Here is a 56608-nt window from a genome sequence, read left to right on the forward strand (position 1 = left end):
GTGTGGAAGCGCAGCATCTGGGCGCTCTTGTCGGTAACGCCGAAGCGCTCCTTCATTATGTGGGCCCAAAGCCTACGGGCGGCCCGGAACTTGGCTATCTCCTCCAGGAAGTCGTTGTGGGCGTTGAAGAAGAAGGAAAGACGCTTGCCGAACACGTTGGGGTCCTGCCCCTTCTTCACCGCCGCCTCCACGTAGGCTATGCCGTCCGCCAGGGTGAAGGCCACCTCCTGTATGGCGGTGGACCCCGCCTCCCGGATGTGGTAACCGGATATGGATATGGTGTTCCACTTGGGGACGTGGGTGCTGCAGAACTCGAATATGTCGGTGATGAGCCTCATGGAGGGCTTAGGTGGGAAGATGTAGGTTCCCCGGGCGATGTACTCCTTGAGGATGTCGTTCTGGATGGTGCCGGAGAGCTCAGTGGAGGGGACACCCTGCTTCTCCCCCACCGCTATGTACATGGCAAGCAACACGGAAGCGGGGGCGTTGATGGTCATGGAGGTGGACACCTTGTCCAGCGGGATCTGGTCGAACAGGATCTCCATGTCCGCCAGGCTGTCTATGGCCACCCCCACCTTGCCCACCTCTCCCTGGGCCATGGGGTGGTCCGAGTCGTAGCCTATCTGGGTGGGAAGGTCGAAGGCCACCGAGAGCCCCGTGGTGCCCTGGCTCAAAAGGTAACGGTACCGGGCATTGGACTCCTCCGCGGTGGCAAAACCGGCGTACTGGCGCATGGTCCAGAACCGGCCCCGGTACATGGTGGGCTGCACCCCCCTGGTGTAGGGGAACATGCCAGGAAATCCCAGGTCCCTGTTGTAGTCCAGGTCCTTCACATCCTCCGGGGTGTAAACCCTCTTCAGGGGTATCCCCCCGCCGGTGGCGAACTCCTTGCGCATCTCCGGGTTCTTCGCAAGGGTCTTCTCCACCGACGCCTCGTACTGCCCCCTCTTCTCCGCTATGGCCTGAAGTTCCTTCTCCTCAAACACGCGCTCCGCCTCCTCTTTTTTGAAAGGGAAAATCGGGGCTGCCCAATCCCCGCGGACCCGACGTTAACCTGGTCCGGCTCGCAACTTATTATTCAACAGTTGACAAGCATACGCAAGGCGTTATCTGTTTTTTCAAGAAAATTACAAACAACTAGCCATGCTGGGCCCCAAACAAAACCCCGAACCGGCACTCCAACTCAAGGACAATGTTATCCCCCCAAGGGACATGGCACCAATGTGCAGCCTTCACCCACCCAAGATCAACGGATGCCAGTTTTCACCTTAAAAGCTCCGCCACCCAAGCCGGAGCCGCGCCGCATCCAACGCAAGCCGGGCCTAAGGAACCGCGACGCCATGACAAAACCTAAACCCACCCGTTGATCCGACGGGCCCCAGGGGGTACAATGGGAAATAATTGCACATGCAAGTAAATGGAGGACGTGGACCATGGACAAAGACGCCCAGAAAAGGTCACCGGGAAGATGGATAGCCACCCTGTTCAGGCGGAGTCGGCTCTTCTTGGACCGGGCCTTCGAACCCGCGGGGCTTGGCAGGGGGTTTTACCTGTACCTGGCGCTGGTCTCCCGCAAGGAGGGGCTGTCCCAGAGGCAGCTGGCACAGGAGCTGGCACTGGACGAGGGAACCGTGGCAAGGGCCCTTCAGCGGCTCACCGAGGAGGGGTGGCTTACGAAGGAGCGGGATCCAAAGGACGGACGGGCGTTCAGAGTCTTCCTGGGCCCCAAGGGGCTCAGCGCCATGCCAGATCTTTTGAAGGAGCTTCAAAGGTGGGACGAAAGGCTGCTCAAGGGGTTCTCCCCTTCCGAAAAGAAGGCCGCCGTGGAGTTGCTCATCCGGATGGCGGAAAACGCGGAGGAGGGATTGGAAACGCCGGACAAAACAACGGCACAGAAGGGGGAAGGAGCATGAGAAGTCTCGAACAGATGCGGAAAGTGGCTGAGGCCATGGACATGGAGGACCCCTTGAGGGAGTTCAGGGGCCGATTCGCCATGCCCCAAGGGCGCATCTACATGGACGGCAACTCCCTCGGGCTTCCGCCAAAGGAATCCCTGGAAGGGGTAAGGCGGGCGCTCCGGGAGTGGGAGGAGCTCCAGATCGATGGCTGGCTCAACGGAGAGATACCCTGGTTTCACATGCCCGAGGAGATGGGAAGGCGGATGGCCCCCATGGTGGGAGCCCTTCCGGAGGAGGTGGTGATGTGCGGTTCCACCACCTCCAACCTGCACAGCCTGGCTCTAACCTTCTACGAACCCGAAGGGGAGAGGTGCAAGATCCTGGCGGACGAGCTCAACTTCCCGTCGGACCTTTACGCCTTAAGCAGCATAATCCGCCTCAAGGGCAAGGACCCCTCGGAGGACCTGGTACTTGCGAGGTCCCACGACGGGCACACGCTGGACGAGGACCACATCATCTCCCTCATGGACCACCGGGTATCGCTGGCCCTGCTGCCGTCGGTGCTCTACAGGAGCGGCCAGCTTCTGGACATGGAGCGCCTCACCAAGGCAGCCCACGAAAGGGGCATAACCATAGGCTTCGACTGCGCCCACTCCGTCGGGGCAGTGCCCCATGAGCTTCACCGCTGGGGCGTGGACTTCGCCTTTTGGTGCAGTTACAAACACCTAAACGGAGGCCCCGGGAGCCCAGCCTTCCTCTTCCTGCACCAGCGGCACTTTCACCGGCAGCCCGCCCTGGCGGGCTGGTTCGGCTACGTAAAGGACAAGCAGTTCCAGATGAACCTGCGTTTCGAACCATCCAGGTCCGCCGGGGGCTGGCAGATGGGAACCCCACCGATCCTCTCCTCCGCCACCCTGGAGGGGGCCCTCAAGATCCACGAAGAGGCGGGGATGGAGCGCATAAGGGAAAAGTCCCTCAAGCTCACGGACTTCCTGATGGAGCTGGTGGACCTGTTCCTCTCCGGCGAGCCTTACAACTACTCCATCGCCACCCCCCGGGAACACCAACGTCGCGGAGGACACGCAGCCATCGAACACCCCTCCGAGGCGTGGCGCATATGCTGCGCCCTTAAGGCTCGAGGCATCATCCCGGACTTCAGGCCCCCCAGGATAATCCGGGTGGCCCCGGTGGGGCTCTACAACACCTTCACCGAGGTATGGGAGGTGGCAAGGGCTTTGAAGGAGATCGTAGACAACGGGGAGTTCAAGGCCTTCCCCGTTGAGCCCAGCAAGGTTTCCTAACCCGTCCAAACCTTCCAAAGGCAGCCCCTCTCCGCCCCGGGCCGGTAAAAACCAGCGCCCCGCCTTGCAAGTCCGCGGCGGGGCACTGGTCTTAAGCCAGAACAGAGCGGCGCTCCGTTAACCACGGGGCCCCGCTCTTCGCGTCCTGGCGAAAGCCCTTTGCAAAATACAAAAAGACGGCTCCAAGACCTTCAACATACCCATATGAAAAGCCTAGCTTGCAGAAGCGGTATATAATATCATCTTCCACATACAACACCCTTAAGCTCGGAGGTGTAAAACCCATGGAGATGCACCAGTGCCAGGTCTGCGGCAAGCTCTTCGCCTCATCGGGGCCGAGGATCTGCCCTGCCTGCATAAAGCGGCTCGACCGGGTGTACGAGAAGGCCCGGGGATACCTGAGGGACAACCCCAACGCCAACCTCAACGCCAAGGAGCTGGCGGACGCCATAGACGAGGACGTGCTGGACATAGAGGTGCTCATCGCGGAGGGACGCTTTGAGCGGGACCTGTCCAACGACCTGGAGGACATACGGCGCCAGCAGCTCTTAAGCGAGTTCCAAAAGTCATTGAGCCAGACCGAAGCGGCCCTCAAGGCCCAGCAAGAACAGAAGCGCACCACCTACGGCAAGGATCGGCACGGAAAGGGGATAGCGTAGGGGTTGACGTACCGCCTAAGGACGAGCAAAATAAAAGTCGTTTTAAAATAGAAGTCCGCCTGATCCGCCATGGGCGGTTAGGCTGGGCAAAGGAGGGAAAGGGATTGCACAAGGCCATACCCGTCAGGGAAGGGGTTTTCTGGATAGGGGCCAACGACCGGGAGACGGACCTCTTCGAGGCCCTTTGGACGCTGCCCCGGGGGGTATCCTACAACTCGTACCTCATATGCGACCAGAAGGTGGCGGTGGTGGACACGGTCAAAAGCTCCTTCATGCAGGACTACCTTCAGCGCCTTTCGTCGGTGCTCAAGGGCTGCAAGGGCGTGGACTACCTCATAGTGAACCACATGGAACCGGACCACTCGGGGTCCATAGCGGTGCTGCGGCAGGTCTACCCGGACCTCAAGATAGTGGGGAACAAGAAGACGCTGGAGATGATAAAGGCCTTCTACGGCATAGAGGAAGGCCTTCTTGAGGTGTCCGAGGGGGATGTGCTGGACCTTGGGGAGCACAAGCTGTCGTTCCACATGATACCCATGGTCCACTGGCCGGAGACCATGGTCACCTACGACAGCGCCACCAAGGTGCTGTTCACCTGCGACGCCTTCGGCGGCTTCAGCGCCCTTGAGGGAGGGGTCTTCGACGACGAGGTGGACATGGACTACTACGAGGACGAGATCCTGAGGTACTTCGCCAACATCGTGGGGCGCTACAGCTCCTTCGTCCAGAAGGCCATAGCCAAGGTCCGCACCCTTGAGATATCCGCCATATGCCCCTCCCACGGACCCATACTGCGTTCCAACCCCTGGCGGGTGGTGGACCTGTACGACCGCTGGAGCCGCCACGAGACCGAGGAGGGCTGCGTCATCGTTTACGGCTCCATGTACGGGAACACCAAGAAGATGACCGACGCCATAGCCAGGTCCCTCACGGAGGCGGGAATACAGAAGATAATCGTCCACGACGTATCAAGGTCCAACATGTCCTTCATGGTGCGGGACATATGGAAGTTCCGGGGCCTTGTGATGGGAAGCTGCACCTACAACACCGAGCTGTTCCCCCCCATGGCCTACCTTGCCAGGACCTTGGCCAACAAGATGATGAAGAACCGGGTGTTGGGGCTCTGCGGATCCTACAGCTGGAGCAAGGGGGCCCTGTCGGAGCTGCTGTCCTTCGCCGAGAAGGGGGAGTGGGAGCTGGTGGAGCCCACGGTGGAGGTGAAGTCCTCCCCCACCGAAGAGGACCTCAAGGCCTGCTGGCTCCTGGGGCAGAACATGGCGAAGGCCATAAAGAGAGATTAACCCCCGACGAACCCTTAAGCCGCCGAGAAGGCCGCCGATCTCAAGAAAAGGTCCCCCCTTGACGAGGGGGGACCTTGTGTTACCTGCCAGTGAAATCCCCACGGGGACCCGGCGCCAAACCCATCCCTACCCCTTAAGGGCCACGGATCCGGGCTGGGATATCTTGAAGGCCCCTATGCTGCGCCTTAGATCCTCCGACGAGGTCTTGAGCTCCCTCACGGAAGCCTCCATCCCCTTCACCGCCCCCTTGAGCTCCTCCGCGGCGCCCATGAACAGGTCGAAGGACCTGTCCACCTCCATCACCATATCCGCCGCCCCCTGCACGGACTCCGCTATCTCCTGGCTTGAGGCCGCCTGCTCCTGGGCCACCGCCGCCATGTCCTGGGTGGCCATGCCTATGCTCTTCAGCGACTCCTGGATGGACCTTATGGAGTCCTCCACGGACACCGCCCTGGCTCGAGCTACCTCCGCCTCCGACGACGTCCTGTCCACCGACCGGACGACGCCCTCCAGGTCCTTAACGATGGTCTGAGCCAAGTCCGCTATGTTCTTCGCCGCCTGGTTGGACTCCTCCGCAAGCTTCCGAACCTCCTCCGCAACAACCGCGAAGCCCCGGCCCGCCTCTCCCGCCCGGGCCGCCTCAATGGCGGCGTTCAGCGCCAACAGGTTCGTCTGATCCGCTATCTGGGAGATGCTTCCCACTATGGACTGTATCTGGTGGGCCCGATCCGCCAGCTCCCGCACCATCCTGGCGGAGCTCACCGCCTCCTCCGCCAGGGCCCTTATCACCTCCGCGGCCTCCCGGACCGACGCAAGCCCCGCCTCCCCCGCCTTGGCGGCCCCAGCCGCCTGCTCCGCCATGTCGCTGCTCCGCTGGGCCACCGTCTGGGCACCAGCCGCCACCTCTTCCACCCCGGCGTTTATCTCCTCTATGGCGGACGCCGCCCGGCTCACCCTCGACCGAGACTCCTGTGCGGACCTCTCCATGTCCGCCGCCAGCTTGGACACCCTCTCCGACGACTCCCCAAGCCCCGACACCGCCGAGGCGTTCCTCTGGTTCGCCTGGCTCACCCTCCCCATGGCCTCGTCAAGGGAGGTGAGGAAGGAGTTCACCGAACGGCTCACATCCCCCACCTCGTCCCCCGCCCAGGTGAAGGTCCTGAAGGTGAGGTCCAGGCGGGAGCTTATCTCCCTCATGCCCCCCTCCATGTCCCCAAGGGGCCGGTACACCGAACGAAACACCACCCAGCCCAGCGCCAGGTACAGAACCGCCAAAGCCGCCGCCCAGCGGAAGCCAAGCCACCCGGAGAGCAACAAAGCGGCCACCCCAAAGAGGAGCACCGCCAAAAGCCTCACGGAAGACCTAAGGGACCGAAGAAAGCGCATGAGACCATTCCCCTCTCGTGTATGGTTTATACTTTTGCCCAGATGCTACCACAAATTAAAGCACCCCTCAAAGCCTATCCTTGACCCGACGGTTGCCTAAATGTATAACCTCCTAGTCCCACCCGCAAAACCGACGGATTCATCTATCATTTAGGGAGTAAAACAGGACTCAAGGGGGTTATTAACTTGGAGGTATTCCGAACCCACAGGGCCGCCCTGGCGGTCCTCATAGCGTCGCTCTGCCTTGTGTACTTCCTGGGCCTTGGCGGATGGGGGCTCATGGAGCCCGACGAGGGGCGGTACAGCGAGATACCGCGGGAGATGCTGTCAACCGGCGACTGGGTGACGCCAAGGCTCAACGGGGTCAAGTACTTTGAGAAGCCCGTGATGTACTACTGGATGACCGCCGGGTCCTTCAAGCTGTTCGGCCAGTCGGAGTTCGCCGCCCGGATCCCCTGCGCCGCATCGGCCCTCGCCGGGGCCCTTGGCACCTACGCCATGGGGGCCTCTTACGGACCTTCCGCCGCGTTCCTAGGGGCCTTCATCACCGGCACCGGGTTCCTGTGGTTCGCCCTGTCCCAGATAACCCTCACCGACATGGCGCTTGGGGCCTTCATGACATTGTCCTTGCTGTGCCTCTTCAAGGGCCTCACCGGCTCAAGACCGCTGCTGTGGCTGGGCTACGCCTTCATGGGGCTTTCGGTGCTCACCAAGGGACTCATAGGCATCGTCATCCCGGGGGGAATATTCCTCCTATGGATACTGTTGACCCGAAGGACCTGGCTCATCATAAGGGGCATATCCCCGGTGGGCATTCTGGCTTTCCTTGGGGTTACGGGCCCTTGGTTCTACAGGGTCATCAAGGCCAACCCGGACTTCGCCTGGTTCTTCTTCGTCCACGAGCACTTCCTTAGGTACTCCACCATGGTGTCCAACCGATACCAGCCCTGGTGGTTCTTCCTGGCGGTGCTGCCCGTGGCGCTGCTCCCCTGGACCGGAACGGTCCTTCAGGGGCTTCTATCATCCCTTGGGGAGCTTAGGTACCTCCGGAAGGACATAGCCCTCCGGGACTCCCACGAGGACATCGCGTCGGAGTCCGAAGAGGCCCTTTTCCTGCTCATATGGGCCTTCTTCGTGCTGGCCTTCTTCTCTGCCTCCAAGTCCAAGCTCATACCCTACATGGTGCCCGCCATGCCCCCCTTAGGGCTCATGGGAGGCATATACATGGCCCGGTGCCTAGAGGACCGGCGGTACGGCTCCCTGGTGCCCGGGTTCGCATTGACCGCCCTCATCATGGGGCTCCTTGGGATCGCCCTGATCCTGTACCCCAACCATCAGGACCGGTTCGACCCCTCTACCCTTAGGACCGTGGCCCTCTACACCGGGGCGGCCACCATCGTATCAGGCCTTCTGCCCCTCATGGCCGGCCTCTTCCGAAGGAACCCATGGCTTCCTTCCGCCCTGTGCGCCCTGGCCTTCCTACTTGCCATGAAGCAGCTCTTCCCGGTGGTGGCCCAGGCGAGGTCCCCCAAGGCCCTTACGCTCATGGCCCAAAGGGAGCTCACTCCGGACTCCAAGGTGATAATCTACAAGGACTACGACCAGGCGGTGCCCTTTTACCTGAAGCGCCTTGTGGTCATCGTCCAGGACGGTAGGGATTACGGGGAGCTGTCCTTCGGCTACAGGGCGGAGAAACCCGGCTGGTTCATCTTAACCCATGAGCTCAAGCCCCTGTGGGAGTCCTCTAAGGCGGTGATGATAGTAAAACCGGAACACCTCAAGGAGATAGAAGAGCTTGGGATAAAATACCGCCTGGCAGGCCAAGATCCCGCCTACTACGGGAAAATGATATTGGTAAACCGTTGATTTGATTGGAGGAACCGTTAGATGAGAGAGGATTTTCTGCCCTTCTCCAAGCCCTTCATAGGGGAGGAGGAGGTTGAGGCGGTGCGGGAAGTGCTGTTGTCCGGGTGGATAACCACGGGTCCTGTCACCGCCAGGTTCGAGGAGGCCTTCAGCGGGCTCGTGGGGGCCCGCTTCGGGGTGGCGGTGTCATCCGCCACGGCGGGCCTTCAGATAGCCCTCATGGCCCTGGGCGTGGGCCCCGGGGACGAGGTCATAACCACCCCCATGACCTTCGCCGCCACGGTGAACGCCATCATATACAACGGCGCAAGGCCCGTGCTGGCGGACGTGGAGATGGGGACCATGAACATAGACCCCAATGGGATCCGGGAGAAGCTGTCCTCCAGGACCAAGGCCATAGTACCGGTGCACTTCGCGGGGCTGCCGGCGGACATGGACGCCATAAGGGAGGCGGCGCCGGGCATACCGCTGGTGGAGGACGCCGCCCACGCCATAGGCTCCTTCTACAAGGGCTCCCCGGTGGGGAAGGGGGCTTCCCCACTGGCGGTCTTCAGCTTCCACCCCGCCAAGAACATAACCACCGCCGAAGGGGGCATGATAGTAACCGACGACCCGGACCTTTCGGACTCCTGCAAGGTCATGCGGCAGCACGGCATGTCAAAGGGGGCCTGGAACCGGTTCGCCAAGTCAGGCCGTCCGGACTACGAGATAGTGTCCCCGGGCATAAAGGCGAACCTCACGGACCTGCAGTCCGCCATAGGGCTTAAGCAGCTGGAACGCCTTAACGACTTCCAGGCCAAGCGGCATCGCATAGCGGACATATACGACCGGGAGCTCAAGGAAGTTCCGGGCATCATCCTGCCGGAGTATCCATCATACCCTCACGTGCACGGCCGCCACATCTACTGGATCCTGCTCAAGACCGAGGAGCTTGGCATGTCCCGGGAGGAGTTCATGGGGCGCCTTAAGGATATGAACATAGGCACCGGGGTGCACTACAAGGCGGTGCACCACCACAGGCGCTATGAACGTTTCGGATGGGACGACCAGGATCTTAAGAACGCCTCCTACGCCTCCAGCAGGATAGTGTCCCTGCCGCTGTTCCCTGGCATGACCGAAGGCGACGCCATGGACGTAGTGAACGCGGTCAAGGAGATATGCCGATGACCCCCGAGGTATCCATCGTAATACCGGTTTACAACGAAGAGGAGTCCCTGCCGGACCTCTTCGACAGGCTCTTCCCGGTGGTGGAGTCCCTCAAGAGGGACTGCGAGGTGATCTTCGTAAACGACGGCAGCCGGGACCGGTCCCTTGGGCTATTGCTGGACGCGGCGAAAAGGAAGCCCTACGTCCGGGTGGTGGACTTCAACGGCAACTTCGGTCAGCACATGGCCATAATGGCGGGGTTCTCCAAGTCCCGGGGGGACAAGATAATAACCCTTGACGCGGACCTGCAGAACCCTCCGGAGGAGATACCCAGGATACTGGAGCAGATGGACCTAGGACACGACATGGTGGGCACCTACCGGGTCATGAGGAAGGACCCGGTGTTCACCAGGAAGCTGCCCTCCAAGCTCATAAACTGGATAACCAACAGGATAACCGGCCTCAACATAAAGGACTACGGGTGCATGCTAAGGGGCTACCACCGCCGGGTGGTGGACCTCATAAACCTGTGCCGGGAGACCACCACCTTCCTCCCCGCCCTTGGGAAGAAGTTCGCCCAGAACCCGGTGGAGATACCGGTGTCCCACGAGGAGCGCCACAAGGGGACCTCCAAGTACGGGCTCTACAGGCTGATCCGCCTTAACTTCGACCTCATGACGGGCTTCTCCATGGTGCCCCTGCAGGCCGTCACCATCACGGGCCTTTTCGTGTCCGCCGGCAGCCTCCTTTTCGCCCTCTCCCTCATAATAAGGCGCCTTTTGGTGGGATCCGAGGCGGAGGGGATGTTCACGCTCATGGCCATAAACTTCTTCCTCATGGGGATACTCCTCTTCGGCGTGGGAATAGCGGGAGAGTACGTGGGCCGCATATACATGGAGGTCCGGCAGCGCCCCAGGTACCTCATAAGGATGACCTACCCGGACGACGGGGAGGCGGATAAACCATGAGGCCCTCCATAGCGGTGTGCGCCTACAGCCAGGTGGGGACCCGGTGCCTTGAGGCCCTCCTGGAATGCGGCGCCAACGTGGCGGCCCTCTTCACCCACGAGGACAACCCGTCGGAGAACCTGTGGTTCAGGACCCCCGACAAGGTGGCCCTCAAGGCGGGCATCCCGGTGATAAGGCACAGTCTTAGGTCCTGCGAGGGGATCGAGGCCTTTGGGCGGATAAAACCCCAGATGCTGCTGTCCTTCTACTACCGGGACATGATACCGGATGAGATCCTCAACACCCTTCCCCTTGGGGCCTTCAACGTTCACGGTTCCCTGCTTCCCCGCTATCGGGGGAGGGTGTCGGTGCACTGGGCCATCATCATGGGGGAGTCCAGGACCGGCGCCACCCTCCACGTGATGACCCCAAAGCCCGACGACGGCCCCATCGTGGACCAAGAGGAGATACCGATCCTATTCGAGGACACCTCAAAGGACGTGATGGAACGTCTGGCCGAGGGGGCCTACAGGCTCGTGAAGCGGGCCCTGCCCTCCCTGGAAAACCGATCCTTCCGGGCCGTCGAGCAGGACCACTCCAAGGCCTCCTACTTCGGCGGCAGGTCCCCCAAGGACGGCCTCATACGCTGGGACCAGGAGGACTCCCTCGGGGCCTACCACATGGTGAGGGCCCTCACGGACCCATACCCGGGGGCCTTCTCATTCTCACCCCAAGGGGAGAAGCTCATGATATGGCGGGGCTATCCCATCCCGGAGAAGGCGTCCCCCAAATGCCAGCCCGGAACGGTTACGGAGGACCCGGAGGGATACCTGCTGGTCCGCTGCGCCTTCGGGGCCTTGAGGGTCCTGGAGGCGGAGATCTCAGGACGCCGGGGACACCCCCTCGAAACTCCCATGGGGGACATGATAGGACAGCGGTTGCGGAATGCCGCCGATAGTGATTAAAATAACTATAAGACCTGGAAAGGATATGATGTTTTAATGGAAAAGCTGCTGATACTCGGTGCCAACGGCTTCATCGGAAGCCACCTGTGCGAAAAGGTACTGGAGCACACCGACTGGGGGATACTGGCCCTGGACGTGAGCGACGACAACCTGGGGCATCTCATGGGTAACCCTCGTTTTACGTTCCACAGGTCCCCCATGTCCAAGGCCTGGGACTGGATACGGGACGGCATAAGGGACAGCTTCGCGGTGGTGCCCCTGGCGGGGATAGCGAGGCCCGCCATGTACATAGAGGACCCCCTCTTCACCTACGAGCTGGACTTCGAGGAGAACTTGAAGGTGGTAAGGGCCTGCGCGGAGGCCCGGCGGTGGGTCATATTCCCCTCCACGTCGGAGGTGTACGGCATGAGCCCGGATCTGGAGCTCAAGGAGGACGAGAGCCCCCTGGTCTTAGGGCCCATAAGGAACGTGCGCTGGATATACAGCTGCAGCAAGCAGATGATGGATAGGGTGATCTGGGCCCTGGGTCAGTCCAAGGGGCTCCCCTTCACCCTCTTCAGGCCCTTCAACTGGATAGGCCCAAGGCAGGACGACCCCCGAACCCCGAAGGGCAACCGGCTGGTGCCCCAGTTCCTGGGGAACCTCATGCGCCGGGAACCCCTGAGGCTCGTGAACGGCGGCGCCCAACGAAGGAGCTTCACCGACATCGAGGAAGGGGTCATGGGGCTTTTGGCCATTCTCCGCCGCCCCGAGGCGTCCATGGGGGAGATCTTCAACCTTGGGAACCCCAAGAACAACCACTCCGTGCGGGAGGTGGCGGAGGCCCTTAGGGAGGAGGTCTCCAAGGTGGCAGGTTACGAGTACGCCGCGGAGGTCCCCATAGTGGAGGTCTCCGGGGAGGAGCACTATGGCAAGGGCTACGAGGACGTGAAGGACCGGCGCCCCAGCATAGCCAAGGCCATGGAGAAGCTCCGCTGGGAGCCCAGGCTCACCCTTAGGGACACCCTGAGGAAGACGGTGGACTACTACCTGAGGTGATCCGTCCATGAAGGTCTTGGCCCTCAAAGTGGACGTGGACACCCTCCGGGGGCACCGGGAGGGGGTTTTGAACCTCCTCAACCTGTTCGACAGGCTGTCCGTGAAGGCCAGCTTCTTCTTCAGCATGGGGCCGGACAACTCCGGGAAGGCCATAGTGCGGATCTTCCGCAAGGGCTTCATATCCAAGATGCTGAGGACCAAGGCCCCTTCCACATACGGCCTTAAAACCCTTTTCTACGGCACCCTCCTAAAGGCCCCCATGATCGCCCAGTCGTTCCCGGGGCTGCTCAAGGAGACGGTGACCAGGGGGCACGACTTCGGGATCCACGCCTGGGATCACGTGAAGTGGCAGGACTGTCTTAGCAGGATGCCGGTCACCACCATAGAGGCGGAGCTCAAGAGGGCCTTCGACCTCTTCTACCAGTACACGGGCCGGCGGCCTAAGGCCTTCGCCGCCCCGGGATGGCAGATCAACACCGACGCCATGATGGTGCTTGACTCCATGGGGTTGGACTACACCAGCAACACAAGAGGCCTCTTCCCCTACCTTCCAAGGTTCGGCAGGAAGCAGTTCAACACCGTGGAGATCCCCACCACCATGCCCACAATGGACGAGCTCATGGGGCTAAGGGGCCTCAAGGGCGGCGCCATGGCCCAACGGCTCCTGTCGGAGCTTAGGGACGGGCTCAACGTGCTCACCCTTCACGCGGAGATGGAGGGGCTGTCCCAGATACAGGTGTTCGAGGAGTTCCTGAAGGGCGCGTTGGACCAGGGGACAAGGTGCGTACCCCTCTCGTTCGTGTCCCGGATGGCCCGGGACGAGCTGCCCCGGTGCCAGGTGACCATGGGCGCCCTGGAGGGGCGGGCGGGGACCTTGGCGGTTCAAAAGGTTGATTAGCCGGCGTAAGGGGCTTGGGCTTCTGGGTTAATCATTTAACATCAACGTGGCTTTAGTTGTAAGATACATGGGCGATTGCCGCTTCAACGGTTAAAAGTTTAACAAAATGCCATGAGGGGCTTTAAAGGCCCCGTAAGATGGAGGTAAGCTTTCATGAGGATATCCGTCATAGGAACCGGTTACGTTGGGCTGGTGACCGGGGCTTGTCTTGCTGGGTTCGGCAACCACGTGGCCTGCGTGGACGTGGATCAGGAGAAGATAGCCTCCCTCAACCGGGATCAGGTGCCGTTCTTCGAGCCCGGGTTGGAGGAGATCATAAGGAACAACCGCACCGCAGGACGGCTCAAGTTCACCACCAGCCTTGAGGAGGGCATAAGGGGTTCCGCGGTTTGCTTCATAACCGTGGGAACTCCGTCGGACGTGGACGGCAGCGCGGACCTGCAGTACGTCCTTCAGGTGGCCCGGGAGATAGGCCGGCACATGGAGGAACCCATGGTGGTGGTCACCAAGTCCACCGTGCCGGTGGGCACCGCCGACAAGGTGCGGTCCGCGGTGGCGGAGGAGCTCAAGGCCCGGGAGGCTCAGATCCCATTCTTCGTGGCGTCTAACCCGGAGTTCCTTCGGGAGGGGGCGGCGGTGTCGGACTTCATGAACCCCGACAGGGTGGTCATAGGCACCGACTCCAAGGAGGCGGAGGAGCTGCTCAAGGAGCTCTACTCCTTCCTGCCCCCGGAGAAGGTGCTCTGCATGGACATAAGGTCCTCGGAGATGACCAAGTACGCCGCCAACGCCCTGCTGGCCACCAAGATATCCTTCATGAACGAGATGGCCCGCATATGCGAGCTGGTGGGGGCCGACGTGGAGCGGGTGCGGATCGGCATAGGCTCCGATTCCCGCATAGGCTACGCCTTCATATCCCCCGGCTGCGGCTACGGGGGCTCCTGCTTCCCCAAGGACGTGCGGGCCCTAAGGCACACCGCCCTGCGACACGGCTACTCCCCCCGGATACTCCAGGCGGTGGAGGACGTCAACGAAGCCCAAAAGCACCTCATCTTCCAGAAGGTGCTGCGCCATTTCGGACAGGACATATCGGGGCTCACCTTCGCCGTCTGGGGGCTCTCCTTCAAGCCCAACACGTCGGACATGAGGGAAGCCTCTTCGCTGGTGCTCATACAGGACCTGCTGGGGGCCGGAGCCTTCGTCAAAGTCCACGACCCAAAGGCCATGGAGGAGGCCCGGCGGATGCTGTCGGGCCGAAACGGGGTCACCTTCGTGGAGGACCAGTACGAGGCCCTCAAAGGAGCCTCCGCCCTGGCGCTGGTCACCGAGTGGGACATGTACAAGCAGCCGGACTTCCACAGGATCAAGGAGGAGATGCTGAGCCCCGTCATATTCGACGGCCGCAACCAGTACTCCCCCAACGAGATGCGGCGCCTGGGCTTCACCTACTACGGCATAGGACGCCCAACCGCTTGACCGAACGGGGGCGTATGGGGTTAAATCTCTAAGCAGCATCGGGGGAGCCGAAGGGCTGAGAGGGGGGCATGATAGCCCCCGACCCCTTGAACCTGATCCGGGCAATGCCGGCGAAGGGAAGGTGCCGAACCCTTTTTAAAAATAGGGCGTTGACGCCGTCCCCGATGCGGGGACGGCTTTTTTCGTGCCGCGTCCTACGTGCGAACAGAACAGGAGGAGATGCGAGATGGAGAAGCGGGCTGTGAAGGTGATAACCGAAGGGGCCCTGGCGGCGGGGATGTCCGTGGCATTGTCGTTCCTTAAGGTGTTCCAGATGCCCCAAGGGGGGTCCATAACCCTTGAGATGGTGCCCATACTGGCCTTTGCGACCTTGAGGGGCGTAAGATCCGGAGCCCTCTGCGGCGCCGCGTCTGGGCTGCTCCAGATGATGCTGCAGGGCTACGTGGTAAACCCCGTTCAGGCGGCGCTGGACTACCCCATCGCCTTCGGCATCCTTGGCGTGGCGGGACTAAAGGACCGGGGCTTGGGGGTCATGCTCTCCATGGCCTTGGCGGGGGCCTTGCGCCTGGGATGCCACGTGTTATCCGGGGTGCTGTTCTTCGCCTCCTTCGCCCCCAAGGGAGCCAACGTGTGGGCCTATTCCTTCACCTACAACGCCACGTTCCTTATGCCCTCCCTCGCCATATCCATGGCCCTGGCAATACCCCTGATAAGCAAGCTGAAGGACCGGGTGTGAGGCCAAGCGCCTTTGGGGGCGTCTCCAAGGGACGAGAAAACGCAAAAAATAAGGGGCTCCTCAGGAGCCCCGCTTTTTATTGCCTTTATTACCTTCCCCGCCTCAAGCCTCGTTCTTTGCGGGCTTAGAACCGGTGAGCCACGCCCCCCAGTCGAACCGCAGGGGGCCGCTCAGCACGTACACCAGGCACAAGCCCAGGGGCGCCTTCTCCCGCAGGATCAGCGACATGCCCACCAGGACACCCAAGAGCAGAAGGGCCCTTACCCTGTTCAGGTTCCCCCGGTGGACCTTCTTGAGGTTGCCGTAGGGGACGCTGGATATCATGAGCCCGCCGAGGGCGGCCATAACAACCGCCGCCAACCACCAGGGGAGGTTCACCCCACCCATTATGAAGGACACCAGCGTGAGCCCCGCGGCGGGGATGGGAAGCCCCTGAAAGGGGCCCACCACGTGGGTTACGTTGAACCTGGCAAGCCTCAAGACCCCGCACAGGGTGAAGAAGGCGCCGCACAGGACCCCCAAAAGACCCCCCTCAAGCCCCACGTAGGCCCCGTAGGTCATGAAGGCTGGAACCGCGCCGAAACTTATGGCGTCCGCCAGGCTGTCAAGCTCAACCCCGAAGTCGCTGCTGCCCCCCAGCATGCGGGCCACCCGGCCGTCCATGTAGTCGAACACCACCGCGGCGCACACAAGCCAAGCGGCGGGCAGGAACCTGTCGTAGTAGGCAAGCGCCAATGCCATGAAACCGCAAAGAACGCTGCCGCTGGTTATCATGTTGGGCACTATCTTACGGAACGGAAGGTCCTTCCTCAACCTGCGCCTTTTCATCTTCTCACCACTCCCACCGGGGTCTCTCCGGCCTTAACCCTCTGCCCCAGCTTCACCATGGGCTCCACCGATGGCGGCAGGTAAAGGTCCACCTTGCTCCCCAGCTTTATCATACCATAACGATCCCCCCGGCCGAACCGGGAGCCCACGGGAGCCCAAGCCACGATGCGCCTTGCCAGAAGCCCCGCTATCTGCACCAGCATGGCGTCACCGTGGGGGGTCTTTATGCCAACGTAAAGCCGCTCGTTGTTCTCCGAGGCCTTGGGCTCGAAGGCCAACCACTTCCGGCCCGGCACGTAGCGAAGGTGGAACACCTCACCCTCAAAGGGCATCCGGTTCACGTGAACGTCCAGGGGGTTCATGAATATGCCTATCTTCGTGGAGGGCCCCACCACCGGGTCGCTCACCTGCTCCAGCTCCACCACCTTCCCGTCCGCCGGGCTCACCCAAAGGGCGGGATCCTCCGGGGGGCGTCTTTCCGGGTCCCGGTAGAACCAAAGCAGGAACAGCAGAGGCAAACACAAGGCGAAGGAAAGGGGCCTGGATATGAGCCACGCGCCGGCCATCATGAAAAGCACGGCCCCCACCGAAGGCACCCCGTGCCGGTTTATCATCCCAGGTCCTCCTCCTCGGAACAGCGGATGACGGTGACGTCCGCCACCGAATCCCCTTCGTCAAGGCGCACCACCATGGAGCCAGTGGCCATCCGGCTCAAGGTGGATATCTCCCTGGCGGCCATGCGGATCACCCGGCCCCTGGAGGTTACCACCATGAGCTCGTCGTCGTCCGCCACCCCCCAGGCCCCCACCAGGTCGCCGGTCTTGTCGTTGAGCCTCATGGCCCTAACCCCCATGCCGCCCCGGTGATGGGGGGTGAACTCGTCGTAAGAGGTCCTCTTGCCTAACCCCAGCTGGCTTATGAAGAGCACCTGGCGGCCCTGGATTATCACGTCGCATCCCACCACCGCGTCCCCTTCCTCCAGCTTTATGGCCCTCACGCCCTTGGCGGCCCTTCCCTGGGGGCGGAACTCCTCCTCGCTGACCCTCAATGTCTGTCCCTTGGCGGTGGTTAGCAGCAGCTGGTCGTCGCCGCCGGTGAACCGAACCCTGGCTATGGTGTCCCCTTCCTCAAGGCCCAGTATCCGGCGCCCCGCCCTGGTTATGCCCTCCAGCTCCGTGACGGGAAGCCGCTTGGCAAGGCCCATGCGGGTGAGCAGGAAGACGAACCTAGCCCCCTCCATCACGCTGTCCCGGAAGGTCACCACCGACTCCCCTTCATCAAGGGAGATGAAGCTTCCCACGTGCTTGCCCCGGCCGCTCTTGGGCTCCGGCAGGGCAAGGCACTTAAGGGCGAAGACCCTCCCACGGTCGGTGAAGAGGTAAAGGGTGCGGTGTGTGGTGGTGACCGCCACCAAGGACACCTCATCGTCCCCCTTGGTGGAAGCCCCCTTGACGCCCTTGCCCCCCCGGGACTGGCAGCGGTAGTCCTGCAAGGGCATCCGGCGGATGAAACCGTCCCTGGTCATGGCCACCACTATCTCGGTCTCGGGTATCAGGTCCTCGGCGGAAACGTCGTCCACCGAGTCCTCTATGACGGTTCGGCGCTCGTCCCCATAGGCCGCCTTGACCTCCAGCAGCTCCTTCCGCACCACCCCGTCCAGCTCCGAGGAGTCCTCCAGGATCCTGCGGTACCAGGCTATCTGCCCCTTAAGCTCCTCCAGCTCCTCCTGGAGCTTGTGGATCTCCAGGCCGGTGAGCCGCTGGAGCCTCATGTCAAGGATGGCCTGGGCCTGGGCCTCGGAGAAGGACAGCTCCTCAACAAGACGCCCCTTGGCCACCGATGGCTCCGACGAGGACCTTATGAGGGCTATGACCCTGTCTATGATGCCAAGGGCCTTGACAAGCCCCTCCAGTATGTGGGCCCTCTCCTCCGCCTTCTTGAGCCGATACTCGGTACGGCGCCTTACCACGGTCCTTCGGTGGTCTATGAATATCTGGAGCAGCCCTTTAAGGTTCAGCTCCATGGGGCGCCCGTCCACCAGGGCCAGGTTTATCACCCCGAAGGTGGTCTGCAGCTGGGTCCTGGAGTAAAGCTGCCGCAGGACCAGGTTGGGGTCGCTGTCCCGGTGGAGCTCCAGCACCAGCCTTATGCCCTCCCGGTTGGACTCGTCCCTCACGTCGGTTATGCCGTCCAGCTGCCCCTTCTGAACCCCCTCCACTATGGTCTCTATGAGGTTCGACTTGTTGACCATGTAGGGGATCTGGGTTATCACTATGGCCTTCTTGCCCCGCTTGGCGTCCTCCACCTCGGCGCATCCCCGGACCGTTATCTTCCCCCGGCCGGTGGCGTAGGCGTCCACGATGCCGTCCCTGCCAAGGATGACCCCCCCGGTGGGGAAGTCCGGGCCTGGCATGAGGGACATGAGCTCCCCTATCTCCACGTCCGGGTTGTCCAGCAGGGCGCAGCAGGCGTCCACCACCTCCCGGAGGTTGTGGGGAGGCATGTTGGTGGCCATGCCCACCGCTATGCCAGTGCTTCCGTTCACCAGAAGGTTCGGGATGCGGCTGGGCAGCACCGACGGCTCCTCCAGGGACTCGTCGAAGTTGGGGAGCCAATCCACCGTTTCCTCGTCTATGTCCGCCAGCATCTCCTCGCCCAAGGCGTGAAGACGGGCCTCGGTGTACCTCATGGCGGCGGGGGGGTCTCCGTCTATGGAACCAAAGTTCCCCTGCCCGTCCACAAGGGGGTACCTCATGCTGAAGTCCTGGCTCATCCGCACCATGGTCTCGTATATGGCGGCGTCCCCATGGGGATGGTACTTGCCCATGGTCTCCCCCACCACCCTGGCGGACTTCTTGAAGGGCTGGTTGTGCCTCAAGCCCAACTCCCTCATGGCGTACAGAATCCGCCGCTGCACCGGCTTAAGACCGTCCCTGGCGTCCGGCAGGGCCCTGCCCACTATGACGCTCATGGCGTAGTCTATGTAGCTGTGCTTTATCTCCTCCTCCAGCGGAAGGGGGATCACCTTCTGGAAGAGGTCGGAACCTTCCTTGCCCTTTTCCATGACTTGCCTCCGAACAAAAGAAATGGAACACCCGCCCGGTGGGGGCACCGGGGGGTGAACCTAGATTTTACCACCTAAGGGACTGAGTTAGATTAAAAAGGCAAAGATCTACCAGCGGTTCCTGTGAACCACTCCATCGTCGATGCCCCTGTGGGGTTCCTTCTCCTCCCCGGGCCAGCCTATGGCGGCGATGCCCAGTATCGCCACGTGGTCGGGCACCGAGAGGATGGCCCTCATGGCGGCCTCCCTCTCGGGGGAGTGCTTGACCCCGAGCCACACGGAGCCCAACCCCAGGGAGGCGGCGGCGATCAGGATGTTCTCCATGGCGGCGGAGCAGTCCTCCTCCCAGTACCGGGCGGCGTAGTCGCTCTTGGTGGGGTCCCCGCAGACCACGATAGCCAACGGGGCCTCGAAAAGCATCTTGCCGTAGGGATGGGCCTCGCCCATGCGGTCCAGCACTCCCCGTTCGGTCACCACCACGAAGTGCCAAGGCCTCGAGTTGGCGGCGCTGGGGGCCGCGCAGGCGCACTCAAGCAACAGGTTTATATCGTCCTCCTTAACCTCGCGGTCGATGAAGCGCCTTATGCTGCGCCTTGAAAGTATGGCCTTTATAGCCTGGTTCAACGTCACTCCTCCTCCTTCTGAGATATGGCGGGCTCCACCACCCGGTTGGCTATGGGGGTTGAAAGGACCACCGAGGTGGTGGTCTGACCGTAGAAACCCATCTGGTTCACCACTTCCTCCAGGTGCCCCACCGAGGACACCACCACCTTTAGGATGATGCCGTCGGTGCCGGTCACGTGGTGGCACTCCAGCACCTCCGGTATCCGCTCCGCTATCTGGTCCGCCTCGTGGATGCGGCTTGCGGGGATTGCGATCCTTATGAAGGCGGTTATGGGGAAACCCAGCTTCTCGTGGCTCACGATGGCCTTGTAGCCCTTTATTATCCCCGCGTTCTCCATGCGCCTTATCCTCTCCGCTATGGCGGGCGAGGATAGCCCCACCTTCCGGCCAAGCTCGCTGTATGATATCCTGGCGTCCTCCTGAAGAGCCCTCAGGATCTTGCGGCCTATCTCGTCAAGGCACTTTTCCACCTGCATGTCCCTTCCCCCGCTTCCTTAATTTTTCACAGCCCTCCGGCCACGCCGGCACTCTCACTTAAAATAATACAGTATTTCCCCGTTTTGCCAAAGCTCTTTTATTGAATCATGGCAACCTTGACACCCAGGTTGTTGTAACATCATATTGAACTCAAGGGCTCTTTTGGTTTAGAATATCCCATATCCTAAGGTAACGAGGAGTGATATGTAATGGCCGCCACTAAGGTAGTAGTAGCGTTGGGGGGCAACGCCCTCCAGGAGGCAGGCACCCCGCCCACCGCGGAGGCCCAGCTTGAAGTGGTGAAGAAGACCGCCGCTTACCTGGCGGAGATAAGCAAGAGGGGTTACGAGATGGCAGTGGTGCACGGCAACGGTCCCCAGGTGGGCCGCATAGTGCTGGGCCAGGAGATCGCCGCCCAGGCGAACCCCGAGACCCCCGCCATGCCCTTTGACGTCTGCGGCGCCATGAGCCAGGGCTACATCGGCTACCAGATCCAGCAGGCCCTTCGCGACGCCCTGCGTAACCGGAACCTCAACATCCCGGTGGTCACCCTGGTGACCCAGGTGGTGGTGGACGCCAACGACCCGGCCTTCAAGAACCCCACCAAGCCCATCGGCCCCTTCTACACCGAGGAGGAGGCAAAGAAGCTCATGGCCGAGAAGGGCTACACCATGAAGGAGGACGCGGGCCGCGGCTGGAGGCGGGTGGTGGCCTCCCCAGAGCCCAAGAAGATCGCCGAGATCTCCGCGGTCAAGAGGCTGTGGGACACCACCATCGTGGTGACCGCCGGCGGCGGCGGCATCCCGGTGGTTGAGAACATGGACGGCTCCCTCTCCGGCGTGGCGGCGGTCATAGACAAGGACCTGGCGGCGGAGAAGCTGGCGGAGGAGATCGAGGCGGACATCCTCCTCATCCTCACCGAGGTGGACAAGGTCTGCATAAACTTCAAGAAGCCCAACCAGCAGGAGCTATCCCACATGACCGTGGCGGAGGCCATCAAGTACATGGAGGAGGGCCACTTCGCCCCCGGGAGCATGCTCCCCAAGGTCTTGGCAGCGGTCAAGTTCGCCAGGACCTTCCCGGGCAAGAAGGCCATCATCACCTCCCTCTACAAGGCGGTGGACGCCCTGGAGGGCCGGGAGGGCACCGTGGTGACCATGGCGTAAACCTGTGGTCCGCGGCTTTCCGCAACTCCGAAGTAAGGCTTAAACCATCCGCCGAGGGGCCCATTCAAAGGTCCCTCGGCTTTTTTCTAAAGATGCTACAATGGCCAGAAACCCCAAACTAAAAGGAGACCAGCGGACCCACATGGGACCTTGTAAACCCGGTTACCCCATAAAATTCAATGAGCTCTTGAACCCCGAGCCGGTGGAGGGAACCTTCCTAAGGCGCATTAACCGGTTCGTGGCGGAGGTGATGGTGGACGGGAAAACACAGGAGGCCCATCTTCCAAACCCAGGACGCCTTCTGGAGCTCCTGTTTCCAGGGCAGCGGGTCTACCTGCTCCCCTCAAAGGGGGCCAAGCCCTACAAGGTCCACGGGACCCTAAGAAACGGCGGGTTCGTGCACCTGGACACCATAAAGATGAACCGGGTGGCGGAAGCCCTCATAAACCGGGGCTTGATAGGCCCCCTTAAAGGCTTTAAGGTGGCGGCCCGGGAGGTAAAACACCTCCACAGCCGCTTCGACCTCCTCCTCGAAGGGGGGTCCTGCCGGATGCTCCTGGAGGTCAAGAGCTGCACCCTGTTCAACCGCCTTACGGCGTTCTTCCCAGACGCCCCCTCCGAAAGGGGAACCAAGCACCTTAAGCACCTGGCTGGGATCGACCACATGGACCGGGGGGTGCTGTTCCTGGTGCAGTCCACCGCCCCTTCGGCCTTCCTGCCCGACTGGCACACGGACCTTCGGTTCGCCCAGGCCTTCAGGGAGGCCAAAGACCTTGGGGTAAGGCTCATGGCGGCGGGGATAGACATGGACCCGGAGCTTAGGCTCCTGTCGGAACCAATTAACATCCCCATACCCCTGGAGCCGGCGGTACCCCACATGGTGGACCGAGGGGCCTACTGCGTGCTCATGAGGCTGGGGGATGAGAGCCGCGTAACCGTGGGGGCCTTGGGCGACATCCTGTTTCCCAAGGGATACTACGTCTACGTGGGCTCCGGGATGGGGGGTCTGGAACGGAGGATGGCAAGGCACCTGGGGACCGTAAAGATCCCGCGCTGGCACGTGGACTACCTTTCAAGGCTCTGCAAGGCAAAGCGGGGCATCCCCGTGAGGACCCACCTAAAGATCGAGTGCCTCCTGGCGGAGAGCATAGGGAGGCTTGGGGGAACTCCCATACCCCGGTTTGGATCCTCCGACTGCGGCTGTCTCAGCCATCTCTTCCATTTTGGCGAAGACCCCACCGCCCAGGTCTTCGAGACGGTGCTTCACATGAGGTCCCTAATAGGTTTGGGGCGCCAGGTCATGCCCGACGCCCCGGAGGGTTGATCTTCGTATTCCCCGCCGCCCAGGCCTTATCCACCCGTAAACGGCGGCGCTCCCTTTACGCTGCCAAGGTCAATCCCAGTGGTCTTAGGGCCGAAGCCGTTAGTTAAGCCTAGGCGCCTCCGCCATTAGCTGCCTTGCTATCCGCTGTCCCGTGGGGGTGGCCGCAAGCCCCCCCTCGGAGGTCTCCCTGAGGGCCGACGGCAGGGCCCTTCCCACCGCCGCCATGGCGTCCACCACCTCGTCGGGTGGTATGGTGGACCTCACCCCCGCCAGGGCCATGTCGGCGCACAGCGCCGCCACCCCCACCATGGTGCCGTTTCTAACCACGCAGGGCACCTCCACAAGACCCGCCACGGGGTCGCACACCATTCCCATTATGGACTGAAGCACCAAGGCGGCGCCGTGGAACACCGCCTCCGGATCCCCGCCCTTGAGGTGAACCAGGGCGGCGCAGGCCATGGCGGCGGCGGCGCCGCACTCCGCTTGGCAGCCCCCCTCAGCCCCCGCCAGGGTGGCCCGCTCGGCTATCACGGACCCCACCGCGCCGGCCACCAAAAGGCCCTTCAACAGCTCCTCCTCCGACACCTCATGGGTCCTGGAGTAGGCGGCCAAGACCCCGGGCACTATTCCGCAGCTGCCGGCGGTAGGACAGGCCACTATGCGCCTCATGGCGGCGTTGCCCACCGCCACCTTCATGGATATGGAACAGGCCAGGCTCACAAAGTCCCCCGACAGGGGCGAACCGGAGCGCCTTAGGTGCTCCAGCGACTCCCCTTCGCCGCCCACCAGCCTTGCCCTTGGGGGACGCTGCTCCACCGACACCACCGAGGCCTTCATGTCCCTAAGGCGGGAGAGCATGCGCTCCAGCACCACAGCCCTGGGCACGCCCCGCTCCTCTTCCTCAATGGAAAGTATGGCGTCGGTAAGAGAAAGGTTCCTGGCCCTCTCCAAGATGGCGTCAAAGGACCTCATCTTCCCGCCTCCTCTCCCAGGGAGGGTATGAGCATAAGGCGCCTTATGGCCCCGTGGCACTTCCTGATCCGCTCCAGCACTTCCTCCGAAGGCAGGGCGTCAAGCTCCAGCACCATGGCGGCCCCCTTGCCGCGGCCCTGACGGTGCACGTTCATGGACGCCACGTTTATCCCCGCCTCCGCCAGGATGGCGCTCACCGCCGCTATGACCCCGGGCTCGTCCCGGTGGAAGGTCACCATGGTTGGAAGCTCCCCGGAGGCCCTAAGGCTGAAGCCGTCCACCTCCTGCAGCTCCACCGCCCCGCCGCCCAGGGAGGCGCCAACCACCTCCATCATCTTGTCGCCCTCCCTCATCACGAAGCGCACCGAGTTAGGATGGGCTCCATCCACCTTCTCCCCGTGGAAACGGTACTTAAGCCCCCGCTCCGCGGCTATCCTGAAGGACTCCTTAAGGGACTCATCGCTGGGGGAGAACCCCATGATCCCCGCCAAGAGGGCCTTGTCGGTGCCGTGCCCCCAGAAGGTGGCGGCAAAGCTGCCCCTGAGGAATATGTCCACCTCCCGGACCTCCCCTCCCCAGCAGAGCCTGGCGAGGTTGCCCAGCCTCACCGCACCGGCGGTGTGGCTCGAAGAGGGCCCCACCATCACGGGCCCCACTATCTCCTCCAAAGCCATTGAAACACCTCCAACGTGATGCAATGATGCATAATCATAACCCACCGGGGCGCCTAAGCCCCCGAAGGCCCCAGCAGTCTATCCATCGCCGCCTTGAGGGAATCCCTGGAAACGGGCTTGCGCACCACCGCCACCCTGGGATCCCTGTCCACCGCCCCAAGTACCTCATCCTCCCCAAGGGCGGAGAGGAACACCACCGGCGTTGGGGGCAAGCCCAGCCGCTGCTCCAGCGAGCGGATGTGGCTTAAAACGTCCACCCCGTCCATCTGGGGCATCAGCACGTCCAGTAGAACCGCGTCAAAGGGGGCGCCGCCGTTCGCCGCCTCCTCAAAGACCCTGAGGGCCTCCGCGCCGTCCTGGGCGCTTAGACACTCCCCCATGTCGGAAAGGTATATTCGGAAGAGGCGGTTGCTGCTTGGGTCATCATCCGCCACCAGGAAACGCACCTTCATACCCCCTTAAAACCGCCCTTTGAACTGATTTTACCATCCAACCCGCCGGAAGAATCGTGGGAAAGGTGGAAAATTTTGCTTTGCGCCGGTGATATAATCCGCCTATGGGGCCACGCACAAGTATTGTGGAAGGGGGGCGAGTCCTTGGGTAAAAACTGGTGGAAGATGCCTTTGGGGTTCGCCCTCATGTTCGTGGTCCTGTCCGGCATGCTGTTCCTGGCCCTGATGGAGTACGCCGACAGGGCCCTCTTCAGGTTGGAGGTGCAGGAGGCCAGGGGAAGGGGGGCGGAGCTCAGGGGTTTTCTCGACTACCAGGCCGCCCAGCTGGATCTTCTGTGCATAGATTGGGCCAACTGGGACCAGGCATACCGGTTCGTCCTGGGGGGGGAATTGTCCTTCGAGGAGGAAAACCTGAACCTCATGTCCTTCGAGAACGCCAACCTGAGCCACGCGGCGTTCTTCACGAAGGGCCTTTCGGTGCGATGGCACGGCAGGTACATCCGGGGCACCAAGTGGCTGGCGGGCTGCTCCGGGGAGGAGATATCACTCTTCAAGGAGCTCCTGGCAAGGTCCTACAAGACCGGTTACTCCAGGGGCATCGTATCCTTGGACAACCAGATATACCTCATGGCCGCAAGACAGATAAGGGACAGCGACTCCAAGCTCCCCATGGCGGGCTGGCTGGTGCTCACCCGTCCACTTCCAGAAGTTAAGGAGATGCGAGGGGTTGTACCGGGCCTTATTGAGATATCCCCCATCCCCCGGGCAAGAGAAAGGTCCCCCCACAGGGACCCCAAGGACGCCGTCTCCATAGTGCCAATAAGTTCCTCCTCCTTGGACATTGCGGCGCTCCTGTGGGATCCACTGGGCAACCCAGTAGCGGAGGGACACATCAGGGTTGACCGTTGGATCGCAAGGGAAGTGCGGGAGCTCATGGGACGGGTCCTTCTTGGGGTGGCCCTGCTGGGGCTTGGGATGTGCACAGGCCTTATAATGTGGCACCGAACCCACATAAGCGAACCCCTTCAGGGGGTGTACGAAAAGGTGGCGCAGATGACCGCCTCGGGGAACCTGGAGATGCTTTCTTTGGAATCCGGGGAGCTGGAGGGCATCGTGAAGGCCATGAACAGTCTCATCAGCCACGCCAAGGGGGTGGAGAGAAGGGCCGCCATGGAGGCGGGCCGCACCAGGGACATCCTGGACGGCATGGACCTCATGGTGGCCCTCTGTTCCCCCGACGGGACCATAAGCTTCGCCAACCGGGCCATGGCATCCCTCTTCAGGGACCTGCCGAGTCTTACGGGAACCAGGTTTTGGGACCTGATGGACCACCAGGATCGGGAGAGAGTCCGGGAACAGTTCCTTGCCGCCGGAGAGGGGAAGAGGCCCCTGCTTCGGGTTCACCTAAGGTCCCGCAGGACGTCGCTGGTGATCAACATGTCCCCCATAAAGTCTCCCAAGGCGAAGGGGGAGGTGATGGTGCTCTGCAGGGCCACCACCGCATCCCTCCCCCCCGGAGTCTTCGCCTGACCATCTGCTTATTGACGGGAACGGGGCGACCTCGCCTCAGGGGCCGTACCTACGCTCCATAGAATCCATCAGACGGCGGGTAAGCCCGCCGGACCCCTTGAAGGCCGCCCAAAGCGCCGCCATGGCCACCCCCACCTTAATGGGGTTGAGGGGCTTCACGTCCAGCGACAAGGCGGGGAAAAACCGCTTGAGCACGAAGCTGATCCCAAGGAAGATGCCCCAAAGGAGCAACACTCGGCACGCCGCCTCGGCGCAGCCCATCTTTTCCCTGAAGGAGCGCCCGGATGGTACTCGGTCCAAGCTCATGCGGGCCCCCGCAAGCGGCAGGTCACCGCCGGTCCGGGACGAGCTCCTCGTCCCCCAGGGGAAGGCTCAGGGTCTGCCCAACCTTGAGCTTGGAGGGGTCCTCCAGGCCGTTGTGCCTTGACAGCACCGTCCACGCCTGACCCTCCCCGTAGAGCCTTCTTGATATGAGCCACAGGCTGTCGCCCCGTTGAACCCGGTAGCTGCGCTCCACCTCGAGGCCCCTCAGGTCAACGTGCTTGGCCCCATCCATGGCGTACACCGCCATCTCCACCTGATAGCGGGTAAGAAGGCTTGGCACCTTGCCAAACACCCTCACCGCGTCCCCTTCCTGCTCCACCAACACCTCCACCCGTCCCCTTGAGATGGAGGTACCCTGCTTCACCCGGGTAAACCCAAGGGGGTACGATCCCTTCATGGGGGTGGAGAGCTTCGAGACGTCGTAGTAGTAGTGGGCCTCCAACGCCGCGGGCTCTGGGCCCTTGAGCCAACGTTCCAGGTGTTTGGCTCCAAGGAAGGCGCCAAATAGCACCGCGCATAGGCCCCCCGCGGCCAACGCCGCCTTTATGGCAAGGCCCAGCCGGTGGGCCGCTATTATGGCGGACCTCTTGCCCTCCTCTATGGCCTTAGCAAGGCTCAGGGTCCTCTTAAGCTTGATGTTCCCCGGCTGCAGCTCCAGGGCTCTTCTCCATATCTCCACCGCCTTCATGTCCTGCCCCCGGTGGAAGTATATGCGGCCCAGAAGGTCCATGGCCTCCGGGTTCCTGGAGCCCTCCTTGAAGATGAGGCGGAACAGCACGTCCTCCGCCTCCTGCAGGGCCCCCTTCCTTAAAAGCCACTGGGAGCGCCATATGATGACCGACTCCACCAGGGAGGCTATGGCCTCGACCCTCTGGTAGCCGTCCAAAACCGCCTTGGCCCCCGCACTGTTGGGCAGTCCATCAAACTTCGGTGCCCCGTGATGCCTCCTATGCTGTATCGCCATCTCTGGCCTCACCTCCGGGACGCCCAAGCACCACTTCCCCCACCTGTATGACCTCTCCCTTGAGCATTATGGTGGGTTTGAGGGCTTCAACTATCATCTCCTTCTCCAGCCCCGGCACCTCGACCACCTGCACCACCTTGGGCACCATGCCAAGGGGGACCTCCCCCACGTGGTCTATGACCTGCACACCGTCCTGAGCCATGGACTCCCAGGTGCTCTCCAGGGCGTATATGGCCTCCCGGATCTCCTTGGGCACCCGCTTCATGGACTCCACCTTCTTCTTCACCCGCCACACCCCGGTGCCGAGCTCCGCCAGGAAGCGGGCCAGTTCCCTCTTGTCCCTGCGATGAAGGTCCTCGGAGGATATGAGGGCGGGCTGTATGAGCTGCACCAGGTCCTCAAGGGTGTCCAGCTGGTCGCCGTCGAACTCAGGCTCCGGAAGGCGGAACTCCTCGGGGTAGCTGAGCTGCCTGAGCCGCCAGGATAGGTTGGAAATCCAGCTCATGGGGACAGGCCCTTCCTCACCGGCCCCTGCCCTTCAGGGCCGAAAACCGGCCCTCCGGAAGACGGGAGAGGGCCCTTACAAGGGGCACCCCAAGGCCGAAGCAGACCCCCGCCTCCCCCAGGGCCACGTAGGCCATCGAGAGGTGCCAGGGCATCTTGAGCAGCACCGAGAGATATCCCCCAACCACAAGGCCGTTGACGAGCACGGGCCAGAGGGCCCCCATGAAGAGGTTCCTGGACCTCATGGTGAGGTATCCGGCTAAAACCGTGGCGAAGGTGCCGAAAACCACGTCCACCCACCCGAAGCCCCCCGCCAGGTTGGATATGAGGCACCCTATGCCCAGTCCCGCCAGGGCCTCGGGCCAGAGGAACGGGAACAGGGTGAGCACCTCCGAGACCCTAAACTGCACGGGCCCGTAGGATATGGGGGCGAAGGCCAGCGTAAGGGCCACGTAAAGGGCCCCCACCAGGGCGGATCTGGTAAGCTTGATCTTATCGAACTGGAACATAAGGGGAAGTCCCTCCTCAAAAGGATGATGAGTATAATTACCGTGTCCCAACGGGGACCACTATTTTTGAATTATAAACCATAGGCCCAGCTGCTGCAGCGGCACCACGCAGGAAGGGACTTTGGACCCAAGGGGGTTGTGAGTTTGAGCGAAGGGGCGATCATCTCGGTGTTGGGGGCCGGGAGCTGGGGTACCGCGGTGGCGGACCTTTTAGGAAGGAACGGGCACCGGGTGGTGCTTTGGTGCAGGGATGCCAACATGGCCCGCCACATGGAGTCCTCGGGCAGAAATCCCAGGTATCTCAAGGACCTGCTGCTAAGTCCCAACGTACGGGTAACCTCCGAAATATCGGAGGCCTTAGGCGCATCTGACCTCACGGTGGCGGCGGTGCCCGCCCAGGGGGTGCGGGAGCTTCTGCGCTCCGCAAGGTCTTACGGCCCTCGCCGGTGGCTCAATCTGGCCAAGGGGATAGAGATATCCACCGGGCACCTGCTCCACCGGGTGTTTGAGGAGGAGGCGCCCGGGGACAGGTATTCGGTGCTCTCCGGCCCAAGCCATGCGGAGGAGGTGGCCCTTGGGCTTCCCACCGCGGTGGTGATAGCTTCCGACGATCCAGATGAGGCAAGGCACTGGCAGGGGCTGGTGAACAGCAGCCGCTTCAGGGTCTACGGCAGCTCCGACGTGACGGGAGTCGAGCTTGGGGGAGCGGTGAAGAACGTGATAGCCATAGCGTGCGGCATGGCCAGGGCCATGCGCATGGGGGACAACGGGGTATCCGCCCTGGCCACCCGGGGCCTTGCGGAGATGTCCCGCCTTGCCATGCGCATGGGGGCGGATCCCATCACCCTATCGGGCCTTGCGGGCATAGGGGACCTCATGGCCACCTGTTTCAGCTCCAACTCAAGGAACCTCAAGCTGGGCATGCTCATAGGTTCCGGCATGGAGCTCCACCAGGCCAAGGCGGAACTGGGTCAGGTGGCGGAGGGGGCCTTCACCGCCCAGGCCATAAGGGAGCACGCCAAGCGCTGGGGGGTGGAGATGCCCATATGCGAAGGGGTCTACAGGGTGCTCTTCGAAGGGGAGGTCCCTCGCAGGCTCATGGAGGAGCTCCTGTGCCGGGAGCCGAAGATGGAGTCCCTCGCCTAGCCCGTCCCCTGTGGGCAAGGAACTTATGACATGTCAGCCGGAGCTACGTACCTCCCCTCCAGGGATCTGAAGGCCAGCTGCGACACCGCTTGAAGGCCGGTGATCCTGGGGTATCTGAACACCGGGGCAATCCACTGGACCCGGCGGGATATGAGCCCCGCAAGATCGGTGAAGGCGGAGCACCCGCCGCAAAGGGCTATGAAGTCCACCCGGCCGTCAAGGACCCCCGCCATGGCGCCTATCCACTGGGACACCTGATGGGCCATGGCGCCCACCACCTCCGCCGCCCTTTGGTTGCCCCTCTGGAAGGCCGCCTCCACCTCGGTCATGAGGTACGTCCCGAGGTACCCCGCCACGCCGCCGCCCCCCGCCAGGAGCCTTAAAAGGTCCTCCCGGCTCCTGCGGCCGCTCAAGGCCTCCCTTACGAGGTCCATGGCGGGAACCGAGCCGGAGAAGGCCACCGAGAAGGGGCCAGTCTCCTCCGGGTTGTTGGAGTCCAACACCAGGTCTCCCTTGATGGCGCACACCGAGAACCCCCGGCCCAGGTACGCCACCACCGAAGAGGCGTCCTCGGGGAACAGCCCCTCCTCCCTTGCGGTGACGTTGCACCACTTGACCTGGGGGGCGTGCCGCAGCGGCCTTACGGGAAGCTCCGGCAGGCCGGTTATAAGTGAGTGAGGGAGGACCTCGCAGGACGTCATGGGCTCCACCAGAAGCGCCTTGAGCCCCAGGGCCTGGGCGGTCAAAAGGGCCGTCAGGGGGGCAAAGCCCATGGCCCCGGCGGAGGACAGGGATTCCTCCAGGGATGGTTCAAGCCAGTAGACCCCGACCCCCACGGGACGGTTAAGCCCGCCGCTGGAGGCGATCAACCGGACGGGACTTCCACCCAAAGCGTCCAGCAGCCGCGAAGAGACCATCCGAGCCTCAGAGGGATCAAAGGACCTAAGCTTTACCATGCCATTAAGCCTTGAGCTCCCGTCCCGTCGGACCAAGGCGAACTCAAGCCCCGCGGACGATAGATCCAGCGCCAGAACCTCCATAAGGGCCCCCCTCTGTGATAGGCTTAAGTGGTCCCCCGGCATCGGGGGCGTAAAAGCCCCTGAGCCTTGGAAACCGCGTTTTAAATATACAACCTCACCGCCACGGCGTCATGGCGCATTTTGATTTTTGGATTATACTTATGGCTTGACCACCACTAGGGAAAGAAGGGTTTGTGATGATGTTCTGTTATCACGACGGTGAGTTCACGCCCCTTGAAAGGGCGTACGTGCCCTTGTCCGATTACGCCATCCAAAGGGGCATAGGGGTGTTTGAGTCCATAAGGACCTACGACCGGCGGCCGTTCGCCCCGGGACCCCACCTGGAGCGTCTCTTGAGGAGCGCCGAGCAGGCGGGGATAGAGGCAAAGGATCTGGTGTCCCGCATACCGGAGATATTCTCCCACATACTGAGCCGTCCGGAGCTTCCGGAGGGGGAGATAATAATGAAGCCCTACATAACCGGCGGGGACGTGATGGAGAACAAGCGCTTCCCCAAGCCCCGGCTCTACGTGCTGGTGGAGCCACTGGAGCTGCCGGACCCGGAGCTGTACAGGACCGGCATAGCCCTGCAGCCGGTGGCCATGGAAAGGCCGTTCCCCCTCATAAAGAGCATAAACTACATGTTCGGCTACATCCCGGTGGCGGGCATGGGGGACGTGTTCGAGTCCCTGTTCTGCCCCAACGGGGAGATAACCGAGGCGTCGTCCAGCAACTTCTTCCTGTGCGCCGCCGGCAGGATAATAACCGCCCCGGTGGGCAGGGTGCTGGCGGGCATAACCAGGGGGATAGTTCTGCACCTGGCCAAGGAGGCGGGCTTCAAGGTGGAGGAGCGCTGTCCAAGGGTAAACGAGCTTGAGACCGCCGACGAGGCGTTCATAACCGGCTCCATCAAGGAGATCCTGCCGGTGGTGCGCATAGGGGGCCGACGCATCGGAAACGGCAAACCCGGGCCTGTGACACAGCACCTACACAGGCTCTACAAAGCATCCCTTCCCAAGTGGCTTGGGTAGCCCCTAAGGTCAACGCTCAACCCTTAAGCAGGCGGAAGTCCCATCGCCACAGGGACCTCCGCCTAGCCTTTATGGGACCCTAGTACTTGATTAATTATATATTTTTGATACCATTGACCCCATAGAGTGCGACCCAAGAAAGTCGCAAGGCTGTAAAATATCTAATGACAACTTGCCCAATTTACGGCACCCCAAGGGGAAGGACCATCCCCAAAGAAAAGGAGATTCGGCCATGCAATCCAAAGCCCCCAGCCTTGAAGAGATCTTCGCTCCCAAGACGTTGAAGCAGCGAGGCTGGGCTTTTCTTCTCCTGTCCCCACAGGGGGAGCTGTTGGACCACAACCAGGAGGGGCTGGAGCTGGCCCGGGAGATGGGACTTGCAGAGGGGCAGACCTTCGCAAGGAAGGGACACGGCGCCGCCAGGGAGGCGTTTCTTTGGGCCCTGCGGGGCAGGGCCTCAAGGCTCAGGCTCCACTTGGAGGACCGCAGCGTGACGGCCTTCGTGAACCCGGTCCCCTCCGGCGTGTCGGTGATGGCCTCCTGGGACAGGGCTTCCATGTGGGAGGATATGCTGCTGGGGCAGGTGGACAGGATGTGCGTGGTCCTAGACCACGAGGGCCGGGTGATGGCCGCCACCGACGCCATGTTGGATCAACTGAAGACCCCCATGAACCGTCTTCTGGGGAAGCGCTTCTCAAGGTTCCTGCAGAGCCCCGCCACCGCCTCCAGCGTGGCATGGATAGTAAAGGAAAAGGGGCATTGGGAGGGTGAGGTGAACCTGCGCCGCTTAGACGGGGCGATAGTGCCCCTTAAGGTGCGGGTGCGCTCCATAAACGACCCCCGGGGAGGGAGGATAGGTTTCTCGGTGCTGGCGGACAACACAACGCAAGATGCCGCCCCGCCCTGGATCTACACCCACGACCCGGTGACCGCCCTGCCCAACCGCCCGTACCTGTTAAGCCGGCTTTCCGAAATCCTCCCCCCCAGCCACGACCCGGTGGGGCTTCTGCTGGCGGACATGGATAGGTTCCGGGACGTAAACGTGCTCCTTGGGCACGACGGGGGGGATCGGATGCTCCAGCTGGCCCTGCGGCGCATAAAGGACGCGGTGGGGAAGAACGAGGGGGTGTTCCGGCTGGAGGGGAACACCTTTGCGGTGCTGCTGTCCCGCCACGAGACCGAAACTTTGGCATTGGGGGATCGGGTGGTGGAGGCCTTCCGGGAACCCCTTACGGACACCCACCCGGTGATAACCGTGAGCTGCAGCGTTGGGATATCCATATCACCCCACGACGGCACAAGGCCCGACGAACTGCTTGACAAGGCCTTTCACGCCCTGCGCCGGGCCAAGGAGCTGGGGGGAGCTAGGTGCATCCGGTTCAACCGGGACATCCGAAGGGACTTCACCATGAGGATGGTGCTGGAGAACGGCATCCGACGGGCCATCCGGGAGGAACAGTTCCAGCTGCACTACCAGCCCCTGGTAAACCCTGTCAACTGCAAGGTGGTGGCCATGGAGGCCCTGCTCCGCTGGCCCACCGGGAAGGGAACCTACGTGCCCCCCTCCAAGTTCATACCCATAGCGGAGAGCACGGGGCTCATCCTCGAGATAGGCGAGTGGGTGCTCAACCGGGCCTGCATGGACGCCAAGAGCTGGTCCCAGGGCCCCATAGGCGAAGTTCCGGTCTCCGTCAACCTATCGGGCACGGAGCTTAGGCTGGGCAACCCCGAGGAGAAGATAAGGCTGGCCCTCGAGAGATCCCAGCTGGACCCCAAGCTTCTCATAGTTGAGATATCGGAGAACGCCATCCTTGAGGAGCGGCGGAGGGCCGAGAAGGTGTTCTTCGACCTTAGGAAGGCCGGAGTTAGGATTTACATAGACGACTTCGGCACCGGTTACTCGTCGTTGAGCTACCTTAGGGACTTCACGCTGGACAGGTCTTAAGGTGGACAAGTCCTTCGTAAGCCAAGTTCCAAGGAGCGAGAAGGACATGGCCCTAATAGCCGCCATACTGGGCATGGCCAAGGCCCTTAAGCTTGAGACCGTGGTGGAAGGGGTGGAGACCCGGGAACAGTGCTCCGCCGTGACCAACATGGGCATAGGCTGCATACAGGGGTTCCTGTTCAGCCCCCCTATGCCGCTAAAGTCGCTGGAGTCCATGGTGTCCGAGTCGGGGATCCTGTCGCACCCCCTAAGACTCCCCCGATGACAGGGACCTTAGACTCCTTCTGACCAGGTAGAATCCCAAGAGACACCCTCCCACGTCAGCCACCGGCAGCGCCATCCAGACGCCGGTTATGCCGAATATGGGCGGCAGCACCACGAGGGGCACCAGGACGAAGAGCACCACCCGGCACATGGCGGAGAGAAGCCCCGCCCGCCAGTTGCCTATGCCTTGGAAGTAGTAGCCGGCGGTTATGGACATCCCCGCCATGGGGGCCCCGGCGTAGGACACCCTAAGCCCCCATGCGGCCATCTTTAGAAGCTCCGGGTCGTTCTTCACGAACAACCCCACCAGCTGTTCCGCAAAGATCTGGACCACCAGGAGGCTAAGGCAAAAATAGCCCACCGCGTAGGCCACCGCGGTCCAGATGGTCCTCCTCACCCGTTCCAGGTTCCCCGCCCCGTAGTTGTACCCTATTATGGGCTGGGCCCCCTCCCCCAACCCTATGGCGGGGAGGAAGAACAAAGCGTCCAGGCCGAAGAATATGCCCAGGGCGGAAAGTCCTGCGTCGCCGCCGTAGAACTTGACCTGCCGGTTCATCAGGGCTATCACTATGGTGAACCCCATCTCGGTGAGCCCCGAGGGCAGCCCCACGGACACGATGCGCCTCATGATACAAAGGTCCGGACGGAGGTGCCTTACGCCAAGCCTTGAGGTCCTAAGGACCAGCAGGACCCCGGAGAGGGCCATGAAGGCCTGGGACACCAAGGTGGCCCAAGCGGCTCCCTTGACGCCGGCGTGAAGCCCCATCACCCACCACCAATCCAGCGCCACGTTCAGCAGCGCCCCCGCCAGCTGCACCCCCATGGCGGAGTTGGGCCTGTTGAGGGCCCTTAAGACCGGCGTCATGGTCATCCCCACCACCGAGAATATGGAACCGGGGAGCACTATCCTCATGTAGTCCCTTGAGAGCTGCAGCACCCTACCCTCCCCCCCCTGGGAGGAGGCGAAGAGGTCCATCCCCACCAAGGATGCCGCCACGAACACGCCGCCCCCCACCAGGGCCAGTAGAAGCCCGTTGCCCAGGGCCCTCAAGGCCCCATCCCGGTCGGAGGCCCCAAGGCATATGGCCATCCGGGAAGAGGTCCCCACCCCCGCCACAAGCCCAAGGGCGATGAAGGCAAGCATGATCGGGAACGCCAGGGAGAGGGCCGCAAGCCCCTCGGAACCCACCGCCCGGCCCACGAAGACCCGGTCGGTTATGTTGTAAAGGGCGTGGGCTATCAGCGCCCCTATGGCGGGGCCCGAGAACTTTACGATCAAAGACGATATTGGGGCCTTGCCCAGACGATCTTCGCTCAAATCGCTGAATCCTCCTAACATGCAATCGGTTATGGTATGATTATAACCGCTTAAGGGGATTACCCAATATAAGTTCCTATTTTGAAAGCTTATGCTATCATACCAGGTGATCCCTTATACCACCGGCAGAGGAGGGGTAGGCATGCGCGTTCTTTGAGGCCTTGTCCTGTCGCATGGCATGCGCGCCAACCCCATGAAAACCGGAAGCCGGTGGGTTTCGGCCCTCCCCTGTTGAAATCAAGCGCCGGGGCCTCATGTCGGATGGCTCCCGACGGGCTCCCTTGAAAACCGTTCCCATCGGTTTCCGGTTCTTCCCCAGCAAATGACGGCGTCTTGTGCGTCATCCATTTGACAGCCCCGGTTAAGAGGGCTCGTTCTCACCGGGGGGAGAATCGGAAGGAGGAGTTTCAGTTGGCTGATTACCGTGAGATGTGGAGTGACCTTGGACTGGACTTGGAGCTGCACGACAAGCTCTGCGCCGCTCTACCACCCCTTTTCGAGGAGGCGTTCCTCCACCAGAAGGACCGGCCCTCCGGGATGGACTACTTCAACATGGTGATAGCGGAGGTCCACGGGCTTAGGATAAAGGAGCTGGTAGACCACAAGAGGAACGGCGGGTTCGTGGCGGGCTCCTTCTGCGTCTACGTCCCCGAGGAGATAATCCTGGCCCTCGGGGGCCTCATGGTGGGGCTTTGCGCGGGCTCCCAGTTCTGGGTTCCTGAGGGCGAGAAGGTGCTGCCCAGGAACCTCTGCCCCTTGATAAAGGCCGCCCTGGGAGCCAAGCTGTCCAAGACGTGCCCCTACTTCCAGTCGGTGGACCTGGTGGTGGCGGAGAACACCTGCGACGGCAAGAAGAAGGCCTGGGAGGAGATGGGCCGTCTGGTCCCCACCTACGTCATGGACCTTCCGAACCGCAAATCCCCGGAGGGTAAGGCCCTTTGGCGCTCCCAGGTAAGGGAGCTCATAGGGGAGCTGGAAGGCCGCTTCAACCGGAAGCTCACCCATGAGAAACTCCTGGAGGCCATCGAGAAGGTGGAGGCCAAGAGGCAGGCCCTTAGGGACCTTTACGAGACCCGCAAGGCGGACCCAGTTCCCATATCGGGGATAGACTCCCTGGTGGTGTCCCAGATAGCCTTCTACGACGACATAGGCAGGTTCACCTCCATGACCCGGCAGCTCGCCGATGAGTGCAGGGACCGGGTAAGCTCCGGCTTTGGGGTGTTCCCCAAGGGGACCAAGCGGGTGCTCTTGACCGGGAGCCCCATAGTGGTGCCCAACTGGAAGGTACATCACATCCTGGAGACCAGCGGGGCCGCGGTGGTGGTGGAGGAGAACTGCACCGGCACCAGGTACTTCAAAAGCTCCGTGGACACCTCCGCCAAGGACCTGGAGGGTCTCATAGACGCTCTGGCGGACCGCTACCTTGATGGCATAAACTGCGCCTGCTTCTCCCCCAACCAGGGCCGGCTGGACGACGTGGTGGAGCTGGCAAGGGAGTACCGTGTCCACGGGGTGATAGACGTTACCCTCAGCTTCTGCTCCACCTACCAGGTGGAGGAGGCATCCCTCAAGAGGCGCCTTAAGGAGGAGGGAATTCCGCTCCTTTGCCTTGAGACCGACTACGCCCCCGGCGACGAGGGACAGATCAGAACCAGGGTCGAGGCGTTCCTGGAGAGCCTTTAAGAGACTCAAGAGACACCGGGAGGCGTGATTCATGTCCTTGGCCCTTGGGGTAGACGCGGGAAGCCGGTTCATAAAATGGGTGCTGCTCAAGGATCAGGCCCTGGAGGACATGGGAAGGATATCCTCCGAGGGGACGGACCTTAAGTCCCTGCCCTCCCGCCTTCCAAGCGCTCCAACAGCGGGGCTCACCGGCTACGGCCGGCACCTTCTGAAGGGGATTTTCGACAACTGTTCTGTGGTGTCCGAGATATCCGCCCACGCCCTGGGGGCCGTTGCCCTGGCCCCTGGGGCCCGGTTCGTGCTGGACGTGGGGGGCCAGGACAGCAAGGCCTTGGAGATGGATACACGGGGAAGAGTCTTGGACTTTCGGGTGAACGACCGCTGCGCCGCCGGCACCGGCCGTTTCCTTGAGAACATGGCAAGGGTCATGGGGTTCGGCATGGTGGAGATGGTACGGGAGGCCCTTGAGGCCCAGGAGGCCGTGGAGGTGAGCTCCATGTGCGCGGTCTTCGCGGAGAGCGAGGTCATATCCCTCTTAAACCGCGGAGTTCCAAGGGGCAGGGTGGCCAAGGGGATGTTCCAGTCCCTGGCCCGAAGGCTTGAGGCCCTTGGAAGTTTCATAAATCCCCAAGGGGGATCCTTCGCCTTCACCGGGGGGCTGTCCCAGCTGGAAGGCGCTCCGGAGCTCATGTCCACGGGGCGGATGCGCCTTAACCCCGTGAAGGATGGGGCCTTCGCCGGGGCGTTGGGGGCGGCGCTTACGGCCTTGAGGGGGGTGCCGGTTGGCTAGTTTGTACTGCCTGTTCGAAGGGGCCTCGGAGGGGATGATGCTTCACAAGCGCCTGCGGGAGCTCATGGTGCCCCACCACGTATGCCCCTCCCCAAGACATCTCACCGAGAGCTGCGGGATAGCCCTCAAGTTCGACGAGGCCTACCTTGAGCAGGTGGCCCTCAAGGCGGAGGAGCTCAGCCTTAAGGTGGCGGTCATATCGGAGGATGGGAAGCGTATAAGATGATGGGCTCCCAGGGGCGCTTCTTGCGTGCATGGGCCATTAGGCGGCAACCGGGGCTTTAGGGGACAGGTAAAGCCCCGTTGAGCCGCGGAGGTTTTAAGGTCCCACCGGGGAATCGGGGCGTATAGAGGGGTCTCTTGGCCCCGATAAAAAGGACAATTCCATCAAGCGCCAATGGAGGTTGAAGACGGAGGTGGCATGTGGCATGAGGATAGACGCCAGGGGCAGGAACTGCCCCCAGCCGGTGATGATGACCAAAGAGGCGGTGGACCGGGGCGAGGTGGACCTGGAGGTCCTGGTGGACAACCCGGTGGCGGCGGGCAACGTTACCAGGTTCCTTGAGGGCAAGGGATACCGGGTCAGCAGGGCGGAAGGTCCAGAGGGTACCCTGATACGGGGCGAAAAGGCTTTGGAGGGGACGGGTTCCCACCCCGTCCCAAGCCCCGCGGAGGTGGGCGCGGGATGCTCGTGCTCCGCCATGGACATGGGGCTTCTCATCCTCTCCAGGACCATGGGGTCCGAGTCGGCGGAGCTGGGGGAGGCGCTGATGAAGGCCTTCCTTGAGACCATGAGGCAGTCCGGGCGGGTTGGGGTGCTGGCGTTGATGAACGGCGGCGTCTTCCTGGCCCTTCCGGAATCCTCCGCCTGCGACACCATAAGGGAGATGGAGGCCCAGGGAACCCAGGTGCTGGTCTGCGGAACCTGCACGAAGCACTTCGGAATCACCGACAGGATCGCGGCGGGCGCGGTTTCCAACATGTTCGAGATAACCGAGCAGGTGTTCCGCATGCCCAAGGCCGTGACCATAGGCTGATCCCAATGGAAACCCGCAGGGTATACCTTAACAACGCCGCCACCACGTGGCCTAAGCCCCTTGAGGTGGCGGAGGCCATGTACCGGTTCATGACCCAGGACGGCGCGAACCTGGCCAGGGGGTCCGCTTCGTCAAGGGATCTTGCCACCATGGACATGGTCTTAAGATGCCGGGAGGAGCTGGCCCGGTTCTTCGGCGGCTGCTCCAACGGGGACCCCCGGTACGTGACCTTCACGTCCAACGTGACGGAGGCCCTTAACGTGGTCCTCAAGGGGTATCTCAAGCCCGGCATGACCGCGGTCACCACATCCATGGAGCACAACGCGGTGATACGCCCCTTAAGACGCCTTGAGGAGTTGGGCGTCACGGTGCGGGTGGTGAGGTGCGGCCCGGACGGCACGCTTCCGCTGGAGGACTTCAGGGAGGCCCTGAACGGGGCGGACCTTGCGGTGCTGTGCCACGGCAGCAACGTATGCGGGACAATGCAGGATCTGGAGGCGGTGGCGGAGGCCTGCCGGAGGATGTCGGTTCCATTGGTGGTGGACTCCGCCCAGACCGCGGGGGTTGAGGAGATATCCGTTTCGGACCTTTCCATAGGGGCTTTGTGTTTTACGGGCCACAAGGGGCTCATGGGACCTCAGGGGATAGGGGGCATAGTGTGGAGCCCCTCCCTGGCGGAGGCCTGTTCTACCCTGGTGGAAGGGGGCACCGGGAGCTTCTCCCACCAGGAGACACAGCCCTCCGCCATGCCGGACAAGTTCGAGTCAGGTACGCCGAACCTGCCGGGCATAGCGGGGCTTCTTGGGGCCTTGGGATGGCTGAAGTCCACGGGGATCGAGGCCATAAGGGCCAGGGAAGCGGAGCTGAAGAGGCTTCTGCTCGAAGGGCTCAAGGGCATCGAAGGCGTTGAGACCTACGGGGTCACCGACCCGGGTAAGTCCTTAGGGGTGGTGGCGCTGAACCACCGGTCCACGGACAACGGTACCCTTGCCATGGAGCTCTCGGAGCTGGGGATCGAGACCAGGCCGGGCCTTCACTGCGCCCCCTTGGCCCACAGGACGTTGGGCACCTACCCCGTGGGGGCCTTAAGGCTTTCGGTGGGCTACTTCAACACCGCCGAGGACGTCGAAGCGGCCCTGTGGGCCCTCAGGGAGGTACTAAGTCGGCGATAAGGACAGATGAGAGGGAAGGGAGTATTTAAGGTGATCTGTTCAAAGGGAGGCTGTGTTCTTACCTCGAAGTGGGGCCCCATCATTACCGGCATAGCGGTGGGGATACTGGCCCCGGTGTTGGTGCACCTTGGGAACCCTGGGAACATGGGGATGTGCGTGGCCTGCTTCACCCGGGACATAGCGGGGGCCCTTGGTTTCCACCGGGCCGCCATAGTGCAGTATCTAAGGCCCGAGATCCCGGGCCTTCTGCTGGGGGCCTTCGGGGCCTCCATGGCGTTCGGTGAGATGAAGCCCCGGGGGGGTTCTTCGCCGGTGACCCGCTTCTTCCTTGGGGTCTTCGCAATGGTGGGGGCCCTCATCTTCCTTGGCTGTCCCTGGAGGGCTTACCTCAGGCTGGCGGGAGGGGATCTCACCGCCGTGGCGGGGATACTGGGCTTGATATGCGGCATATGCATAGGGATAGGGTTTCTGTGGAACGGTTTTAACCTTGGCAGGTCAAGGCCCACATCAAAGGCCTCCGGCTACGTGATGCCCGTGGTGGTGCTTGGACTGCTGGCGCTTCTGGTGGCGGCGCCACTCATGGGGCGCACCCCGGAGGGGGACCCCACGGGGCCCATATTCTTCTCCGCCAAGGGTCCCGGGGCGATGCACGCCTCGGTGGCGGCATCGCTGGCGGTGGGGGCGGTGATAGGCTGGATGGCCCAGAGGAGCCGTTTCTGCACCGTGGGGGCCTTCCGGGACCTCATCATGCTGAAGGACCCGCACCTTTTCTGGGGCATAGCCGCCCTGGTGGCGTCCGCCGCGGCCACCAACGGGGCCCTTGGACAGTTCAAGCTGGGGGTGGAAGGGCAGCCGGTGGCGCATCCGTCGCACCTTTGGAACTTCCTCGGCATGATGCTGTCCGGGTTGGCCTTCACCCTGGCGGGTGGATGCCCGGGCCGGCAGGTGATAATGTCCGGAGAGGGGGATTCCGACGCGGCGGTGTTCGTCCTTGGAATGCTGACCGGCGCCGCGGTGGCCCACAACTTCACCCTTGCAAGCTCCGCCAAGGGGCCGTCCCCCTACGTCGTGTGGGCTTGGGGCTTGGGGATGATCTTCTGCCTCGCGGTGGGGTTCCTGAGCCGCAACGAAAACGTCTAGGCGGGCTTAAACGCACACAAGGGGGGTGCATCTTAACATGTCTTCCAGCGCAACCGTCGACGCCAGGGGGCTGTCCTGCCCCCAGCCGGTGCTTTTGACCAAGAAGGCCCTGGACTCCTCACCGGAGCTTCCCATAACCATCCTGGTGAGCACCGTGACATCCCGGGAGAACGTCATGCGGTTCTGCTCCTCCAGGGGTCTTTCGGCATCGTGGGAGGAAACCCCCGACGGAGACTTTAGGATAACCGCGGGCTCTTAAATCTTAAACAACATAAGGCTACTTAAGCATCACAACAGGGGAGGGGACAGCTCCTCCCCTGTTGTTTTAAGGCATCGGTTGACAACGAAACTGTGACACCCTCCATGATCCTGGGCAGCGGAATTTGTCATAATTGTTCAGAGGTATAGACACAAGGCGAGGGGGAAGGAATACATGGAGAGATCGCCGGTTCCCGTGACCGGAGGGGATAGACTGGACGTCGTGGAGTTGCTGGAGGTTCTGGCGGAGACGGACGGCCTTTTAAGGTCCTTCGTAAGGGAGCAGCGTCTCTCGGTGCGGCTTGCCAGCGCGGACTCCGCGGGGCTTCTCAAGGAGCTTGACGATGGCAGGCACTCCCTGGACAGGGCCTGCTCGGACATGGAGTCCAGCCAAAGGCGCATGATGGAGGTCATAAGGGACGTGGAATCCCTCAAGGCCACCCTAGAGCGGGCGGTCCAGGAGGGGGACAGGAGCGCGGAGCTCATGGGAAGGGCCACGGAGTCTCTGGACCGGATGAACCGCTCATTCGAGGACGTACAGGGCCTCGTTGGATCCTTGGCCCAGGTGGCCCGGGACGTGGCGGACATGTTAAACGGCATAGAGCGGGTGGCGAAGCAGACCAACCTGTTGGCCTTGAACGCCGCCATAGAGGCCGCCAGGGCTGGGGAGCACGGCAAGGGCTTCGCGGTGGTGGCCGACGAGGTGCGGAAGCTAGCGGCGGAGAGCACCGGGATAACCAAGAAGATAGCCTCCCTGATGGAGATGCTGTCCAAGAAGACCCAGGAGACCCAGGAGGGGATAGAGACCTTCCGGGAGCTCAAGGAGGCCACGGTGAGGGAGATCTTGGGCGGCACCAGGACGCTTAAGGACTCCATGGAGAGCCTCAAGTCCTCCTCCGCCAGGTTGGAGGACATATCCAAGCGGGTGGAGGAACAGGGGCGCATAGAGGCGGAGGTGCTCAGGGGATCCTGCGCCATAAACGCCAAGATAGCGGAGACCGTGGAGGTCTCCGAGGCCCAGGCGAGGAAGCGGGAGGTCCTGTTCTCAGGCCTTGAGCGCTACGCCAGAGAAGCTAAGAGGACCTTCGAGCGGTTCCTGGGCTTCCGGTCCAAGGTGAGGCGGGAGGACGTCGTAACGTTCGGGCACGACGACTCCTATGCCCCGTGGGTATACCTGTCCGAAGGGGCCTCGAAGGGCATAAGCATAGAGAGGGCCAGGAAGGCCGCCTTTGGCATGTCAAAGGGGGCATCTTTCATAGGGGCCCCCTGGGACCAGGTCTTCCCGCTCCTCATGGAGGGCAAGGTGGACGTGATACTGAACGCCGGCTGGCCGAACCCCTACTTCAACAGCTTCCCCGTGGAGGCCACAAAGCCCTACGGGACCTTCAGGACCAGGGTGTACGCCTCCAAGGTAGACGGGCTTGGGAGGCCCAGGGACATGGGGCCCCTTAGGGACGTCAAGGGGAAGACCGTGGGGGTGCAGAGGGGTGGCACCGGGAACCTTATCAACATCTTAAAGTCCAAAGGAGCCAAGGTGGTGGAGTTCGAGAACGACCCCTTAAGCTTCGCGGAACACATGTGGAACCTGGTGGAGATGGTGGCCTGCGAGGAACAGGTGGCGAAGCACCTGAACCAGACCCTTTACGATGGGCTATTCGAACCGGTGGGAGAAATCCTCGAGACCGTGGAGGTGGTGATGCTGGTCCACAAGGACCGGCTGGAGCTCCTTGGCGCGTTGAACTCGCACATATAGGGCAAGTCATTAAACATTTAAATCTTTCGCAAGCCCCCTTGCGAAAGCCATAAAATGGCGTAGAATATTCTGAACAAGCTCGCTGGAGGGGGGATCCAGGGATGCGAAAGTACCGCATATTTGCGTTGGCGGCGTTGTTGGTATTGGCGTTGGCGGCATCGGCCATGGCGGGCTCCGCCACGGGGAGCGGAACCCAGATAAGGGGCAACCCGGGGAGGAACGCGGAGCTAAAGTCCACGCCCTTCACGGTTCCCGACGGGGTGACCGCCACCATATCGGACGGGTACTGCAACGGGGACGGGTTCTGGATCGAGAGGAACGGCAACCTGGTGGCGTCCTTCTCATCCGTCAATGAAGCCAAGGGGTTCAGACTGTCGCCGGGGACCTACATGGTGTACCCCAACCTCAAAGAGGGACAGATCAAGCAGGACGTAGCAAAGGTGCAGATAACCGTCACGTGGCCCTAGGGTGGCAAAAGACCGCGCACGATAAAAAGGCGCTTCACGCGAGAAGAGGCGGGCTCCCGGCCCGCCTCTTCTCGCAGCTGAGGGGGCTCGAAGGCCCCGATGGTCCTTCAATCACATAGGGCTCTCATCATCCCATGCCGTACCTTGAAAGGACGTGGAAGGCCGCCTCCGCGGCGGTCCTAACCATCAACTCCACCTCGTCCTCTTTGATTACGTAGGGGGGCAGGAAGTAGATCACGTCCCCCAGGGGCCTTATGAGGACCCCCCGTCTCATGCACTCCAGGCCTATGAGGCGGCCCAACCGCAGCTCCCCCGGCAAGGAAGCGCCGTCGGGGTTCCTTAGGTCCAAGGCCCCCACAAGGCCCATCCGCCTCATGTCCCACACCAATGAAGACCCCCCGAAGTGGCGCGCCATGGCGTCCCCAAGGACCTCCCCAAGGGCCCTTACCCTGTCAAGCACGTCCTCCTCCTCGAAGATGCATAGAACCTCCAGGGCCAGGGCGCAGCCCAAGGGGTTTCCGCAGTAGCTGTGGCTGTGCAGAAAGGCCCTTCCAAGGCCTCCACCGTAGAAGGCCCGGTACACCTCCTCGGAGGCCAGCACGGCGGAGAAGGGCATCATGCCGCCGGTTATGCCCTTGGAGAGGCACAAAAGGTCCGGGGGCCTCTCAAGACTGCAGTGCTGAAAGGCCAGGAACTCCCCGGTCCTGCCGAAACCCATGGCGATCTCATCGTCTATGAAGAGCACGTCCAGTTCCAAGGCGGCTCTCCTTAGGCCCTCGAAATAGCCCTTGGGGTACATCCTCATGCCCGCGGCCCCTTGCACCAGGGGCTCCACTATGACCGCGCAGACCTCCGAAGCCCGCTCTTTCAACGTCTTAAGGTCCCTTTGAAGGCACCCCAGGGAGCACCGGTCCCGGGATTCGCCGAAGGGGCAATCGGAACAGCAGGGCCCGTGAAGCCTAAGGTTTCTTTGGGTGATGGCCCTGTAGGGCTTCCCGTAGAGCCCCAGGTCCCCCACCGAAAGGGCCCCCAGGGTCTCCCCGTGGTAGCTGCCCCCAAGGTGGGCGAAAAGCCGCCTTTCGGGCCGTCCCCGGTTGACCTGGTAGTGGTAGGCCATCTTCATGGCGGTCTCCACCGCGGAGGAGCCGTTGTCGGCGTAAAAGACCCGGTCAAGCCCCGTGAGCTTCGTGAGATTCTCGGACAGCTCCACCGCCCAGGGGTGGGTGAGGCCCGCGAACATGCAGTGGTCCAACCGCCGGGCCTGCCTCGCAAGGGCCTCCGCAAGGCGGGGGTGGCAGTGGCCGAACAGGTTGGTCCACCAGGAGGAAATGCCGTCCAGGAGCCTTGAACCGTCCTGCAGGTGAAGCCATACCCCCTGGGCGGACGCCACGGGCAGCGGCAGGAACTCCTGGTGGTCCGCCATCTGGGTGCAGGGGTGCCAGTTAACCCTAAGGTCCCGCTCAGCCAGGGAAGCCAATGCCCATCACCTCCAAAAAGCTCTTAAGCTGGTCTTGGGGAATGGATACCCCGCCGTCGGGATGGTGGGGCACCGTTATAACCTCCACCTCGCAGTTCCTGCGGATCCAGTCCCGGTTGTCCCGGTGGATCAACGACGTACCGTCGAAGCAGTTCATGATGACGCAGGGCGCCGCAACACCCATGGAACGAAGGAAGAAGAGGGCGGTCCAAAGGTGGCTCAAGGCCCCAAGGCCGCTTGGGGACACCAGCGCCGCGGGCATACCCCATCTGGCAACCCAATGGGATATAAAAAGCCCCTCCCCAAGGGGCACCGCCACGCCGCCGGCCCCCTCCACCGCCACCACGCCGTAACGGGCCATGAGGCGGCGCAGCTTGTCCATCACGAGCCTCTCCTCCGCCTCTGATATGGAACGGCCCTCCAGGGCGGCGGCAAGGTGGGGGGAGGCGGGGAACCTGAAGAGAAGCCCCGTGAGGTCCGATGGGTCCTCCTCAAGCCCCGCCCGGAAGGTCACCGCCTTTGCGTCCTCCCCCACCAGGTTCCCTTCCATCTCAACCGCCCCGGTGGCCACGGGCTTGAAGTAGCCGCAGGGAAGCCCCATATCCCTTAAACCCTTAACCAGGGCGGCGCTAACCGCGGTCTTTCCCACGTCGGTACCGGTGCCCAGCACCCAAAAGCCGCTCGGCCTGCTCGATCCAAAGGCCCCAGGGATGTCAGCTTTGATGCTCATAGGACCTTACCCAGGGGCCTTAAGCCCAGCTCATCCAACATCCGTAAGTCCTCCTCGAAGGACATGCCGTGGGTCGTGAGGAAATCCCCGGTCATGAGGGAGTCCACCGGCCCCGACAGGGCGGCCCGGTCGAAGGGCCTTATGATGGGCCTGCCCCCCGCTATCCTTATCCTGCTAAAGGGCATAAGGTACCTTAAGACGCAGGCGAACCGCAGGAAGTCCTCCCCCTTGACCGGAGGACGGCCCTCCAGGGGGGTGCCCTTTATGGGGGACAGTATGTTAAGGGGAAACGACGCCGCCCCCGCGTTAAAGCTCCAAAGCCCAAGGCTCACCAGGTCCTCCAGGGACTCCCCCATGCCCATGATGCCGCCGGAGCAGACCTCAAACCCCATGGCGGAGGCCTCCCTTATGAACTCAAGCTTCATGGACCAACGGTGGGTTGAGCATATGGAGGGGAAGAAGGCCGGGGAAGTTTCAAGGTTGCAGTGGATCCTCTCCACCCCCGCGTCCTTGAGGGCCTTGAGCTCATCCCTGGAGAGGAACCCCAGGGAGACGCATGGGGAAAGCCCCATGGAGCGAACGGCGGGGGCCAGCCGCACCGCCATCCTTAAGACCCGCTCCGGGGCCTTGAAGCCCGAGGACACCAGTGAGAAGCGGCTCACGCCGAAGGAAGCGGCCCGTTGGGCCATGACAAGGACGTCCTGGTCCTCCATCTCCCCGCCTAGGACCTCCGCCCCCAGGGGGCCCCTGGAGGACTGGGCGCAGAACCCGCAGTCCTCCGAGCAGGAACCGGTGTGCACCGAGCATATGGCGCAGAGCTCAACCCCCGGGGGCACCAGGGCCTGTCTTATCATGGAGCTGCCCTCCATCAGCTCATCCAGGGGGGCGCTGAAGAGCGAGAGCCCCTCCTCCGGGGAAAGGCTCCCGCCGCCCAGAACCCTGCGGGCAAGGTTAAGCGCCAATCTCATCCAAGGAAGCTCCAGTTGAGCTTTCTTGTCCTCAAAGCCACCATGGCTATGAGGCAGCACAGCACCAGGTCTCCGCCGATTGGGACCAGGAAGCCCGCCTTCACCGCCCATCCCCAGCCCTTGGCCTTGCCAAGGTAAAGGTCCATTATCATCCAAAGGTACGGGACCCCCATCAGGTATATCACCGAAAGGCCCGTCAGGGCGGAGAGGTACGCCCACATAAAGGTGCCGGCCCTGCGGCCCCATCTCTCCCAGAGGAACCCGGTGGCGTAAGCGCCGGCGCAAAAGCCCATGAGATAGCCGAAGGTGGGCTGGAAGACGTAGGACGGGCCGCCGCCGGCGGTGAACACCGGAAGCCCAGACAAGCCCATGAGGACGTAGATGACCTGGGATACGAAACCCCATCGGGCCCCCAACAGGATGCCCGAAAGGGCGCAGAAGAAGAACTGCAGGGTGAAGGGCACGTAGGGTATGGGGATCCTTATGAAGGCCCCCACCGCCGTGAGGGCGGCGAAAAGGCCCGCCATAACCCAACTCCTCGTGGCCCCATGGCTTTTGGAACCGCTTAAAACGTTCAAAGGCGACACCTCCAAAGGGAAAACTCCCAAGAGATGCCGCCAGTTTACGGAAATCTACGGGATATGTCAACTAGCTTTATTGCATGGTTGACACGTTCTCCCTGACCGCCGCGGCCCCCATGGCGTTGTGTATGGCCCCCCAAACCTCGGGCCGTTCAAAGCCCCGCCGCCAGGCGGCCACGCCGGCCAGCTTGTACCGGGGCACCAGGGAGGCCTTAAGGGCCAGGGACCTCTCCTCCTCGAGCCATATTCGGTACCTCTTGCCGCCCTTGAGGTACTCCGCGTACAGCTGCCCCACCTCGTCAAGCCACCGGACCAGGGCCTGGTTCTCCTGAACCCTCGACTCCGCGGCCCCCATGGAAAGGGCCTTGGACCTAACCCTTACGGAGGTTCCCGATGGGGTCTCCTCCCACTCCCTGGTGTAGAAGGGGAGCCCCAGCAGGAGCTTCTCGGCGGGAACGCTTCTTAAAAGCCCCTCCACCCCCCGCTGCACCCAGGGCAGCGACGCCACGGACCCCGCCACGGGGCTCCTGCCCCAGTGTTCGTCGTAGGTCATCACCATCACGTAGTCCGCCGCCTCCCCCAAGGCCCGCCGGTCGTAGCAGCGGGACCAGAAGCCGCTGGTGGACTCCACGGTAACGTCCACGGAGGTCCTAAGGCCCATGGGCCTCAAGCGCTCCGCCAGGGCCCTCACGAAGGCGCTGTAGGCGTCCCTGTCCGCGGGGTCCATGTTCTCGAAGTCCAGGTTTATACCGTCCAGCCCCAAAAGGGCGCAGTAGGCGGCGATGCGGCTTATGGCCCGGTTCACCGCGGCGGGGTCGTTGAGGAAGGCCTTGGTGGATGCGGGGTCGAAGCCGTTGTTGACCAAGGGCCAGACATGGATGCCAAGCCGGTGGGCGCCGGCCACGTAGGAAAACCGCCCGGCGAACTCCACCTCCCCGTCGGGCCTTATCCTAAACCACGAAGGGGACACCACCGACACGGATGGGAACGATGGGTCCAGGTGTGGGTCAGTCCTGTACATCGGATCCCACACCAGGGAGAAGGGGTGCTGCAGCGGGGAGTTCAACGGGGAAGGAAGGTCCCTAAGCTCCCCCAGGGAGTTGAGGCGGTACAGCATAACCCCCCCGTCAACGGCGGCCATGGCCACGCCGAGCACCGGCTCAAAGCCCCGGATGTCCATGAACACATCGCCGCTAACCAGGCTCCCCCGGGCGGTAAGGCGAAGCCCCTCAAGGGGCACGTCGAAGGACACCATGGGGTTGCCGGGCCTTAGCTCCATGACCACCAGCTTGGAGCTCCCGTCGAATGCCAGGTCCGCCCCAATGCGTCTTAAAGCCCCAAGGGGCACCAGCACCGACTCTCCCCGCCTTATGGCCGTGCCCGCCACCACCGGACGGTCCCCCACGGCGTTAAGGTACAGCGGAACCGGCTCGTCCGCCGCCCCATCTCCGGCCCCAAAGGCCAGTGAGGACAGGGCCAGCACGAACACCGCGGCTATCCAAAGACATCTCCTGCACGCTGCAAAGCTCCTCAAAGAAACTACCTCCCAAATGGACACGGATCACCGGCCGCGATACCACAGCCCACGAGGGGACATCTCCGCCGGACATCCTTGAATTTTTCGTTATAGCCCATTATGGGGCAATGCTCTTCACAATACAACCGGACCCATGGATGCGATTTCACCCACGTTCACTAGGCATTACAGCCCCATCATCCGGAAGGATTTCGTCCCCACCTCACCGAAAGCACGTATTCTCCGGCGGGGTTCAACGGATAGATCCCCTGCTCGAGCCGAACGGTGTAACCCATGAACTCGACTGGGTTCCCTGATTCCAGCCTGAAGGATTTCATGATGTTACGAATGGTTTCCCTCTGGTCCGGCGACAGGTCGTCGATGACGAGGATTATGCGCAGGTTGGCCTTGAAGGCCTTTTGTATCTGCTGGTCCAGCTCACGCCCAAGGTCGTAATCCCGTATGTGGGGCTTTATCTGTCGGATCCAGGAGAAGACCTTCTCCCGGGGCCCTTCATCGCTGGTTATCAGCTTTCATGAGCTTATCCGTCCACTCCGCCACGGTGTTGTCCCGCATTCCCTTGTCCGCCACCACCGAGAAGGCCGAGGCGAAGCGGATCAGCTGCGGGATGATGTGTCCGTTCAGGTAGTTAAAACGGTCAACGGCCCTGTACTTGGCCTGGCCGTAACATTCATACTCGATGAGGTTGATGGAGAACGCTCCCCCCTTGTCCGGTCGGAACAGGAGCATGAGCGCATCGGGGATGCCGCAGACCCCGTTACCTTCGTAGCCTTCGGGCCCCTTTGTCTTGAAAAGCCGGTTTTCCGGGAACAGGACGGTGTTGGATTCCGGGAACTCCGGGAAAAGGGAGTGGAAGTACCGGTTCACGAGGGACTCCAAACCCTGGTTCGGGTCCCTTTCCCCCTTGAAGTTGACCACATTAAAGATCCCGTGGTGGGCGGTTTCCAGAATTGGGAATCGGCATTTATGGTGACGGGGGCCGCTTTGATACTCATTGTTTCCACAAAATCAAAGAGGTCCTATATTGGATCGTTTATGCGCTATGGAGCACAAAATAGAGTAGATCTAAAACACAAGACGAGCATATAGCTATGCAAGCGCTACAGAGTCCCACAATAGATCTGTTTGCCTATATTTAAGCAAAAACACAAAAAACTAGACACCAATAGCATCTTAAAGACAAACAAATAACACATATAACTAACATTAAAATCAAATATCAAACACACCAAAGACTACAAAAAATAACAATCAGCCTACCCTACTATCATAACAGAATTACTACATAACCCAAGCATACTAGCAAAAGGATGCCTTAAAGCGACATTTTTTCCTGTTTAATTGCAACTTTATATCTGGATAAATCAATGATGCCATCTTATCCAAACCACAGGATACTATAAAAACAAAAAGACATCTAAAATACCCAACAAAAATTAATCGCCACAAACAGCCTAATACAATCCCCTAGATGAAGTCGAAGCACTCCTAAGGGCATTTATACTGTTCTTTGCTAATCCCTCTCCTTTTTTCAATATATTAGTTTTAATATTTCCATAACGGCCTATATAGCGGGTATCTATAATCATTTGTATTGCTGTGCCACTAAAATTTGTTTGTATGCATTTTATATTAATAGCGCCACGGCATCCTTCCATCCGCAAAGCAGAACTACCACTTGCTATCAAAAAACTCCCACCTAAATTTGCACATATTTGGCTTGCCATATATAATCCGTACCCAGAGTTTTTCCAAAAATCATCGTAAACATTCTGTTTACCCGTATTTGGCGAAAATTTCCTAGAAACACCTGGCCTTAGCGATAGTTCAAGTGCATCTTTATCGCTAGATATAGCATTACTATATATCGAATTAGACGAAAGGCTTTCATAAATTCCAATTCCTTCGTCCAACAAGCTCAATTCAACCTTATTCTTTGAAGGCCAGTATTGAGCACAATGCCAAACTTCACCAGCCTCACTATGCTCTGGGATATTCCTTATCATCTCACGCAAAAGATAAACCAAAGGATCTTGCAATTTTTTCAGAACGCCATAAAACCATTGCCATTTCCCTTGCTTTTTCTTCAATCAACTCGCCCACATAAACCATTTTTTCTTTGCTTGATTTGCATAAATCTTCAACAGATAGACTAGTTATTGGCAGGTAATTAAGATTACCAGAAGCTTCTCCTGGAACCTTCCCAATATTTATTCCAGAGGACAAAAAAATGCCATATGCTGAGCATATGTATTATTACAGTTTATAGCATCAAAATCACGACAAGCATACTGTTCCCGTAACCGTCTAAGCATAGACGATACAATCAGCATTGTAAACAGATAAAAGAACTTAACTCCTTCAAAATCAAAACCACGGACTTTATTTGTTTCACGGTCATTTAATTTAGAAAGACTCAAACAAAAACCTAAGGCATTAGACCAGGCTAGATCAGGCACAGGAATGTACTCCATGTAGCCTCACCCCCAATAATATTAGCCACTAATCCAATGCTTGTTAGCCAAGATATCGCGGATTTTAACTAATTTTGGCCATTTATTGTGCTTAATAGCCATATCCAAAGGCCTATTCCCCTATCCAGGTTGAACATGATATATTTAAAATTTATGATTTTAATCTCTCGCAAATACAATGCTCTTGATGCTATTATTTTTGAATTATAGCATAAAATTCCGAGTCTGTCACATATTTGTACCCGGTGTACCCGGCCAGTGATATTGTCACCACATAAGTGGACGGAAAGGGGATGGAGAAAATGCCCCATGAGAACGGATGACGTCTTCTTGTAAAAGGAATCAAGGCGGGTATATGTCATGGAGCAGCTGATTGAGGTAAAAAGATCATGGTAGGGCAAGCTTCCGATATCTTAGTGGTAAGGTAGCGTCACACAAAGAGGCTTAAGGCTAGAGACGTTTTCACTGTCCCACCAGCGGTTTAGGCGACATCTTTTCTATGCACCTACAACAACCCGCGAACCGGATAATCCAAGGGGTGAACCCCCAAAGACTGAATCTTAACCCCCGCAAACGGCCTTTACATCCCATGATGGTTGGCCCACAATAAGCTACCGGGTTTAAAAAGCCCCACAGGGGGACGACCCGCAAAAACCAAGTCAAGGAGGTTCAGCGTTGGAAGGACTGTTAAGTTTCCTGGGTCACACCATAAGCGCCTTCACCTACAAGGAAGCGGTCATGATAGCGGTTGGAGTGGGGCTCATGCACCTCGCCATAGTCAAGGGGTTTGAGCCAAACCTCCTGCTGTCCATGGGGTTCGGCACCATACTGGTAAACATACCGTTTACCTCCGCCCTCGACCAGATCTCCGGCGGCAAGCTCACCGAGGGGGCGTTGTCGCTGCTGTTCAAGGCCGGCATAGCCACCGAGATGTTCCCCTTGCTCATATTCATCGCCGTGGGGGCCATGTGCGACTTCTCGCCCCTCATATCGAACCCCCGGATGTTCATCTTCGGCCTGGCGGCCCAGGGCGGCATATTCATGACCATGGGGCTTGCGCTACTCCTAGGCTTCAGCCTCAACGAGGCGGCATCCATAGGGATAATAGGCGCCGCCGACGGCCCCACCTCCATATACGTGGCCAACCGGTTCGCCCCGCACCTACTGGGCCCCATATCGGTGGCGGCGTACACCTACATGGCCCTGGTGCCCATAATCCAGCCGCCGGTGATAAAACTCCTCACCACCAAGGCGGAGAGGTCCATGAGGATGACCTACGTCCAGAAGGAGGTGTCCAGAACGAAGCTCATCGCCTTCCCGGTGATAGTGACCTTGGTGGCGGGCATCGTGGCCCCTCCCTCCGCGGCGCTGATAGGGTTTCTCATGTTCGGCAACCTGCTAAGGGTCAGCGGCGTCACCGAGCGGCTATCCCAGGCGGCCCAGAACGAGCTGGCAAACATAGTGACCATACTGCTTGGCTTCACCATCTCCGCCACCATGACCGGCGACAGGTTCGTGAACCTCTCCACCCTCATGATAATAGCCATGGGGCTCGTGGCCTTCGTGCTGGACACCGCCGCAGGGGTGGTTATGGCCAAGGTCCTCAACCTCTTCCTGCCCCAGCACCTTAAGGTGAACCCCATGGTCGGCGCGGCGGGCATCTCCGCCTTCCCCATGTCCGCCAGGACCATCCAGAAGCTGGGACAGGAGGAGGACCCCGGGAACTTCCTCCTCATGCACGCCGTGGGGGCCAACGTCTCAGGTCAGATAGGCTCGGTGCTCGCCGGGGGCCTGCTGTTGGCCATGCTAAGTTGAGGGAGCCCTAAAACCCCAACCCTAAGACTAAAAGTATTCCGGCTCCGGAGCTCCCTGGTCGTAGACCCTATCCCTGGGCTTCGACCCTCCGGAGCCCTTCTTATCTGGCTTTAGCTCCCCTTCCCCGCCCTTAACCGCCGGCTTCGGCTTGCCGTTCACCTTGGGAGCCGCGTCCTTGGCGCCGAGGGAAGACGCCCCAGCATCGAGACTCTCCGACGCCCCATCGGGGCCCCCCGACGCCCCGGCGCCTCCCCCCAATAGGGGAAGGCCTGAAAAACTGGGGTACAGTATCCTTATGTGGGTCACGTCCTTGAGGAACACCCCCTCCGCAACGCTGGAGGCCTTGGGCATGTCCTGCCACTCCCCGTCTAAGATCCGAACCTTCACCGAAGCCCAGGACAGGTTTTCAAGAAAACCGCCCCCGAAGTCCCTCTCCGAAGGGCCTGGGGTGAGGTAACCGCTGAACAGGGGCCTTGCGCCCGGGGAAGCCCCGCCCCCCATGGAACGGACTATGAGCCACTGGGGCTCGTACCAGGCGGGCTTCATCTCGTGGGACCTGGCGTGCTCCTCCGGCACGATCTGGAAGCCCCCCATCTCCCCCGGCGGCGAGGTGGACACGCACACCACCCCCGGGTGGTTGGCCCTTATGCGCCCCACCCCCTGGTAGTGGCTCCCCTCGAAGAAGCCTATGCCGCTCACCGGGTGCACCACCTCCCCTATCACCTTAGACCCGGAAGGATACACCGCCTCCACCCGTCCGCCCAAACGGTTCTCCAGATCCACCCACAAGGGACCTCCCACGGGGGGTGCCACCCGGTAGCGGATCTCCACCGCGTCCTTGAGGGTGTTTTCATCCAAAGGTGCCTCGGAGCCGTCCCTCAAAACCGCCGCCACCGGGGTGCCAACCGGCGGACAGTAGAGGCCGAAAAGGCCACTGCCCCCAACACCGTCCACCACCACCGCGCTGAAGGGCCTTGAGGCGGGGGCCGTCGTATAGGAAGGTATCAGGCTCACCACCGATCCACGGCCATCCCTAAGACCCACCAGGATGTGAACCGCGTTCACCGCCGAGGCCACCACCGTCCCCACCTTGCCCCAACGGGAGGCCCCGAAGGCGGGGTACAAGGGCCTTACGGGGGTGGACAACACCTGCCCCACCTGGACCGACACTCCCCCCTGCTCCACCCGGGCCTGCCTGCCCCTCTCAAGGGGGACCCTCACGGTGAAAAGCTCCCCCTGGGCGGAAGCCCCGCAAGGGAAGGCAAAAAGCCACACGGAACACGAAACCCAAGCGAATATCCTCAAAAAAACATCACGCACCAAAACTCCACCCCCCAATAACCGGTCAATCATACCACCATGGCCGGCGTTGCGCCGAAAGACCTGAGGTGGTATAGTCCACATGACAACATGACGACCATCCTTGGGGGGATTGCCATGACGCTGCGGAAGGAAAGTCCGGTGCCCCTGTACTACCAGCTCAAGGAGAAGCTGCTCAGGAAGATAGAGCAGGGGGAGCTCAAGCCCGGGGACCCCATACCCTCCGAGCGGGAGCTCTGCGACCGGTACCAGATAAGCCGGATGACCGCCGCCAAGGCGGTGACAGCCCTGGTGAACGAAGGGGTCCTGTTCCGCCAGCGGGGGGTGGGCACCTTCGTGGCCCAACCCAAGCCCCCCTGCAGCTCCTCCACCCTGGGGGGCTTCACGGACAACATAAGGGAGGCGGGGCTCTCCTGCAGGACCCAGATCATATCCTTCTCCGAGGAACCCGCGGAGGGCAGCCTCCCCTCAAGGCTTCAGGTGCCCCAAGGGGCCGCGGTCTTCAGCGTCCTGCGCCTTCGGTTCGTGGAGGATGAGCCCTTCTCCCTTGAACACGCCTGGATCCCCAAGGACCGCTTCCCGGACCTCTCGTACCAGCTCCTGGACGGGGACTCACTGTACAGGCTCTTCAGGGAGCACCTCAAGAAACCCCCGGTGCTGGCCAGGCAGACCATAGAGGCGGTGCTGGCGAGCGAGTACGAGGCCAAGATGCTTCAGGAGGAACCCAAAACGCCGATGCTCCTCTTCAGAAGGGTGGCCCTGGACTCCGACGGGCTCCCCTTGGAGTTCTCGAAGTGCATATACCGGGGACGGAAGTTCCTGTACGAGATAACCTTCTCCATCTAGGCGCCACAAGGGCGTTCAACAAAGGGCAACGGGGGGAGATCCCCCTTAGGCCATAAAAATCTCACCACAGGGAGGTAGAAAGAGATGTTTGGAGGTCTTCAGAAGCTTGGCAAGGCCCTGATGCTGCCGGTGGCGGTGCTGCCGGCGGCGGCGCTGCTGCTTCGCCTAGGAGCGCCCGACGTGCTCAACATCCCCTTCATCATGCAGGCCGGAGGGGCCATCTTCGACAACCTGCCCCTCGTCTTCGCCATCGGCGTGGCGGTGGGCTTCGCCTTCGACGGCGGTGGAGCCGCGGCCCTGGCCGGGGCTGTGGGGTACCTCACCCTCACCAAGGCCATGGTGACCATCAACAAGGACATAAACATGGGAGTCCTGGCGGGCATCCTCTCCGGCGTCCTGGCAGGACAGCTTTACAACCGCTTCCACAACATCAAGCTCCCGGACTTCCTGGGCTTCTTCGGGGGCAAGCGCTTCGTCCCCATAGCCGCCGCGGGCTCCAGCATCGCCCTGGCGCTGGTGTTCGGCTTCATATGGCCCCCCATACAGCAGGCCATCCACGGGGTGGGAAACTGGATCGTGGGCGCCGGCCTTGTGGGGGCCTTCGCCTTCGGAGCCCTTAACAGGCTGCTGCTGCCCTTGGGACTCCACCACGTGGTCAACAGCCTGGTGTGGTTCGTCTTCGGCTCCTTCACCGACAAGGCGGGCAAGGTGGTCACCGGAGACCTCTCCAGGTTCTTCGCCGGAGATCCCACCGCTGGAACCTTCATGACCGGCTTTTATCCCATAATGATGTTCGCCCTGCCTGCCG

The 56608-nt window shown here is 61.4% G+C and carries 58 protein-coding genes and 1 riboswitch (1 of these 59 cut by a window edge); of the genes, 31 read left to right on the forward strand and 27 right to left on the reverse strand.

The window, feature by feature from the left end; translation table 11 throughout:
• The coding region (locus N2315_01935; GenBank protein MCX7827946.1) for a methylmalonyl-CoA mutase family protein at positions 1-986 on the reverse strand (986 nt) is incomplete at its 3' end.
• Positions 987-1433: 447 nt separating this feature from the next.
• Between N2315_01935 and N2315_01940 the strand changes: the two genes are divergently transcribed.
• The 4 genes from N2315_01940 (at position 1434) to N2315_01955 (ending at position 5159) form a co-directional block, all read left to right on the forward strand.
• Positions 1434-1913: a MarR family transcriptional regulator gene (locus N2315_01940; GenBank protein ID MCX7827947.1), complete on the forward strand. Its 480-nt coding sequence runs from the start codon at positions 1434-1436 to the stop codon at positions 1911-1913.
• The gene (gene kynU, locus N2315_01945; protein ID MCX7827948.1) at positions 1910-3199 is read left to right on the forward strand and encodes a kynureninase; all 1290 of its coding nucleotides are present in this window, start codon (positions 1910-1912) and stop codon (positions 3197-3199) included. Before N2315_01940 ends, kynU begins: the two co-directional genes overlap by 4 nt.
• Positions 3200-3483: 284 nt before the next feature.
• Positions 3484-3858 carry a hypothetical protein gene (locus tag N2315_01950; protein MCX7827949.1) on the forward strand — a complete coding sequence of 125 codons (375 nt, stop codon included), beginning with the start codon at positions 3484-3486 and terminating at the stop codon, positions 3856-3858.
• A gap of 104 nt (positions 3859-3962) precedes the next feature.
• On the forward strand, positions 3963-5159 hold the full coding sequence (locus N2315_01955; protein ID MCX7827950.1) for an FprA family A-type flavoprotein: 1197 nt from the start codon (positions 3963-3965) through the stop codon (positions 5157-5159).
• 126 nt (positions 5160-5285) lie between these two features.
• On the opposite strand, the gene N2315_01960 is transcribed toward N2315_01955, so the two are convergent.
• A complete protein-coding gene (locus N2315_01960) occupies positions 5286-6545 on the reverse strand; it encodes a methyl-accepting chemotaxis protein (protein MCX7827951.1) in 1260 nt (419 codons plus the stop codon).
• A gap of 186 nt (positions 6546-6731) precedes the next feature.
• On the opposite strand from N2315_01960, the gene N2315_01965 reads away from it, so the two are divergent.
• The 8 genes from N2315_01965 to N2315_02000 all read left to right on the forward strand — a co-directional run bounded on the left by N2315_01965 (position 6732) and on the right by N2315_02000 (position 15617).
• Entirely contained in the window at positions 6732-8411 is a 1680-nt protein-coding gene (locus N2315_01965) for a glycosyltransferase family 39 protein (GenBank protein ID MCX7827952.1), read from the forward strand.
• 21 nt (positions 8412-8432) lie between these two features.
• Complete coding sequence (locus tag N2315_01970; GenBank protein MCX7827953.1) at positions 8433-9578, forward strand: DegT/DnrJ/EryC1/StrS family aminotransferase; 1146 nt, start codon at positions 8433-8435, stop codon at positions 9576-9578.
• Positions 9575-10525, forward strand: coding sequence for a glycosyltransferase (locus N2315_01975; protein ID MCX7827954.1), 951 nt, complete (start codon positions 9575-9577; stop codon positions 10523-10525). The genes N2315_01970 and N2315_01975 overlap by 4 nt, the downstream gene beginning before the upstream one ends.
• Complete coding sequence (locus tag N2315_01980; protein MCX7827955.1) at positions 10522-11469, forward strand: formyltransferase family protein; 948 nt, start codon at positions 10522-10524, stop codon at positions 11467-11469. Before N2315_01975 ends, N2315_01980 begins: the two co-directional genes overlap by 4 nt.
• Positions 11470-11505: 36 nt before the next feature.
• Positions 11506-12507 (forward strand): bifunctional UDP-4-keto-pentose/UDP-xylose synthase, encoded by a 1002-nt coding sequence (locus N2315_01985; GenBank protein MCX7827956.1) that lies wholly within the window; start codon positions 11506-11508, stop codon positions 12505-12507.
• A 7-nt stretch (positions 12508-12514) separates the two neighbouring features.
• Positions 12515-13405, forward strand: coding sequence for a polysaccharide deacetylase family protein (locus N2315_01990; GenBank protein ID MCX7827957.1), 891 nt, complete (start codon positions 12515-12517; stop codon positions 13403-13405).
• A 153-nt stretch (positions 13406-13558) separates the two neighbouring features.
• On the forward strand, positions 13559-14881 hold the full coding sequence (locus tag N2315_01995; protein MCX7827958.1) for a UDP-glucose/GDP-mannose dehydrogenase family protein: 1323 nt from the start codon (positions 13559-13561) through the stop codon (positions 14879-14881).
• 30 nt (positions 14882-14911) lie between these two features.
• A riboswitch (TPP riboswitch) is annotated at positions 14912-15018 on the forward strand.
• 89 nt (positions 15019-15107) lie between these two features.
• On the forward strand, positions 15108-15617 hold the full coding sequence (locus N2315_02000; GenBank protein ID MCX7827959.1) for an energy-coupled thiamine transporter ThiT: 510 nt from the start codon (positions 15108-15110) through the stop codon (positions 15615-15617).
• A gap of 102 nt (positions 15618-15719) precedes the next feature.
• Here the strand turns inward: N2315_02000 and pssA are convergent, their stop codons facing one another.
• The 5 genes from pssA to N2315_02025 form a co-directional block, all read right to left on the reverse strand.
• Positions 15720-16445: a CDP-diacylglycerol--serine O-phosphatidyltransferase gene (gene pssA / locus N2315_02005; GenBank protein MCX7827960.1), complete on the reverse strand. Its 726-nt coding sequence runs from the start codon at positions 16443-16445 to the stop codon at positions 15720-15722.
• Positions 16442-17059 (reverse strand): phosphatidylserine decarboxylase, encoded by a 618-nt coding sequence (locus N2315_02010; protein MCX7827961.1) that lies wholly within the window; start codon positions 17057-17059, stop codon positions 16442-16444. The genes pssA and N2315_02010 overlap by 4 nt, the downstream gene beginning before the upstream one ends.
• Positions 17056-19509 (reverse strand): DNA gyrase subunit A, encoded by a 2454-nt coding sequence (gene gyrA / locus N2315_02015; protein ID MCX7827962.1) that lies wholly within the window; start codon positions 19507-19509, stop codon positions 17056-17058. Before gyrA ends, N2315_02010 begins: the two co-directional genes overlap by 4 nt.
• Positions 19510-19617: 108 nt before the next feature.
• Positions 19618-20133 (reverse strand): nitroreductase family protein, encoded by a 516-nt coding sequence (locus tag N2315_02020; protein MCX7827963.1) that lies wholly within the window; start codon positions 20131-20133, stop codon positions 19618-19620.
• Positions 20134-20135: 2 nt separating this feature from the next.
• Positions 20136-20609: an Lrp/AsnC family transcriptional regulator gene (locus N2315_02025; protein ID MCX7827964.1), complete on the reverse strand. Its 474-nt coding sequence runs from the start codon at positions 20607-20609 to the stop codon at positions 20136-20138.
• A gap of 210 nt (positions 20610-20819) precedes the next feature.
• Between N2315_02025 and arcC the strand changes: the two genes are divergently transcribed.
• Both arcC and sfsA read left to right on the forward strand, forming a co-directional pair.
• Positions 20820-21776 carry a carbamate kinase gene (gene arcC / locus N2315_02030; GenBank protein MCX7827965.1) on the forward strand — a complete coding sequence of 319 codons (957 nt, stop codon included), beginning with the start codon at positions 20820-20822 and terminating at the stop codon, positions 21774-21776.
• 202 nt (positions 21777-21978) lie between these two features.
• Positions 21979-23100 carry a DNA/RNA nuclease SfsA gene (gene sfsA / locus N2315_02035; protein ID MCX7827966.1) on the forward strand — a complete coding sequence of 374 codons (1122 nt, stop codon included), beginning with the start codon at positions 21979-21981 and terminating at the stop codon, positions 23098-23100.
• 99 nt (positions 23101-23199) lie between these two features.
• Here sfsA and sdaAA read toward each other — a convergent pair whose 3' ends face one another.
• The 3 genes from sdaAA to N2315_02050 are packed head-to-tail and all read right to left on the reverse strand — an operon-like array spanning position 23200 to position 25198.
• The gene (gene sdaAA / locus N2315_02040) at positions 23200-24072 is read right to left on the reverse strand and encodes an L-serine ammonia-lyase, iron-sulfur-dependent, subunit alpha (protein MCX7827967.1); all 873 of its coding nucleotides are present in this window, start codon (positions 24070-24072) and stop codon (positions 23200-23202) included.
• A complete protein-coding gene (gene sdaAB, locus N2315_02045; GenBank protein MCX7827968.1) occupies positions 24069-24746 on the reverse strand; it encodes an L-serine ammonia-lyase, iron-sulfur-dependent subunit beta in 678 nt (225 codons plus the stop codon). Before sdaAB ends, sdaAA begins: the two co-directional genes overlap by 4 nt.
• Positions 24747-24799: 53 nt before the next feature.
• The gene (locus N2315_02050) at positions 24800-25198 is read right to left on the reverse strand and encodes a response regulator (GenBank protein MCX7827969.1); all 399 of its coding nucleotides are present in this window, start codon (positions 25196-25198) and stop codon (positions 24800-24802) included.
• Positions 25199-25342: 144 nt separating this feature from the next.
• On the opposite strand from N2315_02050, the gene N2315_02055 reads away from it, so the two are divergent.
• A complete protein-coding gene (locus N2315_02055; GenBank protein MCX7827970.1) occupies positions 25343-26728 on the forward strand; it encodes a PAS domain-containing protein in 1386 nt (461 codons plus the stop codon).
• 36 nt (positions 26729-26764) lie between these two features.
• Here N2315_02055 and N2315_02060 read toward each other — a convergent pair whose 3' ends face one another.
• The 4 genes from N2315_02060 to N2315_02075 are packed head-to-tail and all read right to left on the reverse strand — an operon-like array spanning position 26765 to position 29029.
• Positions 26765-27034 (reverse strand): hypothetical protein, encoded by a 270-nt coding sequence (locus N2315_02060; GenBank protein ID MCX7827971.1) that lies wholly within the window; start codon positions 27032-27034, stop codon positions 26765-26767.
• A 22-nt stretch (positions 27035-27056) separates the two neighbouring features.
• A complete protein-coding gene (locus tag N2315_02065; protein MCX7827972.1) occupies positions 27057-28043 on the reverse strand; it encodes a LysM peptidoglycan-binding domain-containing protein in 987 nt (328 codons plus the stop codon).
• On the reverse strand, positions 28000-28521 hold the full coding sequence (locus N2315_02070; GenBank protein ID MCX7827973.1) for a hypothetical protein: 522 nt from the start codon (positions 28519-28521) through the stop codon (positions 28000-28002). The genes N2315_02065 and N2315_02070 overlap by 44 nt, the downstream gene beginning before the upstream one ends.
• 16 nt (positions 28522-28537) lie before the next feature.
• Positions 28538-29029 carry a QueT transporter family protein gene (locus N2315_02075; protein MCX7827974.1) on the reverse strand — a complete coding sequence of 164 codons (492 nt, stop codon included), beginning with the start codon at positions 29027-29029 and terminating at the stop codon, positions 28538-28540.
• A 144-nt stretch (positions 29030-29173) separates the two neighbouring features.
• Between N2315_02075 and N2315_02080 the strand changes: the two genes are divergently transcribed.
• A complete protein-coding gene (locus N2315_02080; protein ID MCX7827975.1) occupies positions 29174-30175 on the forward strand; it encodes an NAD(P)-dependent glycerol-3-phosphate dehydrogenase in 1002 nt (333 codons plus the stop codon).
• Positions 30176-30198: 23 nt separating this feature from the next.
• Here N2315_02080 and N2315_02085 read toward each other — a convergent pair whose 3' ends face one another.
• The gene (locus tag N2315_02085; GenBank protein ID MCX7827976.1) at positions 30199-31215 is read right to left on the reverse strand and encodes a hypothetical protein; all 1017 of its coding nucleotides are present in this window, start codon (positions 31213-31215) and stop codon (positions 30199-30201) included.
• 176 nt (positions 31216-31391) lie between these two features.
• Here N2315_02085 and N2315_02090 point away from each other — a divergent pair, with 176 nt between their 5' ends.
• From N2315_02090 to N2315_02100, 3 genes are all read left to right on the forward strand, one after another.
• A complete protein-coding gene (locus tag N2315_02090; protein ID MCX7827977.1) occupies positions 31392-32225 on the forward strand; it encodes an aminotransferase class IV in 834 nt (277 codons plus the stop codon).
• Between the two features lie 232 nt (positions 32226-32457).
• Positions 32458-34170: an EAL domain-containing protein gene (locus N2315_02095; protein MCX7827978.1), complete on the forward strand. Its 1713-nt coding sequence runs from the start codon at positions 32458-32460 to the stop codon at positions 34168-34170.
• Position 34171: 1 nt separating this feature from the next.
• Positions 34172-34435, forward strand: coding sequence for an EAL domain-containing protein (locus tag N2315_02100; GenBank protein ID MCX7827979.1), 264 nt, complete (start codon positions 34172-34174; stop codon positions 34433-34435).
• On the opposite strand, the gene N2315_02105 is transcribed toward N2315_02100, so the two are convergent.
• Complete coding sequence (locus N2315_02105; protein MCX7827980.1) at positions 34418-35752, reverse strand: MATE family efflux transporter; 1335 nt, start codon at positions 35750-35752, stop codon at positions 34418-34420. The genes N2315_02100 and N2315_02105 overlap by 18 nt on opposite strands.
• 411 nt (positions 35753-36163) lie before the next feature.
• Between N2315_02105 and N2315_02110 the strand changes: the two genes are divergently transcribed.
• The 9 genes from N2315_02110 (at position 36164) to N2315_02150 (ending at position 44052) form a co-directional block, all read left to right on the forward strand.
• Positions 36164-37435: a double-cubane-cluster-containing anaerobic reductase gene (locus N2315_02110; protein MCX7827981.1), complete on the forward strand. Its 1272-nt coding sequence runs from the start codon at positions 36164-36166 to the stop codon at positions 37433-37435.
• A gap of 31 nt (positions 37436-37466) precedes the next feature.
• On the forward strand, positions 37467-38225 hold the full coding sequence (locus N2315_02115; GenBank protein ID MCX7827982.1) for an acyl-CoA dehydratase activase: 759 nt from the start codon (positions 37467-37469) through the stop codon (positions 38223-38225).
• Entirely contained in the window at positions 38218-38451 is a 234-nt protein-coding gene (locus N2315_02120) for a DUF3343 domain-containing protein (GenBank protein MCX7827983.1), read from the forward strand. Before N2315_02115 ends, N2315_02120 begins: the two co-directional genes overlap by 8 nt.
• A gap of 178 nt (positions 38452-38629) precedes the next feature.
• Complete coding sequence (gene yedF / locus N2315_02125) at positions 38630-39262, forward strand: sulfurtransferase-like selenium metabolism protein YedF (protein ID MCX7827984.1); 633 nt, start codon at positions 38630-38632, stop codon at positions 39260-39262.
• A 5-nt stretch (positions 39263-39267) separates the two neighbouring features.
• Complete coding sequence (locus N2315_02130; GenBank protein MCX7827985.1) at positions 39268-40434, forward strand: aminotransferase class V-fold PLP-dependent enzyme; 1167 nt, start codon at positions 39268-39270, stop codon at positions 40432-40434.
• Positions 40435-40464: 30 nt separating this feature from the next.
• Complete coding sequence (gene yedE, locus N2315_02135) at positions 40465-41574, forward strand: YedE family putative selenium transporter (GenBank protein MCX7827986.1); 1110 nt, start codon at positions 40465-40467, stop codon at positions 41572-41574.
• A 37-nt stretch (positions 41575-41611) separates the two neighbouring features.
• Positions 41612-41833 carry a sulfurtransferase TusA family protein gene (locus N2315_02140; protein MCX7827987.1) on the forward strand — a complete coding sequence of 74 codons (222 nt, stop codon included), beginning with the start codon at positions 41612-41614 and terminating at the stop codon, positions 41831-41833.
• A gap of 174 nt (positions 41834-42007) precedes the next feature.
• Complete coding sequence (locus tag N2315_02145; GenBank protein ID MCX7827988.1) at positions 42008-43585, forward strand: methyl-accepting chemotaxis protein; 1578 nt, start codon at positions 42008-42010, stop codon at positions 43583-43585.
• 101 nt (positions 43586-43686) lie between these two features.
• Positions 43687-44052 carry a hypothetical protein gene (locus N2315_02150; GenBank protein MCX7827989.1) on the forward strand — a complete coding sequence of 122 codons (366 nt, stop codon included), beginning with the start codon at positions 43687-43689 and terminating at the stop codon, positions 44050-44052.
• Positions 44053-44179: 127 nt separating this feature from the next.
• Here N2315_02150 and bioA read toward each other — a convergent pair whose 3' ends face one another.
• From bioA to N2315_02200, 10 genes are all read right to left on the reverse strand, one after another.
• Positions 44180-45529, reverse strand: a complete 1350-nt coding sequence (bioA, locus tag N2315_02155) for an adenosylmethionine--8-amino-7-oxononanoate transaminase (GenBank protein MCX7827990.1) — start codon at positions 45527-45529, stop codon at positions 44180-44182.
• Positions 45513-46259 (reverse strand): dethiobiotin synthase, encoded by a 747-nt coding sequence (gene bioD / locus N2315_02160; protein ID MCX7827991.1) that lies wholly within the window; start codon positions 46257-46259, stop codon positions 45513-45515. Before bioD ends, bioA begins: the two co-directional genes overlap by 17 nt.
• A complete protein-coding gene (bioB, locus tag N2315_02165) occupies positions 46256-47227 on the reverse strand; it encodes a biotin synthase BioB (GenBank protein ID MCX7827992.1) in 972 nt (323 codons plus the stop codon). The genes bioD and bioB overlap by 4 nt, the downstream gene beginning before the upstream one ends.
• The gene (locus tag N2315_02170; protein MCX7827993.1) at positions 47224-47814 is read right to left on the reverse strand and encodes a biotin transporter BioY; all 591 of its coding nucleotides are present in this window, start codon (positions 47812-47814) and stop codon (positions 47224-47226) included. Before N2315_02170 ends, bioB begins: the two co-directional genes overlap by 4 nt.
• Before the next feature lie 67 nt (positions 47815-47881).
• Positions 47882-49342 (reverse strand): glycosyl hydrolase family 18 protein, encoded by a 1461-nt coding sequence (locus N2315_02175; GenBank protein ID MCX7827994.1) that lies wholly within the window; start codon positions 49340-49342, stop codon positions 47882-47884.
• A gap of 179 nt (positions 49343-49521) precedes the next feature.
• Complete coding sequence (locus N2315_02180) at positions 49522-49662, reverse strand: hypothetical protein (protein MCX7827995.1); 141 nt, start codon at positions 49660-49662, stop codon at positions 49522-49524.
• Between the two features lie 175 nt (positions 49663-49837).
• Positions 49838-50263, reverse strand: coding sequence for a hypothetical protein (locus tag N2315_02185; GenBank protein MCX7827996.1), 426 nt, complete (start codon positions 50261-50263; stop codon positions 49838-49840).
• Between the two features lie 536 nt (positions 50264-50799).
• Positions 50800-51360, reverse strand: a complete 561-nt coding sequence (locus N2315_02190) for a hypothetical protein (protein MCX7827997.1) — start codon at positions 51358-51360, stop codon at positions 50800-50802.
• On the reverse strand, positions 51353-51571 hold the full coding sequence (locus tag N2315_02195; GenBank protein ID MCX7827998.1) for a hypothetical protein: 219 nt from the start codon (positions 51569-51571) through the stop codon (positions 51353-51355). Before N2315_02195 ends, N2315_02190 begins: the two co-directional genes overlap by 8 nt.
• Positions 51556-51819 (reverse strand): hypothetical protein, encoded by a 264-nt coding sequence (locus tag N2315_02200; protein MCX7827999.1) that lies wholly within the window; start codon positions 51817-51819, stop codon positions 51556-51558. The genes N2315_02195 and N2315_02200 overlap by 16 nt, the downstream gene beginning before the upstream one ends.
• Before the next feature lie 675 nt (positions 51820-52494).
• Here N2315_02200 and N2315_02205 point away from each other — a divergent pair.
• Complete coding sequence (locus tag N2315_02205; GenBank protein MCX7828000.1) at positions 52495-53634, forward strand: sodium ion-translocating decarboxylase subunit beta; 1140 nt, start codon at positions 52495-52497, stop codon at positions 53632-53634.
• Between the two features lie 27 nt (positions 53635-53661).
• Here N2315_02205 and N2315_02210 read toward each other — a convergent pair whose 3' ends face one another.
• Complete coding sequence (locus N2315_02210) at positions 53662-54954, reverse strand: hypothetical protein (protein ID MCX7828001.1); 1293 nt, start codon at positions 54952-54954, stop codon at positions 53662-53664.
• A 117-nt stretch (positions 54955-55071) separates the two neighbouring features.
• Between N2315_02210 and N2315_02215 the strand changes: the two genes are divergently transcribed.
• Together N2315_02215 and nagE are read left to right on the forward strand one after the other, a co-directional pair.
• Positions 55072-55800, forward strand: a complete 729-nt coding sequence (locus N2315_02215; GenBank protein ID MCX7828002.1) for a GntR family transcriptional regulator — start codon at positions 55072-55074, stop codon at positions 55798-55800.
• A gap of 84 nt (positions 55801-55884) precedes the next feature.
• Positions 55885-56608 carry the 5' portion of an N-acetylglucosamine-specific PTS transporter subunit IIBC gene (gene nagE, locus N2315_02220; GenBank protein ID MCX7828003.1) on the forward strand. Its footprint extends 659 nt past the window's final position, so only the first 724 of its 1383 coding nucleotides appear in the window; it begins with the start codon at positions 55885-55887; its stop codon lies beyond the right edge, outside the window.

The organism is Thermanaerothrix sp. (assembly GCA_026417795.1).
Classification (GTDB): domain Bacteria; phylum Synergistota; class Synergistia; order Synergistales; family Synergistaceae; genus Thermanaerovibrio.

What these genes read in the sequence shown, in the direction of transcription:
- N2315_01940 (MCX7827947.1), top strand. Translation starts at nt 1,434, where the DNA reads ATGGACAAAGACGCCCAGAAAAGGTCACCGGGAAGATGGATAGCCACC.
- kynU (MCX7827948.1), top strand. Translation starts at nt 1,910, where the DNA reads ATGAGAAGTCTCGAACAGATGCGGAAAGTGGCTGAGGCCATGGACATG.
- N2315_01950 (MCX7827949.1), top strand. Translation starts at nt 3,484, where the DNA reads ATGGAGATGCACCAGTGCCAGGTCTGCGGCAAGCTCTTCGCCTCATCG.
- N2315_01960 (MCX7827951.1), bottom strand. Translation starts at nt 6,545, where the DNA reads ATGCGCTTTCTTCGGTCCCTTAGGTCTTCCGTGAGGCTTTTGGCGGTG.
- N2315_01970 (MCX7827953.1), top strand. Translation starts at nt 8,433, where the DNA reads ATGAGAGAGGATTTTCTGCCCTTCTCCAAGCCCTTCATAGGGGAGGAG.
- N2315_01975 (MCX7827954.1), top strand. Translation starts at nt 9,575, where the DNA reads ATGACCCCCGAGGTATCCATCGTAATACCGGTTTACAACGAAGAGGAG.
- N2315_01980 (MCX7827955.1), top strand. Translation starts at nt 10,522, where the DNA reads ATGAGGCCCTCCATAGCGGTGTGCGCCTACAGCCAGGTGGGGACCCGG.
- N2315_01985 (MCX7827956.1), top strand. Translation starts at nt 11,506, where the DNA reads ATGGAAAAGCTGCTGATACTCGGTGCCAACGGCTTCATCGGAAGCCAC.
- N2315_01990 (MCX7827957.1), top strand. Translation starts at nt 12,515, where the DNA reads ATGAAGGTCTTGGCCCTCAAAGTGGACGTGGACACCCTCCGGGGGCAC.
- N2315_01995 (MCX7827958.1), top strand. Translation starts at nt 13,559, where the DNA reads ATGAGGATATCCGTCATAGGAACCGGTTACGTTGGGCTGGTGACCGGG.
- N2315_02000 (MCX7827959.1), top strand. Translation starts at nt 15,108, where the DNA reads ATGGAGAAGCGGGCTGTGAAGGTGATAACCGAAGGGGCCCTGGCGGCG.
- pssA (MCX7827960.1), bottom strand. Translation starts at nt 16,445, where the DNA reads ATGAAAAGGCGCAGGTTGAGGAAGGACCTTCCGTTCCGTAAGATAGTG.
- N2315_02010 (MCX7827961.1), bottom strand. Translation starts at nt 17,059, where the DNA reads ATGATAAACCGGCACGGGGTGCCTTCGGTGGGGGCCGTGCTTTTCATG.
- gyrA (MCX7827962.1), bottom strand. Translation starts at nt 19,509, where the DNA reads ATGGAAAAGGGCAAGGAAGGTTCCGACCTCTTCCAGAAGGTGATCCCC.
- N2315_02025 (MCX7827964.1), bottom strand. Translation starts at nt 20,609, where the DNA reads ATGCAGGTGGAAAAGTGCCTTGACGAGATAGGCCGCAAGATCCTGAGG.
- arcC (MCX7827965.1), top strand. Translation starts at nt 20,820, where the DNA reads ATGGCCGCCACTAAGGTAGTAGTAGCGTTGGGGGGCAACGCCCTCCAG.
- sdaAA (MCX7827967.1), bottom strand. Translation starts at nt 24,072, where the DNA reads ATGAGGTCCTTTGACGCCATCTTGGAGAGGGCCAGGAACCTTTCTCTT.
- sdaAB (MCX7827968.1), bottom strand. Translation starts at nt 24,746, where the DNA reads ATGGCTTTGGAGGAGATAGTGGGGCCCGTGATGGTGGGGCCCTCTTCG.
- N2315_02050 (MCX7827969.1), bottom strand. Translation starts at nt 25,198, where the DNA reads ATGAAGGTGCGTTTCCTGGTGGCGGATGATGACCCAAGCAGCAACCGC.
- N2315_02060 (MCX7827971.1), bottom strand. Translation starts at nt 27,034, where the DNA reads ATGAGCTTGGACCGAGTACCATCCGGGCGCTCCTTCAGGGAAAAGATG.
- N2315_02070 (MCX7827973.1), bottom strand. Translation starts at nt 28,521, where the DNA reads ATGAGCTGGATTTCCAACCTATCCTGGCGGCTCAGGCAGCTCAGCTAC.
- N2315_02075 (MCX7827974.1), bottom strand. Translation starts at nt 29,029, where the DNA reads ATGTTCCAGTTCGATAAGATCAAGCTTACCAGATCCGCCCTGGTGGGG.
- N2315_02085 (MCX7827976.1), bottom strand. Translation starts at nt 31,215, where the DNA reads ATGGAGGTTCTGGCGCTGGATCTATCGTCCGCGGGGCTTGAGTTCGCC.
- N2315_02090 (MCX7827977.1), top strand. Translation starts at nt 31,392, where the DNA reads ATGATGTTCTGTTATCACGACGGTGAGTTCACGCCCCTTGAAAGGGCG.
- N2315_02095 (MCX7827978.1), top strand. Translation starts at nt 32,458, where the DNA reads ATGCAATCCAAAGCCCCCAGCCTTGAAGAGATCTTCGCTCCCAAGACG.
- N2315_02115 (MCX7827982.1), top strand. Translation starts at nt 37,467, where the DNA reads ATGTCCTTGGCCCTTGGGGTAGACGCGGGAAGCCGGTTCATAAAATGG.
- N2315_02130 (MCX7827985.1), top strand. Translation starts at nt 39,268, where the DNA reads ATGGAAACCCGCAGGGTATACCTTAACAACGCCGCCACCACGTGGCCT.
- N2315_02140 (MCX7827987.1), top strand. Translation starts at nt 41,612, where the DNA reads ATGTCTTCCAGCGCAACCGTCGACGCCAGGGGGCTGTCCTGCCCCCAG.
- N2315_02145 (MCX7827988.1), top strand. Translation starts at nt 42,008, where the DNA reads ATGGAGAGATCGCCGGTTCCCGTGACCGGAGGGGATAGACTGGACGTC.
- N2315_02150 (MCX7827989.1), top strand. Translation starts at nt 43,687, where the DNA reads ATGCGAAAGTACCGCATATTTGCGTTGGCGGCGTTGTTGGTATTGGCG.
- bioD (MCX7827991.1), bottom strand. Translation starts at nt 46,259, where the DNA reads ATGAGCATCAAAGCTGACATCCCTGGGGCCTTTGGATCGAGCAGGCCG.
- bioB (MCX7827992.1), bottom strand. Translation starts at nt 47,227, where the DNA reads ATGAGATTGGCGCTTAACCTTGCCCGCAGGGTTCTGGGCGGCGGGAGC.
- N2315_02180 (MCX7827995.1), bottom strand. Translation starts at nt 49,662, where the DNA reads ATGAAATCCTTCAGGCTGGAATCAGGGAACCCAGTCGAGTTCATGGGT.
- N2315_02200 (MCX7827999.1), bottom strand. Translation starts at nt 51,819, where the DNA reads ATGGAGTACATTCCTGTGCCTGATCTAGCCTGGTCTAATGCCTTAGGT.
- N2315_02215 (MCX7828002.1), top strand. Translation starts at nt 55,072, where the DNA reads ATGACGCTGCGGAAGGAAAGTCCGGTGCCCCTGTACTACCAGCTCAAG.